This window comes from Streptomyces sp. NPDC088733, from assembly GCF_044751185.1.
GTDB lineage: Bacteria > Actinomycetota > Actinomycetes > Streptomycetales > Streptomycetaceae > Actinacidiphila.
On sequence record NZ_JBIVLH010000005.1, the window covers coordinates 225,808 to 283,233 of the forward strand.

Consider the following 57,426-nt stretch of genomic DNA (forward strand, 5'->3'; position numbering starts at 1 on the left):
GAGACCGCCCCGTACGCCGAGCAGCCGTACGACCTGCTCGGCATCGGCATCGGACCGTTCAACCTCTCCCTGGCCGCCCTCGCCGACGGCGTCCCGTACCTCAGCGCCGCCTTCTACGAGCAGGAGCCCGCCTTCCACTGGCACCCCGGGCTGCTGATCGAGGGCGCCACCCTCCAAGTGCCCTTCCTGGCCGACCTGGTGAGCCTGGCCGACCCCACCAGCCGCTGGAGCTACCTGAACTGGCTGAAGGCACGGGAGAGGCTGTTCCCGTTCTACTTCGCCGAGCGCTTCCAGGTGCACCGCGCCGAGTACGACGCCTACTGCCGCTGGGTCGCCGAGTCGCTGACCGGCACCCACTTCGGCCACCGGGTCGACTCCGTCCGCTGGGACCCGGGCCGCGGCCTGTTCGAGGTCGCCCACACCCGGCTGGGGGCCGACGGAAAGGCGGAGTCGCGGGGCCGCGGCCATGCCCGCAACCTCGTCCTCGGCATCGGTTCCGAGCCGTACGTCCCCGAACCGCTGCGCCCGCTCGCCGAGGCGCCGGTGGTGCCGGTCGTGCACTCCGCGGACTACCTCGCGCAGCGCGACCGGCTGCTGGCCGCCGGCCATGTCACCGTCGTCGGCGCCGGCCAGTCCGGGGCCGAGGTCTTCCTCGACCTGCTGCGCGCCCGTCCCGCCGGGAGCGAGCGGCTGACGTGGATCGCGCGCAGCCCCGCCTTCGCGCCGATGGAGTACAGCAAGCTCGGCCTGGAGCAGTTCACCCCCGACTACGCGCGCTTCTTCCACGGCCTGGCCGAGCCGGTGCGCGACGGCCTGCTGCCCCGGCAGTGGCAGCTGCACCGGGCCGTCGACCACGGCACCATCGCCGCCATCCACGACGAGCTGTACCGCCGCTCCCTCGGCGGCGGCTGGCCGGACGCCGTCCTCACCCCCGGCGTCACCGTGCGCACCGCCGGGCGGATGGGCATGAGCGCCGTCGAACTCCACCTGGAGCACCAGGAGCAGGGCACCCGCACCCGGATGCTCACCAACGCCGTGGTGCTCGCCACCGGCTACCGCGAACGCCCCGCCGACGGGCTGCTCGCGGCCCTGGACCCGTACATCCGCCACGACGCGGCGGGCCGGCCGCGGATCGACGAGCAGCACCGGATCGTGCTGGACCCGGTGGTCGGCGGATCGGTGTACGTGCAGAACGCCGACCGCCACGCGCACGGTGTCGGCGCCCCCGACCTGGGCCTGGCCGCGTGGCGCTCGGCCGTCATCCTCAACTCCGTGACGGGCAAGGAGCCCTATCCGCTCCCCGCCCGCACGGCCTTCACGACGTACGGCCTGACCTCCACCACGGCGCCGGTCAGCGAGATCCCTTCCGCACGGCCCGCAGGTATTCGCGGTTCATAGCGGCGATCGACGGCAGCGGGATGCCCTTGGGGCAGGCCGTGGCGCACTCACCGGTGTTGGTGCAGCCGCCGAAGCCCTGGTCGTCCATGGCGGCGACCATGTTCAGCACCCGGGTCTCCCGCTCCGGTCCGCCCTGCGGCAGCACATTGAGGTGGTTGACCTTCGCGGAGGTGAACAGCATCGCCGAGCCGTTGGGGCAGGCCGCCACGCACGCCCCGCAGCCGATGCACTCCGCGTGCTCGAAGGCCACGTCCGCCGTCGCCTTGGGGACGGCCGTGGCGTGCGCCTCGGGCGCGCTGCCGGTCGGCACCGAGATGTACCCGCCGGCCTGGATCACCCGGTCGAAGGCCGAGCGGTCCACGACCAGGTCCTTGACCACCGGGAAGGCGGCGGCCCGCCACGGTTCGACGTCGACGGTGTCGCCGTCCTGGAAGTGCCGCATGTGCAGCTGGCAGGTCGTGGTCCGCTCCGGGCCGTGCGCCTGCCCGTTGATGACCATGCCGCAGGCGCCGCAGATGCCCTCGCGGCAGTCGTGGTCGAAGGCGACGGGCTCGTCGCCGGCGAGGATCAGCTCCTCGTTGAGGACGTCGAGCATCTCCAGGAACGACATGTCGGGACTGATGTCCTCGACGCGGTAGGTGACCATGGCGCCGTCCTCCTGCGAGGACCGCTGGCGCCAGATGCGCAGGGTGAGGTTCACGCGTAGCTCCGCTGGGTGGGGTGTACGTACTCGAAGGCGAGCGCCTCCTTGTGGAGCACCGGCGTGCCGCCGTCGCCGGGGTGCTCCCAGGCGGCGGCGTACGAGAAGTTCTCGTCGTCGCGCAGCGCCTCGCCGTCGGGGGTCTGGCTCTCCTCGCGGAAGTGGCCGCCGCAGGACTCGGCGCGGTGCAGCGCGTCCAGGCACATCAGCTCGGCCAGCTCCAGGAAGTCCGCGACCCGGTTGGCCTTCTCCAGCGACTGGTTGAACTCCTCGCCGCTGCCGGGCACCTTGATGCGGCGCCAGAACTCCTCGCGCAGCGCGGGGATGCGCTCCAGTGCCTTGTGCAGCCCGGCCTCGGTGCGGGCCATGCCGCACTCGTCCCACAGCAGCTCGCCGAGCTCGCGGTGGAAGGAGTCCGGGGTCCGGTCGCCGTCCACGGACAGCAGCAGGTTCAGCCGGTCCTCGACGTCCGCGACGGCCTCGGTGACCGCCGGGTGGTCCGGGGCGACCGCGTCGTGCGGGCCGCGCGCCAGGTAGTCGTTGATCGTGGACGGCAGCACGAAGTAGCCGTCGGCCAGGCCCTGCATCAGGGCGCTGGCGCCGAGCCGGTTGGCGCCGTGGTCGGAGAAGTTGGCCTCGCCGATCGCGAACAGGCCCGGGACCGTGGTCTGCAGGTCGTAGTCGACCCACAGGCCGCCCATCGTGTAGTGCACGGCGGGGTAGATCCGCATCGGCCGGGTGTACGGGTCCTCGGCGGTGATCCGCTCGTACATCTCGAAGAGGTTGCCGTACTTCGCCTCCACCTCGGCGCGGCCCAGCCGGGCGATCGCGTCGGCGAAGTCCAGGTAGACGCCCTGGCCGCCGGGGCCGACGCCGCGGCCCTCGTCGCAGACGTTCTTGGCGGCGCGGGAGGCGATGTCGCGGGGCACCAGGTTGCCGAAGGAGGGGTAGATCCGCTCCAGGTAGTAGTCCCGCTCGTCCTCGGGGATCTCGTGCGGCGGGCGGTCGTCGCCCTTGGCCTTGGGCACCCAGATGCGGCCGTCGTTGCGCAGCGACTCGCTCATCAGCGTCAGCTTCGACTGGTGGTCGCCGGAGCGCGGGATGCAGGTCGGGTGGATCTGCGTGAAGCAGGGGTTGGCGAAGTACGCGCCCCGGCGGTGCGCCCGCCAGATCGCGGTCGCGTTGGAGCCCTTGGCGTTGGTCGACAGGTAGAAGACGTTGCCGTAGCCGCCGCTCGCCAGCACCACCGCGTCGCCGAGGTGCACCGAGATCTCACCGCTGACCAGGTCGCGGGCGACGATGCCGCGGGCCCGGCCGTCCACCACGATCAGGTCCAGCATCTCGGTGCGGGCGTGCAGTTCCACGTTCCCCGCATCGATCTGCCGGGACAGCGCCTGGTAGGCGCCGAGCAGCAGCTGCTGGCCCGTCTGGCCCCGGGCGTAGAAGGTCCGGGAGACCTGCACGCCGCCGAAGGAGCGGGTGTCCAGCAGACCGCCGTACTCGCGGGCGAAGGGCACGCCCTGGGCCACGCACTGGTCGATGATCTGCAGCGACACCTCGGCGAGGCGGTGCACATTGGACTCGCGGGCCCGGAAGTCGCCGCCCTTGACGGTGTCGTAGAACAGCCGGTGCACGCTGTCGCCGTCGTTGCGGTAGTTCTTCGCCGCGTTGATGCCGCCCTGGGCGGCGATGGAGTGCGCCCGGCGCGGTGAGTCCTGGTAGCAGAACTGCACGACGTGGTAGCCCTGTTCGGCCAGCGTGGCCCCGGCGGAGCCGCCCGCCAGGCCCGTGCCGACGACGATGACCTTGTGCTTGCGGCGGTTGGCCGGGTTGACGAGCTTCGCCTCGAACTTGCGGCGGCTCCAGCGCTCCTCGATGGGCGCGGCAGGCGCCTTGGTGTCGGCGAGCGGGTCGCCCTCGCGGTACAGCATGGTCAGTCCACCAATCCGGTCATCACGGAGACGGGTACGAGGACGAATCCCGCGGTCAGCACCAGGGCCAGCACGTTCGCGGTGGCCTTCAGGGCCCGGTCGCTGCGCTTGGTGACCGCCCCGAGGGTCTGCGCCGCGCTCCAGAAGCCGTGCCGGACGTGCAGGCCGAGGGCGAGCATCGCCGTGATGTAGACGACGTCCACCCACCACAGCCGGAAGTCGGCCACCACGTTCTCGTAGGGGTGCTCCGCCTGGCCGCGAGGGTTCACGGTCAGCGTCGTCAGGTCGAGGATGTGCCACACGATGAACAGGCCGAGGATCACCCCGCCCCAGCGCATCGTGCGCGTCGCGTAGCTCGCGCGCGCCCTGGTGTGCGCGTACTTCGCCGGGCGCGCCTTGATGTCGCGCCTGCTGAGCTGGTAGGCGGCCACGCCGTGCAGGACGACCGCGGCCACCAGGGCCGTCCGCTGGATGTACAGGTACCAGCCGTTGTGCAGGGCCGGCTCGCCGATGGTCCGCAGCCATGCCGCGTACCCGTTGAAGTCCGTCGGGCCGAAGAAGATCTTCAGATTGCCCACCATGTGCGCGACCAGGAACAGCAGCATGATCACGCCGGTCGCGGCCATGACCGCCTTCTTGCCCACGGTCGAGCCCCACAGCGCCCGCACCGCGGACGGACGCACCGCTCTCGTCGCCAAAGCCATGCGGCTGACGCTAGATCCCCTCGTATTGAAAGGTCCAAGACGTGTTCGGGCTCGTTTCGATAGGTCGGCCCTATCGTCGATTACCGTGGGCGGCGTGCAGCTGCAACAACTCGTGTACTTCCTCGCCGTCACCGACACGCGGCACTTCACCCGGGCCGCCGAGCGCGTCCACGTGGCCCAGCCCTCGCTGTCGCAGCAGATCAAGGCCCTGGAGCGGGAGCTCGGCGCGGAGCTGTTCAGCCGCGCCCGGGGCAACATCGCCCTCACCGACGCGGGGGAGGCGCTGCTGCCGATCGCCCGGCGCATCGTCGCGGACACCGAGGCCGCCACACAGGAGGTGCAGGAACTGGTGCAGCTGCGCCGCGGGCGGGTGCGCCTCGGCGCCACACCGAGCCTGTGCACCGGCCTGCTCCCCGACCTGCTGCGCGACTTCCACACCCGCTACCCGGGCATCCGGCTGCTCGTGGAGGAGGGCGGCTCCCGCGACCTGGTGCGGGAGCTGGCCTCCGGCAGCCTGGACCTGGCGCTGATCGTGCTGCCCCTGCAGAGCCACGACCCCGCGCTGGACGCCACCCCGCTGCTCCACGAGGACCTGGTCGTGGTCACCGCGGCCGACGCGCCGCCGCCCTGGCCGGGGCCCCGCGTCGACGTGGCCGATCTGCGCGACCAGCCGCTGGTGATGTTTCGCCGCGGCTACGACCTGCGGGAACTGACCGTCGGGGCATGCCGGGCGGCCGGCTTCGAGCCCCGCTTCGCCATCGAGGGCGGCGAGATGGACGCCGTCCTCGGCTTCGTCGAGGCGGGGCTCGGCCACGCCGTCGTGCCCAGCATGGTGGCCGGGCGCCGCCCGCGGCTGCGGACGACGCCCTTCACACCACCGGGGCTGCACCGCACCGTCGCCCTCGCCCACCGCAAGGACGCCGAACCCCCGCGCGCCGCCCGCGAACTGCGCCGGGTGCTGCTGGAGCACGTACGGGACAGGGACTGCGCGACCCGGCGCGACGCGCGGGAGTGACGGATCAGAACACCGGCACGCCGTCGCGGGTCAGCCGCCAGTCCACGCCGGCGAACCGCGCCGGGTCGATGGTGCCGGTCGCCTGCACGTAGGTGATGATCGTGTTGCGAATCTCCTCGGAGTTCGCCCACACCTGGGGAGCGGAGGCGACACCGGGGAAGTTGCCGCCGCCGTTGGCGCGGTAGTTGTTCACGGCGAACACAAAGCGCGCGGACTCGTCGATCGGCGCACCGCCGAACCGCACGTTCGAGACGCGCGAGCCGGCCGGCCTGGCGATGTCGATGTCGTAGCTGACACCACTGACCACGTCGTAGTTGTAGTCCGGGGTGTTGTCGGCATTGGTCAGCTTTGCGACGTCGACCGGGGCGCCGGCCGGGGTCCGCACGAAGTAGTTCGCGGAGAACTCCAGGTACGCCTTGATCTGCGCGCCCGTCAGGACGCGGGCCTCCAGCGTGTTCTCGTACACGTACAGGCCGGCCACGTCGCGCAGGGTCACCCGGCCCGCCGGGATGGCGGCCGTGCGCGAGAAGCACGCGGCCTGCGACAGCACCGGCAGCGCCGCCCACTCGGTGCCCGCGAGTGCGGCCTTGACCGTCTCGGCCTGCACATGGTTGATGAAGTCGATGATCGGGGTGTCCTTGTACGGGGACTCGGCCGCCGTCATCGCCGCGGCGGAGTCGCCGACCACCTGGTTCACGTACTCGACGACCTTCGCGTGCTCGTCGCGCAGCAGCCCGACGATCTCCGGGTCCTCCTCGACCGTGTTGGAGTTGAGCACGGACGCGCCGACCGTGACCACCTCCCAGGCGCCGTTCACCAGCTCCATGTCGAAGTCGAAGACGGTCAGCCGCTGGCCCCACTTCGACGGCTCGGACAGCACCACGCCCTGACCGGTCTGCTTGTTCGCCACCACGTACTCGGGGATCTCGTTGTGCGCGTGGCCCACGAGGATCGCGTCGATGCCCGGCACCTGCTCGGCCACCAGCGCCGCGGCGTTCTCCACGTACGGCAGCTGGTCACCCCAGGAGGAGGTGCCCGAGGTGCCGCTGTGCGCCGAGACGACCACCACGTCCGCGCCCATCGCGCGCAGCCGCGGCACGTACTTCGCCGCCTGCTCCTCCAGGCCCGGGAACGTCATCCTGCCCTGGACGTTGCCCTTGTCCCAGATCGCGATCCCCGGGTTGGTCAGCCCGAGGACCGCCACCGTCACGTCCGGCGCGCCCTGCACCCGCATGCGGTGCAGGGAGTACGGCGCGAAGGCGGGCTGCCCGGTCTTCGCGTCCAGGGCGTTCGCGCCCAGGAGCGGGAACTTGCACTGGTCCTCGAACTCGCGCAGCAGCGGGATGCCGTAGTTGAACTCGTGGTTGCCGAGCGCCGCCGCGTCGTAGTCCATGGCGTTCATGGCCTGGGCCATGGGGTGCTTGGGGCCGTGCTTGGCGGTGATCGGGTCGACCCGGGCGTAGTAGTACGACAGCTGGGTGCCCTGGATGGTGTCGCCCGCGTCGATCAGCAGCACGTTGCGGCGGCCCTTGGCGGCCCGCTGCTGCTTGACCAGCGTGGAGATCTTGGCGAGGCCGACGTCGTTGTGCGGCTTGTCGTCGAACTCGGCGTCGGTGAAGTAGTCCCAGTTGAAGACGTTGCCGTGCAGGTCCGTGGTGCCGAGGACACTGAACGAGTAGCGCTCGGGCTCCTCCGGCTTGTGGCTCCTGGCCTGGGCGGGAGCCGCCGTGGCCAGCACGCCTGCCGCACCGGTCAGCGCGATGCCCGCCCCGGTGGCGGCGGAACGGTTCAGGAAGTCCCTGCGGTTGAGCGGCATACGTCGGCTCCCGTTTGTTGACGGAACGATGGGCGATTCTTTGCGGTAACGCGCGTAGATTCTGGCCCAGTCACTACACCCCGCAACACCCCCGCCACGTTGCGATCAGATGACTCGTCAGCGACGTCCCGCCCTGGAACAGTGGGACGCATGACGAACGAAGCGGCCAGGACGTACCCGACCCCCGAGGTCCCGCACGTGGGCGTCCGCGGCGAGGCGACCCTCGAGGCCGAACCCGAACTCGCCCGGATCGCCGTCACCGTCAGCGCCCGCGGCACCGACCGCCGTGCCACCCTGGACGACCTCGGCGCCCGCAACACGGCGGTGCTCGACCTCGTCAAGGGCTACGGCGAGGCGGTCGACAAGCTGGAGACCGGCGCCTTCGTGATCACCCCGGAGCTGCGCGAACGCCGGCGCGGGGAGCGGATCCGGGCCTACCACGGCAGCGTTCGCATCGGCGTCACCCTCACCGACTTCACCGCCCTGGGCGAACTCGCCACCCGCCTGGCCGACCTCGACCTCACCCGCGTCGACGGCCCCTGGTGGTCGCTGCGCCCCGACTCCCCGGCCTACCGCGCGGCCCGGCAGCAGGCCGTGCGCGACGCCGTGCAGCGCGCCCGCGAGTACGCCGAGGCGCTCGGCGCCCGGCTGCTCGCCCTGGTCGAACTGGCCGACGAGGGCATGCAGCAGACACTGGCCTTCCCGGGCCGCCCGGCGATGCGGGCCGCCGCCTTCGCCGGCGCCCCCGGAAGCGCGGAGGACATGGCCAGGCCCCTCGACATGGAACCGGAGCAACAGAGCGTGTACGCACAGGTCACGGCGCACTTCACCATGACGGCCCCGGACCTGTCGGGCGGGCCCGCGGCGTCCGGCGGCTGAGGGCGCGGGACGGCCGCCGGCGCGGCTCTTGGGGGCATGTGCGCTGTTCGCACGGCATCATCCCGAATGTCGCGGACGTCTGTTCATCGATTGTCGACAAGCGTTAATCATGGCGACGTGGGACAGTCGCCTTCCGCGGGCTCTCTACTGTGAAGTAGGTCATAGGCTCGCCCCATGCGCCGAGCAAAAATCGTCTGCACCCTCGGGCCCGCCACCGACGGCTACGACCAGATCAAGGCTCTGGTCGAGGCCGGAATGGACGTCGCCCGCCTGAACATGAGCCATGGCTGCCTCGCCGATCACGAAGAGCGGTACCAGCGCGTGCGCAAGGCCTCCGACGAGAGCGGCCGCAGTGTCGGGATCCTCGCGGACCTTCAAGGCCCGAAGATCCGACTGGGACGTTTCGCCGAAGGACCCGTACTCCTTGAACGTGGTGACGAGTTCACCATCACCACCGAGGAAGTCCAGGGAGACCAGCTGGTCTGCGGCACGACGTACGCCGGTCTCGCCGGCGACGTCACGCGCGGTGAGCGGATCCTCGTCGACGACGGCCGCGTCACCCTCGAGGTCACCGAGGTCGACGGCCCCCGCGTGCGCACCATGTGCATCGAGGGCGGCCTGATCTCCGACCACAAGGGCCTGAACCTCCCCGGCGTCGCCGTGTCCGTGCCGGCCCTGTCCGAGAAGGACGTGACCGACCTGCGCTGGGCGCTGCGCACCGGGGTCGACCTCGTCGCGCTCTCCTTCGTGCGCAGCGGCCGGGACGCCGAGGAAGTCCTGCGGATCATGCGCGAGGAGGACCGGCGGGTCCCCGTCATCGCCAAGATCGAGAAGCCGCAGGCGGTGGAGAACCTGGAGGAGATCGTCGCCGCCTTCGACGGCATCATGGTTGCCCGCGGCGACCTCGGGGTCGAGATGCCGCTGGAGGCCGTTCCCCTGGTCCAGAAGCGCGCGGTCGCCCTCGCCCGGCGCAACGCCAAGCCGGTGATCGTGGCGACCCAGATGCTGGAGTCGATGATCGAGTCCTCCCGGCCCACCCGCGCCGAGGCCTCCGACGTCGCCAACGCGGTCATGGACGGCGCCGACGCGGTGATGCTGTCCGGCGAGACCAGCGTCGGAAAGCACCCCGTCGAGACGGTGAAGACCATGAGCCGGATCGTCGCCTCCGCCGAGGAGGACATGCTCGCGGGCGGCCTGCCGCCGCTGACCGAGCAGAACAAGCCCCGCACCCAGGGCGGTGCCGTCGCCCGCGCCGCGGCCGAGATCGGCGACTTCCTGGACGCCAAGTACCTGGTGGCGTTCACCCAGTCCGGCGACACCGTCCGCCGGCTGTCCCGGTACCGCTCGCCGATCCCCGTCCTGGCCTTCACCCCCGAGCCGGCGACCCGCTCGCAGCTCAGCCTCACCTGGGGTGTGGAGACCTTCATCGGGCCGGTGGTGCAGACGACCGACGAGATGGTCCGGCAGGTCGACGAGGAACTGCTGCGGATCGGCCGCTGCCAGAAGGGCGACACCGTGGTCATCACGGCCGGCTCGCCCCCCGGCGTGGCGGGCACCACCAACCTCGTGCGCGTGCACCACATCGGGGAGGACGACTACCCCTCCGGTCCCGCGGGCCGCTGAACCCCCGCGGTCCCGCGAAGAACGACAGCGCGTCAGGCGAGGAACCCGCAGGATCGGCTTCCTCGCCTGACGCGCTGTCCGCCTGAACCCGCCGGCGGCGGGCCTCCGCGCCGCGGTTCGGATCGACCCGGTCAGCCGGCCTTGCCGGAAGCGGTGGCGCCCTCGGTCTCCGTGGCGGAGGGGGAGGGCGATTCGCCGGGCGTGCCCGTCGCACAGGGGTCCGGCGAGGCGGTGTCCGTGGGCGTGGGGGTCGTGCCGTCCGTGGCCGACGGGGTCGGGCAGGTCGGCGACGACGTGGGGTCCGTCGGCGTGTCCGTCGGGCCCGTCGTCGGGTCGTCCGTGGTCGGGTCGCCGGTCGGTCCGGTGGGCCCCGTCGGTCCGGTCGGCCCCGTGGGACCGCTCGGCCCGCCGGGACCGGTCGGCGAGGTGCCGCCCGTGGGCGTGGGGCTGCCGATCGTGCCGGTCGGCGACACGGTGGGCCGGGGCGAACCGGGGCCCGACGGGTGCGGCGAGGCCGACGGGGACGGCGACCAGGTGGGGAAGTGCGACGGCGTGGACGACGGTGGCACGATCTCCGGCGTGTCGCTGCCCGCGCCACCGATGTCCGGCAGGGAGACGATGCCGCCCTTGCGGAAGTGCGCGTACCAGGCCAGCACGGTGTTCAGGTACGCCTCGGAGTGGTTGTAGCCGAGGATGGCCTGGTGGAGGTTGCTCTCCACCGACATGTCGCGGTTGCCCGCGCACAGGTAACGGCCCGCGGCGAGCGCCGCGTCGAAGATGTTGTTCGGGTTGCTCACCCCGTCGCCGTTGCCGTCGGCGCCCCAGGTCTGCCAGGTCTGCGGGATGAACTGCATCGGGCCGACCGCACGGTCGTGGACGGAGTCGCCGTCCCACACGCCGTTGTCGGTGTCGGTGATGTTCGCGAATCCCTCGCCGTTCAGGACCGGGCCGAGGATCGGCGTGATCGTGGTGCCCTCGGAGTCCACGTTGCCGCCGCGCGCCTGGTTGGACTCCACCTGGCCGATCGCGGCCAGCAGTTCCCAGCGCATGTTGCAGCCCGGGTCGCTTGCGGCGAGCGCCACCTCGGCCCGGCGGTACGCCTCCAGGACCGTCGCCGGCAGCCCCGAACCGTCGGTGCCCACCGTGCCCGTGCCCGTGCCGGTACCGGCACCGGTGCCGGGCGTCACGGACGAACCGGGCGCGGGCGTGTTCAGCGGCGGGAGCGCGGTGTAGTAGTCCGGCGAGCCGCCGTCGATGGGGTCGCCCGGCGGGGGCGTGACGGGAGCACCCGAACTCGTGTTGACGATCTGCGGGAAGCCCGCCGCGGACTGCGAGCCCGTCAGCGCCGCCATGGCCGCGGCGGCCACCGCGGTGCCCAAGACTCCCCTGCGGATCCGCCGTCCGTACCGCGCTCGCATATGAGCTGCCCCTCCCGAAACCGAGTTGTGCGTCTCCCTGCGCGACAACCCTGGTGACCCTACGGCAACTTCCTGAACGGAGCTACCGTCCAAAGCGTCGCATACTGATCTGACAGACATGTTCGGAAAGAGGTTGCATGCCGTTCACGATCAGCCATGCCCTCGCGGTGCTGCCCGGCCTGCGGCAGGACCGCCGCGGCACCCCCCGCGGACGCGGCCCGCTCGTCGCCGCGGCCCTGGTCGCCGGCTCCTTCGCCCCGGACGTGCCCTACTTCGCCGACTCCCTGGTCTCCGGGGTGTACGGCTACGGCACGTTCACGCACGCGCCGCTGGGCCTGGTCACCGCGGACCCGCTCATCGCGGCCGCCCTGGCCGGCGGCTGGGTGCTGCTGCGCGAGCCGGTCGTGGCACTGCTGCCCGGGCGGTGGCGGGACCGCGCCTGGGTACTCACCGGATGCGGCGACCGGCGCCGGCCCACAGTGCGGTCCGCCGCCGCCTTCTGGGTCTCGGCCGCTGCCGGTGCCGTCACCCATGTGGTCTGGGACGCGTTCACCCACCACGACCGCTGGGGCGTCCGCCTGCTGCCGGTCCTGGACCAGCAGGTGCACGGCACACCCCTGCACAAGTACGCGCAGTACGGCACCTCGGCCGTGGCACTGGTGCTGCTGGCCCGGTACGGGATCCGCGCGCTGCGCGCCGTGCCGGAACCGCACACCCCCGAACCGCACACCGCGCCGGACCGGGCCGGAGAGCAGGGCTCCCGGCTGCCGAAGCTGTCCCGGCGGGCCCGCGCCATCGCCCTGGCCGCCCTCGGGACCACCACCGCCGCCGCGGCCGCCGTACGCGCCGGCCAGTGGTACCAGGCCACCGGCGACGCCGCCGGGATCATCCCGTCCGCGCTCTTCGGCGCCGGAGCCGGCCTGGCCCTGGCCGCCACGGTCCACGCCGGTGCGGTGCGCCTGGCACACCGCACCGGGGACCGGACGGCTCAGTGCGCCGCGGACTCCCAGTCCGTGCCCACGCCCACCGACACGTCCAGCGGCGCCCGCAGGGGATAGGCGGCCGCCATCTCGCGGCGCACCAGCTCCTCCACGGCGGCCCGCTCGCCCGGGGCCACCTCCAGCACGATTTCGTCGTGCACCTGGAGCAGCATCCGCGACCGCAGCCCCTCGGCGTCCAGCGCCGCGGCCACCTTGAGCATCGCGATCTTGACGATGTCGGCGGCCGAGCCCTGGATCGGCGCGTTCAGCGCCATGCGCTCGGCCATCTCCCGACGCTGCCGGTTGTCGCTGGTGAGGTCCGGCAGATAGCGGCGGCGGCCCATCAGCGTCTCGGTGTAACCCGTCACCCGGGCCTCCTCCACCACGCGCTGCAGATAGTCCCGCACCCCGCCGAAGCGCTCGAAGTAGGTGTCCATCAGACCGCGCGCCTCGGCCGCCTCGATGCCCAGCTGCCCCGACAGGCCGAACGCCGACAGCCCGTACGCCAGCCCGTACGACATCGCCTTGATCTTCCGCCGCATCTCGGCGTCCACCTGCTCCGGCGGCACCGAGAAGACGTACGAGCCGACGGTGGTGTGCAGGTCCTCGCCCGAGTCGAACGCCGCGATCAGGCCCGCGTCCTCCGACAGATGGGCCATCACCCGCAGTTCGATCTGGCTGTAGTCGGCGGTCAGCAGCGACTCGTAGCCCTCGCCCACCACGAAGCCCCGGCGGATCGCCCGGCCCTCGTCGGTGCGCACCGGCACGTTCTGCAGGTTGGGATCGGTCGACGACAACCGGCCGGTCGCCGCCACCGTCTGGCTGAACGTGGTGTGGATCCGCCCGTCGGGCGCCACCGTCTTGATCAGGCCCTCCACCGTCACGCGCAGCTTCGCCTGCTCACGGTGGCGCAGCATGATGACCGGCAACTCGTGCTCGGTCTGCGCCGCCAGCCAGGCCAGCGCGTCCGCATCGGTGGTCCAACCCGTCTTGGTCTTCTTCGTCTTGGGCAGCCCCAGCTCGCCGAAGAGCACCTCCTGCAGCTGCTTGGGCGAGCCGAGGTTGAACTCGTGGCCGACCGCGGCGTGCGCCTCCTTCACCGCCAGCTGCACCTCGCCGGCGAACCGCTGCTCCAGGCGCTCCAGATGCTCGCGGTCCGCGGCGATGCCCGCCCGCTCCATCCGCGCCAGCAGCGCGGACGTCGGCAGTTCGACCTCCCGCAGCAGACGCAGCGCGCCGTCCTGCTCCAGCCGGCCCATGAACGCCTCGCCCAGGTCCAGCACGGCGCGCGCCTGCACCATCAGCGCGTCCGCCTCGGCCTCGTCGTCGGCGCCGAAGGCCAGCTGGCCGTCCTCGCCGCCGGCCGGGGACAGCTCACGGCCCAGGTACTCCACCGAGAGCGTGTCCAGCGCGAACGAACGGCGGCCGGGCTTCACCAGGTACGCGGCCAGCGCCGTGCACATCGTGATGCCCTCCACGCCCCAGCCGTGCTCGGCGAGGACCCGCGCCAGGCCCTTCGCGTCGTGCACCACCTTCGGCCGCTGCGGGTCGGCCAGCCACGCCGCGAACGCCCGCTCGTCCTTCTCGTCCAGGGCGGACGGGTCGAACCAGGCGGCCTGCCCGCCCGCGTCCGCCAGCGCGACCTCCGAGACGCTGCCCGCGCCCAGCGCCCAGGCGTCGACCGTGGCCAGGCCCAGCGGCCCGCCGGCGTGCTCCTCCAGCCAGCCCGCCAGCTCGCCCGTGCCCAGTACCCGGCCGTCCACGGCGACACCGCCGGCGATCTCCTGCTCCTCCTCCTGCGCCCCGGGGTCGGCCGCGAACAGCCGCTCCCGGAAGTTCGGGTGGCGGAACTCCAGGGCGTCCAGCACCACGTTGAGGCCCTCGCGGTCGTACGGCAGGCGCTCCAGCCCCTCCGGGCCGCAGGGCAGCGCCACGTCCCGGACCAGCTCGGTCAGCCGCCGGTTGAGCTTCACCGACTCCAGGTGGGCCCGCAGGTTCTCACCGGCCTTGCCCTTCACCTCGCCCGCGCGCTCCGCCAGTTCCGCGAACGAACCGAACTGCGTGATCCACTTGGCGGCGGTCTTCTCGCCCACGCCCGGGATGCCCGGCAGGTTGTCCGACGGGTCGCCGCGCAGCGCCGCGAAGTCCGGGTACTGCGCCGGCGTCAGCCCGTACTTCTCCTCCACCTTCGCCGGCGTGAAGCGCGTCAGCTCCGAGACGCCCTTGGTCGGGTAGAGGACCGTGACATGGTCCGAGACCAGCTGGAAGGAGTCCCGGTCACCGGTGACGATCAGCACCTCGTAGCCCAGCGCCTCCGCCTGGGTGGCGAGCGTGGCGATCACGTCGTCCGCCTCGAAGCCCTCCATGGCGAAGCGCCGCACGTTCATCGAGTCCAGCAGCTCGCCGATCAGCTCCACCTGGCTGCGGAACTCGTCCGGAGTGGCGGACCGGGTGGCCTTGTACTCGGGGAACTCCTCCAGCCGCCACGTGTGCCGCGAGACGTCGAAGGCCACCGCGAGATGCGTCGGCTGCTCGTCACGGAGCGTGTTGGCCAGCATCGACGCGAAGCCGTACACCGCGTTCGTCGGCTGACCGGTGGTCGTGTTGAAGTTCTCCACCGGCAGCGCGTAGAACGCCCGGTACGCCAGCGAATGCCCGTCCAGCAGGAGCAACCGGGGCCGCCCGCCCCCCTCGGGTGCGGTGCCGGTCGCTGCGCTCGTCTTCTCTGCCTTTGCTGCCACGCAACCGATCCTCCCACGCCCGACTGACACTGCCGGTCCTCCGCCCTGTCGTGGCAGGATCGGAACCATGGCAGGCAAAGCACCAGCAGGCGACCCCGTTCAAGACGCACCCGAGGTCAGCGCCCCGCAGCACGCCGCTGCCGGGCTCCCGGCCGTGGGCCATTCGCTGCGGATGGCGCAGCAGCAGATGGGCATGCGGCGCACCGCTCTCACCCTCCTCAAGGTCAACCAGAAGGACGGGTTCGACTGTCCCGGCTGCGCCTGGCCGGAGCCCGGGCACCGGCACACCGCCGAGTTCTGCGAGAACGGCGCCAAGGCCGTCGCGGAGGAGGCCACCCTGCGCCGGGTCACCCCGGACTTCTTCGCCGAGCACTCCGTCGCCGACCTCTCCGGCCGCAGCGGCTACTGGCTCGGCCAGCAGGGCCGGCTGACCCAGCCCATGTACCTGCCCGACGGCGCCGACCACTACGAGCCCGTCCCCTGGGAGCGGGCCTTCGAGATCGTCGCCGGCGAACTGACCGCACTGAGCGGCCCCGACGAGGCCGTCTTCTACACCTCCGGCCGCACCAGCAACGAGGCCGCCTTCCTCTACCAGCTCTTCGCCCGCGAGTTCGGCACCAACAACCTGCCCGACTGCTCCAACATGTGCCACGAGTCCTCGGGCTCCGCCCTGGTGGAGACCATAGGCATCGGCAAGGGCAGCGTCCTGCTGGAGGACCTCTACCGCGCCGACCTGATCATCGTCGCCGGGCAGAACCCGGGCACCAACCACCCCCGCATGCTCTCCGCCCTGGAGAAGGCCAAGGCCGGCGGCACCCGCATCGTCACGGTCAACCCGCTGCCCGAGGCGGGACTGCAGCGCTTCAAGAACCCGCAGACCCCCAAGGGGCTCGCCGGCGGCGGCACCGCCCTGGCCGACCTCTTCCTGCAGATCCGCCTCGGCGGCGACCAGGCGCTCTTCCGCGCCCTCAACAAGGCCCTGCTGGAGGCCGAGGAGCAGGCGCCCGGCACCGTCCTGGACCGCGCCTTCATCGACGAGCACACCCACGCCTTCGAGGAGTTCGCGCGCGCCGCCCGTGCCACCGACGCCGCCGAGGTCGCCCGCGCCACCGGCCTGCCGCAGTCCGACATCGACGCACTGCTCGCCATGGTGCTCGGCGCCAAGAGCGTCATCGTCTGCTGGGCCATGGGCCTGACCCAGCACAAGCACTCCGTGCCCACCATCAAGGAGGTCGTCAACTTCCTCCTCCTGCGCGGCAACATCGGCCGCCCCGGCGCCGGCGTGTGCCCCGTGCGCGGCCACAGCAACGTCCAGGGCGACCGCACCATGGGCATCTACGAGAAGCCCGCCCCCGCCTTCCTGGACGCCCTGGAGAAGGAATTCGGCTTCGCCCCGCCCCGCGAGCACGGCCTGGACACCGTCGACTCCATCCGCGCCCTGCGCGACGGGCGGGCCAAGGTCTTCTTCGCCATGGGCGGCAACTTCGTCGCCGCCTCACCCGACACGGACGTCACGGAAGCCGCCATGCGCCGCGCCCGCCTCACCGTCCACGTCTCCACCAAGCTCAACCGCTCCCACGTTGTCACCGGCGCCCGCGCCCTGATCCTGCCCACCCTCGGCCGCACCGAGAAGGACCTCCAGGCCGGCGGCGAGCAGTTCGTCACCGTCGAGGACTCCATGGGCATGGTCCACGCCTCCCGCGGCGGCCTGCGGCCCGCCGGCCCCCACCTGCTGTCCGAGCCCGCGATCATCTGCCGCCTGGCCCGCGCCGTCCTCCCGCACTCCGCCGTCGACTGGCGGGGCCTGGAGAGCGACTACGACCGCATCCGCGACCACATAGCGCGCGTGATCCCCGGCTTCGACGACTTCAACGCCAAGGTGCGCCGCCCCGGCGGCTTCACCCTGCCCCACGCCCCCCGCGACTCCCGCAGCTTCCCCACCGCCACCGGACGCGCCAACTTCTCCGCCGACCCGCTGGAGTACCCGCACGTCCCCGAAGGCCGGCTGCTGCTGCAGACCCTGCGCTCGCACGACCAGTACAACACCACCATCTACGGCCTCGACGACCGCTACCGCGGCATCAAGGGCGGCCGCCGCGTCGTCCTGGTGCACCCCGAGGACGCCGCCGCCCACGGCCTGGCCGACGGCGCCTACGCCGACCTCGTCGGCGAGTGGACCGACGGCAGCGAACGCCGCGCCGAGGGCTTCCGCGTCGTGCACTACCCCACGACCCGCGGCTGCGCCGCCGCCTACTACCCCGAGACCAACGTCCTGGTGCCGCTGGACCACACCGCCGACACCAGCAACACGCCCGCGTCCAAGTCGGTCGTGATCCGGCTGGAGGCGGCCACCCCGCCCGGCACCCCGCACTGACCGTCGGGTAGAAAACGGCCCAGTACACCGAACGACGACGATCGGAGCCACCGCCCATGTCCGAGCAGACCGCCACGAGCCTTCTCCCGCCCGAGGTCATCGAGCAGTACGCCGACCTCGGCGTCGACCTGGTGGCGCTCTTCTCCGCCGGCAGCCTGGGGAACCGCATGGGCATCGAGATCGTCGAGGCCTCCGCGGACCGCGTCGTCGGCACCATGCCCGTGGAGGGCAACACCCAGCCCTACGGCCTGCTCCACGGCGGCGCCTCCGCCGTCCTGGCCGAGACCATCGGCTCCGTCGGCGCCATGCTGCACGGCGGCCCCGGCAAGGTCGCCGTCGGCGTCGACCTCAACTGCACCCACCACCGCGGGCTGCGCTCCGGCGTCGTCACCGGCGTCGCCACCCCCGTGCACCGGGGCCGGTCCTCCGCCACCTACGAGATCGTCATCAGCGACGAGCAGGACCGCCGCGTCTGCTCGGCCCGCCTGACCTGCGCGCTGCGCCCGGCGGCGGCGCCCGCCCCCGGCACCACCCCCGCCTGACACGCGCCCGCAACGCGGAACCGCCCCCGGAACACTCCGGGGGCGGCTCTCCGTGCACCAAGGGGCAGGCCGTCCGCTACGCGGCGCCCTCACCCAGGTACGCCGCCCGCACCCGCGGGTCGGACAGCAGACGCGACGCCTCGTCCTCCATGACGACCGCGCCGGTCTCCAGGACGTAACCGCGGTCGGCCAGCTGCAGCGCCTGCGAGGCGTTCTGCTCCACCAGCAGCACCGTGGTGCCCTGGTCGTTGATCTCCTTGATGATCTCGAAGATCTGCTGGACGATCAGCGGCGCCAGACCCATCGACGGCTCGTCGAGCAGCAGCAGGTTCGGCCGCCCCATCAGGGCCCGGCCGATGGCCAGCATCTGCTGCTCACCGCCGGACAGGGTGCCCGCCAGCTGCGAACGCCGCTCCGCCAGGCGCGGGAAGAGGGTCAGCACGCGGTCCAGGTCGTCCTTGGGGACTCCCTTGAACCGGTACGCGCCCATCTCCAGGTTCTCCAGCACCGTCATCACCGGGAAGACCCGGCGGCCCTCCGGGGAGTGCCCGATGCCGAGCTCCACGACCTTGTGCGCGGGAACGCCGTCGATCCGCTCACCGCCCAGCCGCACCTCGCCGTGGCGGGGCTGCAGCAGACCGGAGATCGTGCGCAAGGTGGTGGTCTTGCCGGCGCCGTTCGCACCGAGCAGCGCCACGACCTCACCCTGGCGGACCGTCACATTGATGCCCTTGAGCGCCTGGATCGCGCCGTAGAACACCTGAAGGTCGACCAGCTCCAGCATTGCCGGAGCCTCCGCGACGGAACTGCCCGTCGTCTTTTCGAAGCCGGCCGCCTCGGTCATCGGCCCTCCTCCTCGGAATCACGCGGGGCGGGGACCTCGGGAGTCTCGGCCACGTGGTGCGCCTCGACGATCTCCACCATCTCCGCGACGGCCTCCACGGCCTCCACGGCCTCCTCGTCGGCCGACCCCAGGTACGCCTCGATCACCGCGGGATCGCGCTGCACCTCCTCGGGCAGCCCCTCGGCGATCACCTTGCCGAAATTGAGCACCATGACGCGGTCGGCGACCGACATCACGAGCTTCATGTCGTGCTCGATCAGCAGCACACTGACGCCCAGGTCCTGGTTGATCCGGCGGATCAGCTGCTCCAGCTCCAGCTTCTCCGTCGGGTTCGTCCCGGCGGCCGGCTCGTCCAGCAGCAGCACCTTGGGATCGGTCGCCAGGGCGCGGGCGATCTCCAGCCGCCGCTGGTCGCCGTAGGACAGGCTCGCAGCCAGCTCATTGTGCTTGCCCGCCAGACCCACGTACGACAGCAGCTCCTGGGCCCGCTTATCGCTGGCCCGCTCGTCCCGCCGCGCCCACGGCATGCCCAGCATGATCGAGATCGCTCCCGACTTCTGCCGCGACTCCGCCGCGATCTTGACGTTCTCCAGTGCCGTCAGGGCGCCGAAGAGCCGGATGTTCTGGTACGTACGGGCCACGCCGTAACGGTTCACCAGGTACGGCTTGGTCCCCAGCAACTTGCGCTCGGTGCCGCCCTCCTCGTGGAAGGTGATCACGCCTTCCTGCGGGATGTAGACACCCGTCAGGGAGTTGAACAGCGAGGTCTTGCCCGCGCCGTTCGGCCCGATCACCGCGAGGATCTCGCCCCGCCGCATCGTCACGTTGACGTCCGACAGGCTGGTGAGGCCGCCGAACCGCAGCGTCACACCACGCGCCTGCAGCACCGTGTCACCGGTCCGTTCGGGCTCCACGCCCGCGTCCTTTACCGCGTTCACGACTTCACTCCTCCCGTCGGCTCGGTCATCGCATCGGCGTCGCCGATGCCCGCCTCCGCCATGTGCAGCTCGCGCTGCCTGCGGCGGGAGGGGATCACACCCTGCGGACGGAAGATCATCATGATGACGAGCAGCGCACCCAGGTAGATGAAGCGGTCCGCCGGGGGCACGTAGTCCTTCAGCGCGTTCGGCAGCCACACCAGCAGCGCGGCACCGAAGAGCACCCCCGCGATCGAGCCCATGCCGCCGAAGACCACGTAGGCCAGCGCCAGCACCGACCACACGATCGTGAAGTTCTCGGGGTTGATGAAGCCGACCTTGCTCGCGTACACCACGCCGGCCAGGCCGGAGGTCGAGGCGCCGATCCCGAACGCCAGCAGCTTGTAGCGCACCGTGTTGATGCCGGTCGCCGCGGCGGCCACCTCGTCCTCGCGGATCGCCGTCCAGGTGCGGCCGACACGCGAGTGCTCCAGCCGGGTGTACAGGAAGATCAGCACCGCGAGGAAGAACAGCAGCAGGTACCAGTACGGCAGCGGATCGAAGGTGTGCCACACGTAGTTGATCGGGCCGATGTGGATCTCGGGACTCGGGATGCCGAAGACACCACGGGTGCCGCCGGTGAAACCGTCCGAGTTCTTCGCGACCAGGTACACGATCTCGTGGAAGCCCAGGGTCACGATCGCCAGGTAGTCACCGCGCAGCCGCAGCGTCGGGCCGCCCAGGAGCACACCCGCGACCAGGCAGGTGGCGATGGCGAACGGGATCGACTCCAGGGAGCTCAGCGTGAACGGCGGCTTCACCGGCATGTGGCCGGTCCAGTAGGCGCAGGAGTACGCCCCGATCGCGTAGAAGGCGATGAAGCCGAGGTCCAGCAGACCGGCCCAGCCGACCACCACGTTCAGGCCGACCGCGATGATCATGTAGATGCCCATCTGGCTGACCAGGATCTCCTGCCACTCCACACTGGCGTTGGCGGGGATCACGATCGCCAGGACCAGCAGGAGAGCCAGGGAACCCAGTTTCAGCCAGCGGTTGGACGCATAGGCGTTCCTCGCCGGCGCTGCTGCGGCGGACACGCCCGCCGTCGCCCGCCGGACCACGTCACGAGCCGGACCGCCGAACTCCGCCAGCGCCCAGATCGCCACCGTGATGGCCAGGCAGATCCACAGCCGCGCCGACTCGAAAGCGCCGGTGAACGCGGAGAGCCTCTCCGCCGGATTGCCGTCCTCGCCCGTCATCAGCGCCAGGACGAAGCCCAGCACCAGCATGCCGAACAGCCGTACCCAGCGCGGTTCCTGATACCACGCACGGCGACGCAGCTTCGCCACGTCCACCGCGAAGGGCTTGGCAGCAGTCGCGTTGCTCATGCCGACCTCCCCAGACGCTCGCCCATGATGCCCGAGGGACGGAACATCAGCACCAGGATCAGGACCACGAACGCGGTCACGTCGACCCACTCGGTGCCGAAGACCGGCGAGCTCAGGTTCTCGACGATGCCCAGCAGCAGACCGCCCAGCATCGCTCCTCGGATGTTGCCGATACCGCCCAGCACCGCGGCAGCGAACGCCTTGATGCCCGGCAGGAAGCCCACCGTGAACCAGACCTGGCCCGAGATGCCGAAGCCGTACAGGAAGCCCGCCGCACCACCGAGCAGACCGCCGATGATGAAGGTACGGGAGATGATCTTGTCGATGTCGACGCCCATCAGACCGGCCGTCTCCGCGTCCTGGGCGACGGCACGGATACCGGCACCCATCTTGGTGCGGTTGACCACCAGGTCGAGGCCGATCATCATCGCCACCGCGGAGCCGATGATGATCAGCTGAGTGATCTTCACCGGAGTGCCGAAGACGCTGAAGACCTCACCATTGGTGTACAGCTCCGGCATCGGCACAGGGTTGCGGCCCCACAGCTTGCCCGCCAGGTTGTACAGGAAGAACGACGCACCGATGGCACTGATCAGGAAGACCAGCTTCGGGGCATTTCGCTTGCGCAGCGGCTTGTACGCCGCCTTCTCCAGTCCGAACGCCGTCAGCGCACCGACCAGAGCGCCGGCGATCATGCCGACGATCACCCAGACCACGGACGTGAAGCCGTGCGGGCTCTGTGGGGCGAGCTCGGACAGCACGACGAGCGAACCGAAGCCGCCCATCATGAAGACCTCGCTGTGGGCGAAGTTGATGAGCTGGAGCACGCCGTAGACCAACGTGTACCCGATGGCGATGACGGCGTACATCGACCCCGTCGTCAGCCCTGGGATGAAGTAATCCCAGAAGTTGTGAAAGAGATTCATCGTGCGTGGGAGTCCTTGCTGAAGCCGGTGAAGGGCGGCGAAATCGCGTCCGACACGGCGATGGGGGGCGCGGGGCGACGGCCGGAGCCGCGTCCCACGCCCCCCACCTCAGGTGCCGGAAGCCGGATCAGCCGTTGCTGAGGGTGGCCACGTCACCCAGGTAACCGATCTTGCCGCCGGTCACCTGGTACAGGTACACGTTCTTGGTCTTGAGCTCGCCCTTGTCGTCGAAGGCGAAGTCCTTGGTCAGACCCTTGTAGTCCACGACCTTGAGCGCCGCGAGCAGCTTGTCGCGGGTGACGTCCTTACCCAGCTTCTTCATCTCGGAGATGATCAGGTTCGCGATGTCGTACGACTCGGCCGAGTAGGTGCCCGGAGGCGTGTTGAACTTCTTGGTGTACGCGTCGGTGAACGCCTTGGTGTTGGTGTTCTTCGTCGCGTCGGTGCAGGGGCAGGTCAGGAACCACTTCTCCGACGCCGCGCCCGCCAGTTCCACGAACTTCGCGTCGTTGGAACCGTCACCGGAGATGCCGATGCCCTTGAACCCGCCGTCGGCCAGCTTCTTCGCGAACGGAGCCAGGTCGGCGTAGTAACCCGCGTAGATCAGCGCGTCCGCCTTGGAGTTGACGACCTTGGTCGCCGCCGCCGTGTAGTCAGGGGTCTTGGCCGGAACGCTGTCCGTCTCGACCGTGACGCCCGCGTCCTTCAGGCTCTTCACCGCGACCTCGGCAAGACCCACGCCGTACTCGCTCTTGTCGTCGATGACGAAGACCTTCTTGGCCTTCTCCTTCTTCGACAGGTACTCGGCCATGCCCGCGCCCTGCTCGTTGTCGTTCGGCGCACCGCGCAGGAACGACGTGAAGCCCAGGGTGGTCAGACCCGGGTTGGTCGCCGACGGCGTCACCGCGGCGAGCTGCGCCTGCGCGTACAGCTGACCCGAGGCCTTGGTCGGGCCCGAGAAGGCCGGACCGACGACCGCGACGACGCTCGTGTCGCCGATGAGCTTCTGGGCAGCCGCGGGGGCCTGGTCCGGAAGACCCTGGTCGTCACCGTCCACGACCTTCAGCGTGAAGGGCAGGTCGCCCTTGGCGTTGGCCTCGTCCACGGCCAGCTTCAGACCGTTGTCCTCATTGATGCCCAGTGCGCTGTTGTCACCCGACAACGGACCCTGGAAGCCGATGGAGAACGTCGGCTTGCCACCATTGCTGCTGTCGTCCTTGCCGCCACCGCACGCGGTGAGCGCAAGGGCGCCAACTGCCACCGGAAGAGCAAGCTTGACGAGCTTTTTGTTGAGCACTACGACCCCCTGGATCCGCCCAAGTGATTACAGTCGGCGGGCCGTAGGCCCCCCGCATTGCGACCGCGTGGGAGCCACGCGGGTTGGCGGGAATGTAATCCGCTGATCAGGCACTCAGATAGGCCGATGGAAGAGATGTGATCGTACAGTGACCTCGGTCATGTGCCGGAAACAGAACGGTCCTTACCGGTAACCGGACGAGTCCAGGGGAAGAAGTGCGGATGAATGCCCGAAATGGCGTCACTCCACCGCAAGGCGCCCGACACCTGCTCGCCGTCGCCGCGACAGCCGCCCTCGCCGGCGCCCTGACCACCGCCCTTGTCGCCACCGCTCTCTGGCCCGCCACCCCCCGGACCGCGCCCCAACGCCCCCTGCGCCAACTTGAGATCGCCCTCGACGCACCCGCCGTCCACCCCGGGAATCTCGAATTCCGCGCCATTGCGCTGCGCTGCGGAATCGCCGTCATCGTCGGCACCCACGCCGAACACCCCGCCAAAGGACGCCTCTGCCGCATCAGAATCGACGTCACCGTCGACGACTCCGTCAGCGCCCGCCTCGACAACGACATCCAACGCCTCGTCCTCACGGACGGAACCCGCCACTCCGTCGACTGGGAGGCCATGCAGATCAAACGCCAGCCGCTCACCCTCGACATCGGCGCCCACGACAGCGCCCAGTACGACCTCTGGTTCGACATCCCCAAGGACGCCGCCGTCGACCGGCTCGCCGTCACCAACGACAAAGGGATGCCCACCAAGGACATCCCTCTGCCACACCTCGACTGGCCGGACCGCTCCGCCTGACGGCAGGCACCGACCGCGGCCCGACGGCTACTTGACCGCGCCGTCCACCTCGTCCAGCACCGCCTGGGCCACCGCCTGCATCGTCATCCGGCGGTCCATCGACGTCTTCTGGATCCACCGGAACGCCGCCGGCTCGCTCAGCCCGTACTTTGTCTGCAGCACGCTCTTCGCCCGGTCCACCAGCTTCCGGGTCTCCAGCCGCAGACTCAGGTCCGCGACCTCCGCCTCCAGCGCCCGCAACTCAGTGAACCGCGACACCGCCATCTCGATGGCCGGCACCACGTCGCTCTTGCTGAACGGCTTCACCAGGTACGCCATCGCCCCGGCGTCCCGGGCCCGCTCCACCAGCTCCCGCTGCGAGAACGCCGTCAGCATCAGCACCGGCGCGATCTTGTTCTTGGCGATCCGCTCCGCCGCCGAGATCCCGTCGAGCACCGGCATCTTCACGTCCAGGATCACCAGATCCGGACGGAGCTCCTCGGCGAGGTTCACGGCCGTCTCGCCGTCCCCCGCCTCCCCGACCACGGAGTAGCCCTCCTCCTCGAGCATCTCCTTGAGGTCGAGCCTGATCAGAGCCTCGTCCTCGGCGATCACCACGCGGGTGGTGTGCGGCGGTACGTGCGTGTGCTCGTCAACGGGCTCGGGCTCGGCGGCGCTCACGGGACTCCTCGTTCCAAGGCAGGTGCTGGGTATAGAGCCTACCTAGCTGCGGTATGTTTGAGGTGCGGAGGGTCTAGACTGCCCTTCGTTTCGAAAGGCCCCGGTAGCCCAACTGGCAGCAGGCGATGGATTCAAAACCCATACAGTGTCGGTTCGAATCCGACCCGGGGCACTCTGCCTTCAATTCCAAGGTTCGCCAACCATTGGCGATCTTCACTGGTTGGGGTGAACAAGGCTTCGAATGAGGCCCCGGCGAGCGCCTTCCGGCGCATCGTCGGACGCGTGTACGACCTCGCAGCACGCCGCCGAGCCGTCGCGCTCGTCTCCCAGGGGCACAGCCTCAATGCCGTGAGCCGGATGACCGGCATGTCCCGCTCCGCCATCCGCGACTGGTGCGTCCGCATCGAACCCCCTGCGGCCTGGTCCGGGCTGCACCGGCCGCGCCTCGGGCCCGGCCTACGCGTACCTGCTCGGCCTCTACCTCGGCGACGGCTGCATCAGCCGCCAGCCCCGGGGCGGGTACGCCCTGCGCATCGCCTGCGGTGACGCCTGGCCCGGACTGATCGACGCCTGCGAGGAAGCGGTCCGGGCCGTGCGCCCCGGCAACTCCGTCTGCCGCGTCCGCACTCCGGGCTGCACCATGGTGACGTCCTACAGCAGCCACTGGTCCTGCCTCTTCCCGCAGCACGGCCCGGGCAGGAAGCACGAACGGCCCATCGCGCTGGAACCGTGGCAGCAGGAGGTCGTCGACGAGCACCCCTGGGACTTCGTCCGCGGGCTCATCCATTCCGACGGCAGCCGGGTCGTCAACCGCACCACGCGCACGGTGGCCGGCCAACCCAAGCGCTACGCGTACCCGCGCTACTTCTTCACCAACGTCTCCGCCGACATCCGGCGTCTGTGCACCGACACCCTCGACGCGCTGGGTGTCGCCTGGAGGCAGGCGAACGCCTGCAACATCTCCGTCGCCCGCAAGGAGTCCGTCGCGCTCATGGACCGCTTCATCGGTCCGAAGTATTGAGCCGCGCCTTCGTGTGCCGCGTGGCCATGGCCGTCGCCGGGTCCTCCGGCCAGGGGTGCTTCGGGTAGCGCCCGCGCAGTTCCGCGCGGACCGCGCGGTAGCCATCGCGCCAGAAGGAGGCGAGGTCGGAGGTGACGGCGGCGGGGCGGCCCGCGGGGGACAGCAGGTGCACGACCAGGGGCACGCGGCCGTCGGCGATGCGCGGGGTGGCGGTCCAGCCGAAGAGTTCCTGGAGCTTGGCGGCGAGGACGGGCCGGTCGCCGTCGTAGGAGACGCGTACGCGCGACCCGGAGGGGATCTCGACGCGCTCCGGGGCGAGTTCGCCGAGCCGGGCCGCCTCCCCGCCCGCCCAGGGCAGCAGACGGGACAGGGCGGCGCCGGCGTCGGTGCGGGCGAGGTCGGCGCGGCGGCGGGCGCGCGCGAGTTCGGGGGCGAGCCATTCCTCGGCCCGGTCCAGGAGGGCGGCGTCGGAGACGTCGGGCCAGGGGTCGCCGAGTTCGCGGTGGAGGAAGGCGAGGCGCTGCCGGAGGGCGGTGGCGTCGCGTGACCAGGTGAGCAGGCCGGGGCCTTCGCGGCGCAGGCCGTCGAGGAGGGCGGCGTGCAGGAGCGCGGGGTCGGGGGCGGTCAGCGGCCGGGTGCCGAGTTCGATGGCGCCGAGGCGGACGGTGTGCTGGGCGGTGATGTCGCCGTCGGTCCAGGAGACGTCGTCCCGGGCGGTGAGCAGGGGGGCGGCGGCGGTGCGGGCGGTGTCCTCGTCGATGGCGGTGGCGAGGCGGACGCGCGCTGTGGGGGCGCCGGCGGGGCGGTCGGCGACGGCGACGGCGAGCCAGCCGGGGGTGCCGAGGCGGGTGCCGGCGGCGAGCTCGGCGGCGGTGCCGGAGGCCATGAGGTAGCTGCCGGCGGCGCGGCGGCGGGCGACGCGTTCGGGGAAGGCGAGGGCGGTGATGAGGCCGGCGGCGGTGTCGTCGGTGAGGGCGGTTTGGGGGTGGTCGGGTGCGGCGGCGGCGAGGCGGCGGGTTTCGGCGCGCCAGCGCGCGGTGTAGGCGTCGTGGGCGCGGCGTGCGGTGCGCCAGGCGGTGGTGAGGTCGTCGCCGTAGTCGCGCGGGGGTTCTTCGGCGATGAGGGCGACGATGTCGGCGGCGCGCCGGGTGCCGGTGCTGGGGGCGCCGTCGAGGAGGGCGCGGGCGAGGCGGGGGTGGAGGCCGACGCGGGCCATGCGGGCGCCGTGGTCGGTGGGCAGGCCGTCGGGGCGGGTGGCGCCGATGGCGGCGAGGACGTCGCGTGCGGCTGTCAGGGCGCCTGCGGGGGGCGGGTCGAGGAGGGCGAGCCCGGTGGCGTCGGGGGCGCCCCAGACGGCGGCCTGGAGGGCGAACGGGGTGAGGTCGGCGATGGCGATCTCGGGGGAGGGGTAGCGGGGGCGGCCGGTGTCGTCGGCCGGGTTCCAGCAGCGGTAGGCGTGGCCGGGTGCTTCGCGGCCGGCGCGGCCGAGGCGCTGGGCGGCGGTGGCGTGGGAGGCGCGGACGGTGGTGAGGGAGCCGAGGCCGCGGGCGTGGTCGGTGCGGGGTTCGCGGGCGAGTCCCGAGTCGACGACGACGCGGACGCCGGGGACGGTGAGGCTGGATTCGGCGACGGAGGTGCTGAGGACGACGCGCCGGCGGGTGCCGTCGCCGCCGTGGAGGACGTCCTCCTGTACGGCGGCGGGGGCTTGGCCGTGGAGCTGGAGCACGTCGGTGCCGTGGCCGGGGAGGTCGCCGAGGAGTGCGGCGACGCGGGCGATCTCGCCGGTGCCGGGCAGGAAGCACAGGATGTCGCCGTGGTGGTCGCGCAGGGCGGTTCGCACGGTGGCGGCGATGTGGTCGAGGAGGGCGGGGTCGACGCGCATGCCGTGCGGGGGGCGGGTGCCGCGCGGGGGCGGTGCGTGGGTGACGCCGACGGGGTGGGTGCGGGCCTCGGCGCGGACGACGGGGGCGTCGTGGAGGAGCCGGGACCAGGCGTCGGCGTCGGTGGTGGCGGAGGCGGCGACGAGCTGCAGGTCGGGGCGGAGGGTGGCGCGGACGTCGAGCAGGAAGGCCATGGCGGTGTCGGCGTCGAGGTGGCGTTCGTGGCATTCGTCGAGCAGGACGGTGTGGGTGCCGGGGAGTTCCTGGTCGCGTTGGAGGCGTTGCAGCAGGACGCCGGTGGTGACGACTTCCACGCGGGTGGCGGGGGAGACCTTGCGTTCGCCGCGGACGGTGAATCCGACGTGCTGCCCGGCTTCCTCGCCGAGCAGCCAGGCCATGCGGCGGGCGGCGGCCTTGGCGGCCATGCGGCGGGGTTCGGCGACGGTGACGTGGCGCGGGGGTCCGTCACCGGTGAGGCCGGCGAGGGCGAGCGGTACGAGGGTGGTCTTGCCGGTGCCGGGGGGTGCGGCGAGAACGGCGCAGCCGTGGGTGCCGAGTGCGTCGCGCAGCGCGGGCAGGGCGGCGCGTACGGGGAGGGCGGCGAGGGCGTCCCGGCGGGGGCCGGGGGGCGCGGGGGTCATGCGGTGGTGCACACGAAGATCGCCGTGCCGGGGATGAGCCGGCCGCGCAGTGGTGACCAGCCGCCCCATTCCTCGGTGTTCCAGGCGGGCCACTCGGGTTCGACGAGGTCGGTGAGGACGAAGCCGGCGGCGGTCAGTTCGCGGACGCGGTCGCCGAGGGTGCGGTGATGCTCGACGTAGACGGCGTGTCCGTGGTCGTCCTGTTCGACGTAGGGGGTGCGGTCGAAGTAGGAGGCGGTGGCGGTGAGGCCCTCGGGGCCGGGTTCGTCGGGGAAGGCCCAGCGGACGGGGTGGGTCACGGAGAAGATCCACCGGCCGCCGGGGCGCAGGACGCGCCGTACTTCGCGCATGACGTGGGCGCTGTCGGCGATGAAGGGGAGCGCGCCGTACGCGGAGCAGGCGAGGTCGAAGGAGGCGTCGGCGAAGGGCAGGGCGCCGGCGTCGGCCTGGACGAGGGGGAACCGGGGGGCTGTGCTTCCCGGGCTTCCCGTGGCGTGCTGGTCGATGCGGCGGGCGTGCTGGAGCTGGCGGTGGGAGAGGTCGAGGGCGACGGGGCGGGCGCCCTGGGCGGCGAGCCAGCGGGAGCACTGGGCGGCGCCGGCGCCGATCTCGAGGACGGCGGTGCCGGCGAGTCGTTCGGCGGGCCCGAGAATCCGGGCGTCCTCCTCGTTCAGCCCCTCGGGGCCCCAGACGAATTCGGCGTCGCCGAGGAACTCGCCGTGGTCGGTCTGGTACTCGTCGGCGTTGCGGTCCCACCAGCCGCGGTTGGCGCGGCTGCTCTCCGTGGTGCCCGCGGTACGGCGGGTGGCCTCGGCTTCTTCGGGCAAGGGCTGGGGGGGCGGTGCTTGGATCATCGCTGTGGTCGTCGTACCCTCTGTGGTGACCTGTGGCTGTGGTGGTGCCGCAGCACGTGCTTGCGTCAGTGCCCGGTACGGGGTGTTCCGCCCGTGGTGTGCTCTTCGCGCATTGACCGTGCCCGGCTGCCCCCGTATGCTACAAGTTGCGCTGCGAGCCTGCGCGCCTCGGACGGAGCAGGCTGCGCTCACATCTGTTGTAAACCTCTCGGCCTTGTGGGCTGTCCGGAATCGGCAGGAGCGAAACGGGCTTACGGCGTAGCAGTACCTACGACTTCATGTCCGTACCGGAGCCCTTTTCCTAATGACGAGCAGCACCGAGGCCCCTCGTACCACCCCGCAGGTGGCGGTCAACGACATCGGTTCCGAGGAAGCCTTCCTCGCCGCGATCGACGAGACGATCAAGTACTTCAACGACGGCGACATCGTCGACGGCGTCATCGTGAAGGTCGACCGGGACGAGGTCCTGCTCGACATCGGTTACAAGACCGAGGGCGTCATCCCCTCGCGTGAGCTTTCGATCAAGCACGACGTCGACCCCAACGAGGTCGTCGCCGTGGGCGACGAGATCGAGGCCCTGGTCCTCCAGAAGGAGGACAAGGAGGGTCGTCTGATCCTGTCCAAGAAGCGCGCCCAGTACGAGCGCGCCTGGGGCACGATCGAGAAGATCAAGGAAGAGGACGGCATCGTCACCGGTACCGTCATCGAGGTCGTCAAGGGTGGTCTCATCCTCGACATCGGCCTCCGGGGCTTCCTCCCCGCGTCGCTGGTCGAGATGCGCCGTGTCCGCGACCTCCAGCCGTACGTCGGCAAGGAGCTCGAGGCCAAGATCATCGAGCTGGACAAGAACCGCAACAACGTGGTCCTGTCCCGCCGTGCCTGGCTGGAGCAGACCCAGAGCGAGGTCCGCCAGACCTTCCTCACCACCCTGCAGAAGGGCCAGGTGCGCTCCGGCGTCGTCTCCTCCATCGTCAACTTCGGTGCCTTCGTGGACCTGGGTGGCGTGGACGGCCTCGTGCACGTCTCCGAGCTGTCCTGGAAGCACATCGACCACCCCTCCGAGGTCGTCGAGGTCGGCCAGGAGGTCACGGTCGAGGTCCTGGACGTCGACATGGACCGCGAGCGTGTCTCCCTGTCGCTGAAGGCGACCCAGGAAGACCCGTGGCAGCAGTTCGCCCGTACGCACCAGATCGGCCAGGTCGTCCCCGGCAAGGTCACCAAGCTGGTGCCGTTCGGTGCGTTCGTCCGCGTGGACGAGGGCATCGAGGGTCTGGTCCACATCTCCGAGCTGGCCGAGCGCCACGTGGAGATCCCGGAGCAGGTCGTCCAGGTCAACGACGAGATCTTCGTCAAGGTCATCGACATCGACCTCGAGCGCCGTCGCATCAGCCTCTCGCTGAAGCAGGCCAACGAGTCCTTCGGTGCCGACCCGGCCTCGGTCGAGTTCGACCCGACCCTGTACGGCATGGCCGCGTCCTACGACGACCAGGGCAACTACATCTACCCCGAGGGCTTCGACCCCGAGGCCAACGACTGGCTCGAGGGCTACGAGACCCAGCGCGAGGCGTGGGAGCACCAGTACGCCGAGGCGCAGTCCCGCTTCGAGCAGCACCAGGCGCAGGTCATCAAGTCCCGCGAGGCCGACGCCGAGGCTGCGGCCGAGGCCGGCCAGGCCGCTCCGGCGGCCGGCCCCGCCGGTGGCTCGTACTCCTCGGAGTCCGGTGACACCTCGGGCGCGCTCGCGTCGGACGAGGCGCTTGCCGCGCTCCGCGAGAAGCTGGCCGGCGGCCAGAGCTGATCGCAGGGGCTCCGGCCCCGGGTACATCGGAACGGCCCGCTCCCCTCTGGGGGAGCGGGTCGTTCCGCGTTCCGGGGCGCGGCCGTGGGAATGCGGGGGGTTCGCCCTTCGTTGGACCAGAAGTTGATCAGAACGAAAGAAGGGTGCACGGTGCTGGATCCCCAGGGGCTGTACGCATACGAGCCGGGCGGGGCAGAGGCCGTCGACGAGGCGTTCGGCGAGACCGGGCCCGTGCTGCTGTACCACTTCGACGGGTACATCGACGCCGGGGAGACCGGTGCGCAGGTCGTCGAGGAGCTGCTGGAGCGCCAGGAGCACCGGGTGGTGGCGCGTTTCGACGCCGACCGGCTGGTGGACTACCGGGCCCGGCGTCCGCTGATGACCTTCAAGCGCGATCACTGGACGGCGTACGACACCCCGGAGATCGCGCTGCGGCTGGTGCGCGACAGCACCGGTGCCCCCTTCCTGCTGCTGTCGGGCCAGGAGCCGGACGTGGAGTGGGAGCGGTTCGCGGCTGCGGTCGTGCAGATCGTGGAGCGGCTGGGGGTGCGGCTGGCGTTCAACTTCCACGGCATCCCGATGGGTGTCCCGCACACCCGGCCGGTGGGGCTGACGCCGCACGGCAACCGGCTGGACCTGATGCCGGGTCACCGCAGCTGGTTCGACGAGGCGCAGGTGCCGGGCAGCGCGGAGTCGCTGATCGAGCTGCGGCTCGCGGAGTCCGGCCGTGACGTGCTGGGCATCGCCGCGCATGTGCCGCACTACCTGGCGCGTTCCGGGTACCCGGACTCGGCGCTGGCGGTGGTCGAGACGCTGACGGCGGCGACGGGGCTGGTGCTGCCGCAGGTGGCGCACGCCCTGCGGACCGAGTCGCACACCGTCCGGGCGGAGATCGACCGCCAGGTCGAGGAGGGCGACGCGGAGTTGGTGTCGGTCGTGCGCGGGCTGGAGAACCAGTACGACGCGCTGGCCGGCGGCCAGACGCGGGACAACCTGATCGCCGAGCCGGTGGACCTGCCGTCGGCGGACGATCTGGCGGCGGAGTTCGAGCGCTTCCTGGCCGACCGCGAGGACGACGGCGCCTGACCGCTGGTCGGCGGCCCGGGCGCTGCCCGGACCCGGCTCGTGCGCGGCGGGGGGCGGCGGTAGTCTCGCGCCATGGTCACTGTGGGGCTGACGGGCGGGATCGGGGCGGGCAAGAGCGAGGTGTCGCGGCTGCTGTCCTCGTACGGGGCGGTGCTGATCGACGCCGATCGCATCGCGCGCGAGGTCGTGGAGCCGGGAACGCCCGGTCTGGCGGCGGTCGTCGCCGAATTCGGCGAGGGTGTGCTGACCGAGGACGGCAGCCTGGACCGTCCCGGCCTCGGTGCCGTCGTCTTCTCCGACCCCGAGCGGCTGCGGGCGCTCAACGCGATCGTGCATCCCCTGGTCCGGGAGCGGTCGGCCGCGCTGGAGGCGAGTGCCGGGCCCGAGGACGTCGTGGTCAACGACGTGCCCCTGCTGGCGGAGAACAAGCTGGCCCCGCTGTACGACGTGGTCGTGGTCGTGGACGCGGCCCCCGGCACGCAGGTGGACCGGCTGGTGCGGCTGCGCGGGATGACCGAGGACGAGGCGCGGGCGCGGATGGCGGCCCAGGCGGACCGTGAGGAGCGTCTGGCGATCGCCGATGTGGTGATCGACAACGACGGCCCGCTGGAGGCGCTGGAGCCTCAGGTCCGGCGGCTGTGGGCGCAGTTGCGTCACCAACCTCAAAACATCGTCAAAAGCTGATCCGGCACCCCCTCCGGCGGCGTCCGAGGAGCAGTAGCTTCGCTGCACTCATGGACGGAAGGGGACGGGGATGGAAGGCGTTTCGGCCGTGCTCACGGTGATTGCCGTGGTGCTGGTCCTGGTGGGGCTCAAGAGCGGGTTCCGCGTGATCAAGCAGTACGAGCGGGGTGTGGTCTACCGCCTCGGGCGGGTTCGGGAGAAGCCCAAGCAGCCGGGGCCGCGCATGCTCGTGCCGCTCGTCGACCGGATGACCAAGGTCAACATGCAGGTGGTCACCATGCCGGTGCCCTCGCAGGAGGGCATCACCCGGGACAACGTGTCGGTGCGGGTGGACGCGGTGCTCTACTTCCGGGTCGTGGACCCGGTCAAGGCGACGGTGCACGTGCAGAACTACCAGTTCGCCATGTTGCAGGTCGCGCAGACCTCGCTGCGATCGGTGATCGGCAAGAGCGAGCTGGACGACCTGCTGTCGGGCCGCGAGGCGATCCACGAGGGCCTGGAACTGCTGCTGGCCACCCCCGCCGTCGAATGGGGCATCCACATCGACCGGGTGGAGATCAAGGACGTGGCCCTGCCCGAGTCGATGAAGCGGTCCATGGCCCGGCAGGCCGAGGCCGACCGGGAGCGGCGGGCCCGCATCATCACCGCCGACGGTGAACTCCAGGCCTCGGAGAAGCTCGCCCAGGCGGCGCAGGCGATGGACCGGACGCCCGCCGCGATGCAGCTGCGGCTGCTGCAGACCGTCGTGGAGGTGGCGGCGGAGAAGAACTCCACGCTGGTCATGCCCTTCCCGGTGGAGATGCTGCGGTTCTTCGAGCGCGCGTCGGGTGCCGACCAGCAGCGGCCGCAGGAGACTGCCGTGCCCGCGGCACCGGACACGCCCGCCGCACCGGCCGGCGAGGCCGGCGGGGTCGCCCCGGCGGCGCTGGAGGTGCCGCAGCAACCGGTGGAGCCCGCGGCGCTGGAGAAGGGACACCCGCTCGCGGAGGAGGCGTGAGCCCACCCGCGCGCGGTCGTGCCGGATCCTGGGGGGAATGCATATGCGAGTGGTGATGTTGGGTAGTTGTGAGCCATTGAATGCCCGGGGAAGGAGGCGGCTGTGCCCGAGCAGAGCCCCGAGAACCACGTGATCGACTTCCGCGCGGCGGAGAAGCTCCTGGAGGCGCGGGACGCGCGCGGGGCGGTCAAGCTGCTGGACTCGGTCATCGCCGTGCACCCGGAGAACACCGCCGCCCGTCTGCTGCGGGCGCGGGCGTTCTTCCTGGCCGCGCAGCTGCGGCCGGCCGAGCTGGAGTTCCAGGTGGTCCTGGAGCGCGAGCCGGACAACGCGTTCGCGCACTTCGCGCTCGGTCGCACCCTGGAGCGGGCGGGCCGCGACGGGGAGGCACGACGGCATTTCCGGCTCGCCGCGGCCCTCGACCCCAAGCCGGACTATCTGCAGGCAGCCCGGTTCCCCGACTCCGCCTGAGCGGAGCGGGGGACCGCCGCCGGGCTCGGTTTCCGGGGTTCCGGGGGTCCGGGCGTCCGGGGTTCCGGCACGGCCACCGGAGGCGAGGTCAGCCGGTGGCGTCCGCCTCGATAGCGGAGATCAGTGCGGCCAGGGCCCCGGCGACCCGGTCGAGTCCGGCGTGGGGGGCGCCCCCGGGCTCGTCCATGTAGACGTCCCGCCGGATCTCGACCATCAGCGCGGAGACCCCGGGCGTTGCCCGGTAGTGCTTCAACGGCACATAGGTGCCGGAGAACGGCGAGTCCAGCCCCACCTCACCGCAGCCGGAGAAGGCCGCGCGCGCCGCGGCCGTCAGCCACGCCGGGGTGTGGAAGGCGTCGGTGCCCAGGCACACCGCGGGCCGGGGGCCGTCGCCGTGCAGCTCGTAGGGCAGTGGTGCGCTCGGGTAGGAGTGCACGTCGATGACGACGGCCCGGCCCGCGGCCTCCAGCCGGTCCTGCACGGCGGCGGTCATCGCCGCGGCGTAGGGGTGGAACCAGGTGTCCAGCAGCGCCTGTTCGTGCGCGGCGTCGTCCTCGCGCAGCGGCGCCAGTCGGGAGGTGCGGGTGTAGACGGCGCCCATGCCGACGGCGCGCATCTCCTCGCGTTCGTCCGGGAACCGCTCGGGATCGACGACCAGCCGGGACAGGTGGTTGACGAAGCGCCAGGCACCGGTCCCGGCGGCGGCCCGCCCGGCCAGAAGGGCGGTGTGGGAGTCCGTCATGCGGTCGAGTTCCGCCGCCAGTTGGGCGTCGTCGAGCAGGATGCGCTCGCGGACCGGCGCGGGCACCGCGCGTGCGCCGTGCGGCACATGCAGCAGCACCGGCGAACCGGGCGCCCCCTCCTCGACGCCGAAGGAAGCCTCCTCGTCCCCCTCGTGCGTGTCCATGCTGTCGTGCCCCTCCTGCCGTACCGGCCCTGCCCGTCGCGCGTCCGTCAGAACAGCGGCTCGGGCAGGACGCCCTCCCTCGCCAGCAGCGAACGCTTGATGTCCAGCATCCGCAGGCCGCCGCCGAAGCCCCCGATCCCGCCGTCGCTCTCCAGCACGCGATGGCAGGGCACGACGACCGGCAGTGGGTTGGAGCCCATGGCCACTCCGACCGCACGGGCCGCGCCGGGCTCCCCGACCCGGGTGGCCAGGTCCTGGTAGCCGACGACGCTGCCGAACGGCACGCCCCCCGCCAGTTCGCGCAGCACGGTGCGGTGGAAGCCGGCGCTCAGCGACCAGTCCAGTTCGAGGGTGAACGCCCGCAGGGTGCCCCCGAAGTAGGCCTCGACCTGCTCCACGGCCTCGCGCAGCCGGTCGCCCGCCGGCCCGCCGGGCAGGTGCTCGGGCGTGGCGCCGAGCCGGGACGCGAGCCGTTCCAGAGCGGCGGTCGTGGTCGCCTCGTCCGCCCGGAAGACGACGTGGACCAGGCCCTTCTCGGTGGCGGCCAGCAGCAGCGGCCCGACGGCGGTGTCCGCCACCGTCCAGGCCACCGTGCGGGTCGGGGTCTCGGGATTCGTCACGTCCACCAGCCTAGGCGGGGGCACCGACAACGGGCCGCGGACCGTTGCCGGCGCCCCGTTGCCGGCGCACCGGAGCCGGCAACTCCGCGCCGCGCGGCCACTCGCGAGGGTGGCGGTTCTCGACAGGTGTGTCACAGCAGGTAGTCGAGTGGCCACGGTGGGGGATGGGGCTCGCATGACGCGAAACGACTACTCCGCGGCCCTCCGCAAACTCGCCCGCGAGCAGGACCGGGTGGCCACCGTCGCCCAACTCGCGGAAGCCGGCGTGCCGCAGCGCCTGGTGCGTGAGCGCTGCCGCCCCGGCGGCAGGTGGCAGCGGCCGCTGCCCCGGGTCGCGGTGCTGCACTCCGGTCCGCTCAGCTCCGCCCAGCGGTGCCGGGCGGCCCTGGCGTTCGCGGGGCACCCGCTGACCCGGGCCATGATCACCGGGGCGGCGGCGCTGCGGCTGCACGGTGTCGCCGCCGCGGCGTTCCCGCCGGGGCTGCCGGTGGTCGACGTCCTCGTGCCCAGCGACCGGCGCATCCGCACCCACACCTGGGTGCGGGTCCATCACGCCCGGGCGCTGCCGGCGCCCGATCTGGTGGACGGCGTGCCCCTGGCCCCGGTGGTGCGGGCAGCCGCCGACGGCCTGCGGGAGTCCATCGACCCCGAGTGGGCCCGCGACGTCGTGCAGGAACTGGTCGTGGTGATGGGCGTCCCGGCCGGCATAGTCGCGGCCGAACTGGGTGCGGCGGTGCTGGGCCGCCGTCCGGCCGTGGCCGCGCTCCTGGAGTCCCTCGCGGCGGAGACCCGCGCGCCCGCCCCCGCCGTGGGTCCGCTGGCGCGCGCCCTGGTGGCCAGGTCCGGCCTGCGGCAGCCGCTGTGGCGCCCCACGCTCCACCTGGACGGGGCCTTCCTCGGCTCCCCGGACGCCTATTGGGCACGCGACGGGCTCGTGCTCGACCTCGGTCCCGGCGGCGGGCGCGCCCGGTGGGAGGCGCTGGGCCTGCGGGTGCTGCGGGTGGCCCCGGCCGCTCTCGCGCGCGCCCCGGGAGAGGTGGTCGCCGCCCTGCGGGCCGCGCTGGAGGGCGGTCCGTACGGGCCGCTGGAGCGGATCACGGCGCTTCCGGGGGCGATCTGAGGCGGGTGGGGTGACCGGCGGGTTTCCGCGCGATGAAGTCCGCGCGACGTGGCCGCGCGGACACCGTCCGTGACCTACCGTGAGTGCCGCGCGGACCGAAGACGGGGGCCGGCCGGCAAGGGGGAGGGTGCCGTGGGCGGCACGTACGGAACGGTCGACGGGTTCACCTACGGGTGGGCGACTCCGCTGGCGGGCTACCTGATGGCCTGCCTGGGCGCGGGTCTCGGGCTGCGCTGCATCACGCGCGCCCTGGCGATGCACCCCTCGCGGCGGGCCGGCTGGCTCGCGCTCGGCGCGGCGGCCATCGGCTCGGGCATCTGGACCATGCACTTCATCGCGATGATGGGCTTCACCATCGGCGGGGTGCCCATCTCCTACGACCTGGTGACGACGCTCGCGAGCCTGCTGGTCGCCGTGCTCGTCGTCGGCGTCGGGGTCTTCGCCGTCGGCTACCTGGGCCGCTCGGTACCGGCGCTCCTGGCAGGCGGCGTCGTCATGGGCCTCGGAATCGCCGGCATGCACTACCTGGGCATGCGGGGCCTGCGGCTCCACGCCGCACTGGAGTACTCGACGCCGACGGTGGCCCTGGCCGTCGGCGTCGCGGTGGTCGCCGCGACGGTCGCCCTGTGGTGCGCGGTGACGATCCGCGGCCTGTACGGGGGGCTCGTCGCGAGCCTGATCCTGGGCCTCGCCATGACCTGCATGCACTACATCGGCATGGCGTCGGTGACCGTGCACCTGCTGAACGGCCCCCGGGAGGCGGGCGGGGCGGGTCCCGCCGCGCTCGCCCCGGTGCTGATCGGGCCGGTGGTGTTCCTCCTCCTGGCGGGTGTGGTCGTGGCGCTGGACCCGCCCACCCCCGATCCCTACGTCCCCGGCCGGCCCACGGTCGCGCAGCCCGGCCGCCCGGCCCCCGCCTCACGCGCCGCCCGTGCCTCCCGGGTGCGCGAGCGCCCGGGTGAACGCCATTGAGCGCTGCCCGACGCCACTGCAGCGGTCGGAGACGGCCTCCATGGTGCCGCCCGCCGCGGCCGCGCACCCGCGGTCGCGGTCGGCGGACCACATCGACAGCCCGCCCAGTCCCTTCCTCCGTGCGAACGCGGACAGTTGGGCGGCGTCCTGGAGGGTGAAGACCTCGCCCTCGATGTCATTGACGCCGATCATCGGGGTCACCTCCAGCGTCCGCCAGGCGTCGGCGTCCGACAGGCCCAGCAGCGACTTGACGCGCGCCTGGGCGGCGGTGGCGGCGCGGATCGCGTAGGCGCCCATGTCGCCGGTGTACGCGGGCCCGTAGTCCATCGCCATGATGTTGACGGCGCCGACGTCCACACCCTCGCGCGCGGCGGCGGCCACCACCGCGTCGGCTCCGTCCGCGAGGCCCGAGGGCATGGCGGGCAGCGTGAACGAGACCGTGAGGGGGCGGCCGGCGGCCTTGGCCCGCCGCTGCAACCGGGCGACGGCGCGCGCCCGGCGCGTGGTGGCGGAGGTGTCGGCCAGGGCGGCGCCCTCGATGTCGAAGTCCACCCGGGTCAGGTCGTACCGGTCGATCACCGAGGCGTAGGCGGCGGCCAGTTCGCCGGTGCTGCCGCAGGCGCTCGCCAGTTCCGTGCCGTCCGCACCGCCGAAGGACACCCGCAGGGTGCCGCCCGCGGCGCGCAGGGCGGCAAGGCGGGCGGCCAGGGGGCCGTGGTCGATCCCGTCGCGGCCGTCCCAGGCGGGCGCGCATCCGCCGCGCGCGGTGACGAAGCCGAGCGTGAATCCGTCCACGCCGCTGTGCCGGACGGCGGCCGCCATGTTGTAGACCGAGGTCTGCGACGCGTCCACGTACGGCAGGAACGTCACGTGCGCCGCCTTGAGCGGTGCCGTCGAGCCGCCGGCCCCGCCGGGCGCCGTACCCCTGAGGAGGTGGGCGGTCCCCGCGGCCGCGCAGGCCGCCGCGAGGCCGGCGATCAGAACGGTCGTACGGCGCTTCATGCCGGAGAGGCTATCGGCGCCGGTTCATTCCGTCGGGGCTTTTCGTCGGCATGTGCGAAATCCCCGCATTTCCCTTTCTCTGATCACCCGTGAGTGATTCTGATAATCGATCGGCGGAAATTGTCGGTGGAATGTCCGGCGCGGTGGTCCCCCGCGCCGGAGGCGTGCCACGGCCCGCTCCGCGACCGGCGCGGACCCGGTTGTCAGTGGGGGGTCGTACCGTGGACCCATGCGGCCCGTATCAGACATCGAACGCAGTGTGGCGCCCTTCGAGGTCGTCAGCCCCTTCCAGCCCAGCGGCGACCAGCCGACGGCCATCGACGACCTCGAGCGGCGCATCCGCGCCGGCGAGAACGACGTCGTCCTGCTCGGCGCCACCGGTACCGGAAAGTCGGCCACCACCGCCTGGATGATCGAGCGGCTGCAGCGTCCGACCCTGGTCATGGCGCCCAACAAGACCCTCGCCGCGCAGCTCGCCAACGAATTCCGCGAACTGCTGCCGAACAATGCGGTCGAGTACTTCGTGTCGTACTACGACTACTACCAGCCCGAGGCGTACGTCCCGCAGACGGACACGTACATCGAGAAGGACTCCTCCATCAACGAGGAGGTCGAGCGGCTGCGCCACTCGGCCACCAACTCCCTGCTGACCCGCAGGGACGTGATCGTGGTCGCCTCCGTGTCCTGCATCTACGGCCTCGGCACGCCCCAGGAGTACATCGACCGCATGGTCCGCCTCCGGGTCGGCCAGGAGATCGACCGCGACGCGCTGCTGCGCAAGTTCGTCGACATCCAGTACGCGCGCAACGACGTGGCGTTCACCCGAGGCACCTTCCGCGTGCGCGGCGACACCATCGAGATCTTCCCGGTCTACGAGGAGCTCGCCGTCCGCATCGAGATGTTCGGCGACGAGATCGAGGCCCTGTACACGCTCCACCCGCTCACCGGCGAGATCATCACCGAGGACGAGCAGATGTACGTCTTCCCCGCCACCCACTACGTCGCCGGCCCCGAGCGCATGGAGCGCGCGATCGCCGGCATCGAGAAGGAACTCGGCGAGCAGCTGGCGGTCATGGAGAAGCAGGGCAAGCTGCTGGAGGCCCAGCGGCTGCGGATGCGCACCACGTACGACATCGAGATGATGCGGCAGATCGGCACCTGCTCCGGCATCGAGAACTACTCGCGGCACATCGACGGCCGCGAGACGGGCTCGGCGCCCGACACCCTCATCGACTACTTCCCCGAGGACTTCCTGCTCGTCATCGACGAGTCGCACGTCACCGTGCCGCAGATCGGCGCCATGTACGAGGGCGACGCCTCCCGCAAGCGCACCCTGGTCGACCACGGCTTCCGGCTGCCCTCCGCGCTCGACAACCGCCCGCTGAAGTGGGAGGAGTTCCTGGGGCGCGTCGGCCAGACCGTCTACCTGTCGGCCACCCCCGGCCCGTACGAGCTGTCCCGCGGCGACGGAACCGTCGAGCAGATCATCCGCCCGACGGGTCTGGTCGACCCCGAAGTGATCGTCAAGCCCACCAAGGGGCAGATCGACGACCTGGTGCACGAGATCCGGGTGCGCGCCGAGCGTGACGAGCGCGTCCTGGTCACCACCCTCACCAAGAAGATGTCCGAGGACCTCACCGACTACATGCTGGAACTCGGCATCCAGGTGCGGTATCTGCACAGCGACATCGACACCCTGCGCCGCGTGGAGCTCCTGCGCGAGCTGCGCGCGGGCGAGTACGACGTCCTGGTCGGCATCAACCTGCTCCGCGAGGGCCTGGACCTGCCCGAGGTCTCGCTGGTGGCGATCCTCGACGCGGACAAGGAGGGCTTCCTGCGGTCGGGCACCTCGCTGATCCAGACCATCGGCCGTGCGGCCCGCAATGTCTCCGGCCAGGTGCACATGTACGCCGACAAGATCACCCCGGCCATGGAGAAGGCCATCGACGAGACCAACCGGCGCCGGGCCAAGCAGATCGCGTACAACGAGGAGCGGGGCATCGACCCGCAGCCGCTGCGCAAGAAGATCGCCGGCATCATGGACTCCTTCGCCCGCGAGGACGCCGACACCGAGGAGCTGCTGGGCTCCGGCCGCCAGCGCTCGCGCGGCAAGGCGCCCGTTCCGGGGCTGTCCGGCAAGGCCGGCGGCAAGCGCGCCGACAAGAGCCTGCCGGCCGCCGAACTGGCGGAGCTCATCGGCGAGCTGACCGACCAGATGCACACGGCCGCCGCGGACCTGCAGTTCGAGGTCGCGGCCCGACTGCGCGACGAGGTGGGCGAGTTGAAGAAGGAGCTGCGGCAGATGCGGGAGGCCGGTGTGGCCTGACGCCTTTCCCCCTCGCGCACCGCGGTTGCCGAACCGCGGTGCGCCGGGCGCGCGTCTACCCATAGGGTGCGGAGCAACCGCACGTCGGCACACTGGGTGAGAGGGGACTGCGCGTGACGGTCAACATGACCAAGGGTCAGAAGATCAGCCTGCAGAAGACGGACGGGGGGACCCTCACGTCGGTGCGCATGGGGCTCGGCTGGCAGGCGGCCCCGCGCCGAGGCCTGTTCGGCTCCCGCACCCGGGAGATCGACCTCGACGCCTCCGCCGTGCTCTTCGCCGACAAGCAGCCCGTGGACGTGGTGTTCTTCCGGCACCTCGTCAGCGACGACGGCTCGGTCCGGCACACCGGCGACAACCTGGTCGGCGGCGCCGGCCAGGGAGGCGACGACGAGTCCATCCTGGTCGACCTGGCGCGGGTGCCCGTGCATGTCGACCAGATCGTCTTCACGGTCAACTCCTTCACCGGGCAGACCTTCCAGGAGGTGCAGAACGCCTTCTGCCGGCTGGTCGACGAGACCAACGGGCAGGAGCTGGCCCGCTACACCCTCACCGGGGGCGGCGCCTACACCGCGCAGATCATGGCGAAGGTGCAGCGCAGCGGCGCGGCCTGGTCGATGACCGCCATCGGCACCCCGGCCAACGGCCGCACCTTCCAGGACCTCATCCCGGCGATCCTCCCGGCGCTCTAGCCGGGCGGAGCACAGCAGGCACAAGGGGGGCGCGGGCATGACCGCCGAACTGGTCCACGGACAGAACCATCCGCTCCCCGGCACCCGGGTCGAGATCCGGGTGTCGGCGGGCACGGCGGTGGTGCCCGGCGCCACCCTGGGCGACGGGCAGGGCCGGGTGAGCGGGCCCGAAAGCGTCGCCCTGCCCGGCTCCGGCGCCCTGCCGGGCATCGCGATACCCCCCGGCCCGGGCGCCGAGCACCGGCTCACCGCCGACCTGGACGCGGTCCCGGCCGCCATGGAGCGGGTGCACATCCTGCTCGCGCTGCCCGCCGTGCCGGGCGCGCCGACCCGGTTCGGGGCCTGCGCCGCGCCCCACCTCGCCCTCGTCGTCCCCGGCGGCGCCGAGATCGCGAGCTTCACCGTCACCGGGCTGGGCAGCGAGTCCGCCATCGTCGCCCTGGAGCTGTACCGCCGCCAGGGCGCCTGGAAAGTGCGCGCTCTCGGCCAGGGCTACGCGGGCGGGCTCCCCGAACTCCTCCGCGACCAGGGGCTCACCGCGGCCGACGCGGACCGTCTGACCGCCGCCCTGGCCGCGCCGGCCGACGTGCCTGCCGCCGCGTCCGTCCCGCCGCGGCCCCAGGACCGCGTCCCGCCCAGGGACCGGCCCCGGCCGGACGGCCCCGCCGCGGCGAACCCGACGCCGCCGCCGCCTCCTTCCGCCGCCACGACGCCCCCCGCACCCGTCGCGGGCGACGCCGCCGGCTGGACGATGGAGGAGCGCCTGTACAACCAGGTCTGGGGCATGTTCGAGGACCTGGCCCGCGCGATCGCCGCCTACCGCAGCGCCGTCGACTTCGCCGAGACCCGGCTCGACCAGGAGCTCGACGCCGTCCTCGCCGATCCGCGCACCCGCGTCGGCCCCGCCGCCGAGGCCGCCCGCGACCAGGCCCGCGCCCGCCAGGCCGAACTGGTCGACCGGGCCCGCGCGGTCCTGGACGGCGACCTGGCCCAGCTGGCCGCGGAACGCGACGTGGTCGAGCCCGCGCTCCCGCCGTCCTTCGCGGGCTGGGAGAGCCCGGTGTGGCACGGCTGGACGACGCCCACCGAGCCCCCCATCGCGGTCCGGCTCGGCGACCTGCATCTGCCCGAGCGGTCCGAGCTGCGCATCCCCATGCTGGTGCGGCTCCCCCTGGAGCGGGGTCTGTGGGTCGACAGCGCGCAGGAGCGCCGTACGGCCGTGGACGTGGCCGTCGCCCTTGCCGCGCGCCTGCTCGCCTCCCATCCGGTGGGTGAGTTCGCCGTCCATGTGGTGGACCCGGCCGGATCGGCCGCCCGGGCGCTGGCTCCCTTCACCGAGTCCGGCGCGCTGCGCGAACCGCCCGCCACGGGAGCCGCCGGGGTGGCGGCGCTGCTCGCCCGGCTGACGCAGCGCGTCGACCTGGTGCAGATGGCACTGGACGCGGGCGGCCCGGTGCGCCTGCCGGCCGGCCTCGACCCGGCCCGGCAGCTGCTGGTCGTCAACGACTTCCCGTACGGCTTCGACGACCGGACCCTCACCCAGCTGCGCTACCTGGCCGACGAGGGGCCCCGCGTCGGCGTCCACCTCCTGCTGGTCGCCGATCGTGAGGACGCCCGGGAGTACGGCCCCGTCCTGGATCCCCTGTGGCGCTCCCTGCTGCGGCTGACCGCGGTGCCCGACGACCACCTGGCCGACCCCTGGGTCGGCCACGCCTGGACGTACGAACCCCCGCTGGCCCCGCCCGGCAGCCGGGTGGTGCCGAGGGTCCTGCGCCAGGTCGCGGCGGCCCGGCGGACCTACGACCGGGGCCGCCGCTGAGCGGCCTGCCGGTCAGCGGCAGGGCCCCATCGCACCCACCTGATTGACCATCACTTTACCGTCTTTACCTTTCCTTGGGATTTCATGTACTGTTCTTTACGCGGAGGGGAGTACTCCTGACGCGGTGCACCCGTCAGCACGGGAAAGAACAGCCCCGGGGCACCGGCCCGAGCGCGAGGTGCCCGGGTGGAAGAGACCTCCGGCAGCGATCACGCTGACAGTTGCCAGCCCATCTGCCGGAGGCATCGCATGGATGTGTCCTTGACCCTCTGGGTGCTGACCATCGCCGGTCTCAGCGCCCTCATCGCCATCGACTTCTTCATCGGGCGCAAGCCCCATGACGTGTCGATCAAGGAGGCGGGGATCTGGACCGTCGTCTGGATCACCCTGGCCGCGCTCTTCGGCCTCGGCCTCCTGCTCTTCGCCGGGGGGCAGCCCGCGGGCGAGTTCTTCGCCGGTTTCATCACCGAGAAGTCGCTGAGCGTCGACAACCTCTTCGTCTTCGTCCTGATCATGGCGAAGTTCTCGGTGCCCACCCAGTACCAGCAGCGCGTCCTGCTCATCGGCGTGCTGATCGCGCTGGTGCTGCGCGCGGGCTTCATCGCCGCCGGCGCGGCGATCATCGCCAACTTCGCCTGGATCTTCTACCTCTTCGGCGCCTTCCTGATCTGGACCGCCTGGAAGCTGATCCAGGAGGCCCGCGCCGGGGAAGAGGACGAGGAGTTCGAGGAGAACCGGCTGCTCAAGGCCGCCGAGCGCCGCTTCGGTGTCGCCGACCGCTACCACGGCACCAAGCTGTTCATCCAGAAGAACGGCAAGCGGATCATGACCCCGATGCTCGTGGTCATGCTGGCGATCGGCACCACCGACGTCCTGTTCGCGCTGGACTCCATCCCCGCGATCTTCGGCCTCACCCAGGACCCGTACATCGTCTTCACCGCGAACGCGTTCGCGCTGATGGGCCTTCGGCAGCTGTACTTCCTCATCGGCGGCCTGCTGAGGAAGCTGGTGCACCTGTCCTACGGCCTGTCGGTCATCCTCGGCTTCATCGGCGTCAAGCTGGTGCTGCACGCGCTGCACGAGTCCGGTGTGCACGTGCCCGAGATCAGCATCCCGTTCTCCCTCGGCTTCATCGTGCTCGTCCTCGCCGTCACCACCGTGACGAGCCTGAGGGCGTCGCGGAAGCAGGCCGAGTCGCAGGAGAGCGTCCGCAGCGACGAGGAACGGCACGTCGACGCCTGACCCGTCGGCTCAGCCCGTGCGGGGTCCGCGGCCGGCGGCCGCGGACCCCGCCGCCGTCTCCGCGGCCTGCTGGTCCACCCGCGTCGTCGCGGCCGTACGGCGCGGGTCCGGCAGCGCCGCGAAGCAGGCCGTGCTGAGCAGCGCGACCGCCGCGACGTAGACCGCCACCGCCCAGGGCGCGCCACCCCCGTCGCCCGCCAGCCGGGTCGCGGCGATGGGGGTGAGGGCGCCGCCCAGGATCCCGCCGAGGTTGTAGCCGAGCGAGGCGCCGGTGCAGCGCACCTGGGGCGGGTACAGCTCGGGCAGATACGCCCCCAGCACCGCGAAGACCGCGATGAACGCCAGCAGCTGCGCGGCGGAGCCCAGGACGAGAGCCGCAGGCGAGCCGGTGCCCAGCAGCCAGGCGTACGGGAAGATCACCACCCCCATCGCGGCCGTCCCGGCGAGCGCCAGGGGACGCCGCCCGAGGCGGTCGCCGAGCAGCCCCGCCCAGGGCGTTGCCGCGCCCTTGACCACGACGGCCGCCAGGACGCAGCCGAGCACCACGGTGCGGTCCATGCCGAGCCGTTCGGTGGCGTACGCCAGCGACCAGGTCGTCACGGTGTAGAAGACGGCGTAGCCGCAGGCCATCGCGCCGGCCGTGAGCAGCAGCAGCCGCCAGTGGCCCCGCAGCAGTTCCACCAGCGGCACCCGGGACAGCTCGCCCTGCTCGGCGGCCCGCTCGAACTGCGGGGTCTCGGGCAGCGCGGCACGCAGCGCCAGCCCGGCCAGTGCGAGCGCCCCCGCCGCCCAGAACGGCACGCGCCACCCCCAGGAGCGGAACGCGGTGTCGCTCAGCCCGGCCGACAGCGCCAGCACGATCCCGTTCGCCAGCACGAAGCCCACCGCGGGACCGGTCTGCGGCAGGCTCGCCCACAGCCCGCGCCGCCGTTCGGGGGCGTGCTCCGCGGCCAGCAGCACCGCCCCGCCCCACTCGCCGCCCAGCCCGAGCCCCTGCAGGGAGCGCAGCGCCACCAGGATCACCGGCGCGGCCGCCCCGATCGCGTCATAGGAGGGCACCAGGCCCACGGCGGTCGTCGAGGCCCCGGTCAGCAGCAGGGAGCCCATCAGCACCGGACGCCGCCCGAGGCGGTCGCCGATGTGGCCGAAGAGCACCGAGCCCAGCGGCCGGGCGACGAAGCCCACGGCAAAGGTGCCGAACGCGGCGAGCGTCCCGGCGACGGGGGAGAAGGCGGGGAAGAACAGCGGGCCCAGGACGAGGGCGGCCGCCGTGCCGTAGGCGAAGAAGTCGTAGAACTCGATCGCGGTCCCGGCCGCCGAGGCCGCCGCGATCCGGGTCATGGGAACAGGAGTGCCGGAGGCAGTAGTGCGCACGCCGGTCCAACGACCGGGGTGCGCGGGGGTGGCGCCGCCGATGCGGTGGCACCACCCCCGCGAACCGCGTTCACCAGCCGCGTTCGCGCCATTCGGCGAGGTGCGGCCGCTCGTCGCCGAGCGTGGTGTCCCGGCCGTGCCCGGGGTAGACCCAGGTCTCGTCGGGGAGGGTGTCGAAGAGCTTGGCCTTGACGCCCTCGAAGAGGCTCGTGAAGTGGTCGGGGTTGCGGTGGGTGTTGCCGACGCCGCCCGGGAACAGGCAGTCGCCGGTGAAGACGTGCGGGTGGCCGTGCGGGTCGTCGTAGATCAGGACGATGCTGCCGGGGGTGTGGCCCACCAGGTGGCGGGCGGTGAGCGTGACCCGGCCGACGCTGATCGTGTCGCCGTCCTCGACGGGGACGTCGGTGCGGACCGGGATGCCCTCCGCGTCGTGCCGGCCCGCGTAGGTGCGGGCGCCGGTCGCGTCCACGACGGCCTGCAGGGCCTGCCAGTGGTCGCCGTGCCGGTGCGTGGTGACGACGGACGCGAGCCCGTCGTCGCCGGCCACCTCGATCAGCGTGTGCGCGTCGGCGGCCGCGTCGATGAGCAACTGCTCGTCCGTGGCGCGGCAGCGCAGCACGTACGCGTTGTTGTCCATCGGGCCGACCGCGACCTTGGTGATGATGAGGTCCTTGAGTTCGTGCACGTCGGGCGCGCCGCCCACCCTGACCTCGCCGCTGTACGTCATGGCCTCAGCCTAGTGGCGGCAGCACGGGCAGGGGCACGTCCGGCTGAACGTCGAGGTCCTTGCCGTCGGAGCGGCCGGTGATCCAGCCCAGCAGGGCGTGCCGGGCCCCGCTGACCGTCAGTTCGGGCTCCGGAGCGGCGCCGATCACCCACTTCTCGCCGCTGTCGGTGTCGTGCAGGCGCACGGCGGCGACGCCCTCGTGGCCGGACAGGTCGTCGATGACGGCGGCCAGCTCGCGGACCGAGAAGGGCACGGGGAGGTGCTCGCAGGTGTAGCCGATGCCGAGGTCGACGTGGTGGAAGTAGATCTCCATCAGGCGCGCGTAGGGGATCTCGGCGGCGGCGATGACGTGGCCGGAGCGCATGACCACCTGGGACGCCCAGCACTGCGGCGGGATCTCCTCGATCGCGGTCGCGAGCCGGGCGGCGGACCCGCGCAGGTCGTCCAGCTGCTCGGCGAGCGGGCGGCCGGCGCCGGTCTCGATGTCGCGGTCGCGGCTCTCCCCGCTGGCGTACTGGGGGACCTCCTGGCCGGTGCGGGCCCAGATGAGCAGGTTGACCAGCGAGTCGGCGTTGCGGGCCAGGTGGGTCAGGACGTGGCCGCGGGTCCAGCCGGGGAGGCGGGACGGCTCGGCGACGCTCGTGGGCGCGAGCACGGAGACGGCGTCGATCAGCCGTTCGGTGGCTTGGCGCAGCTCGGCCGCATCGTGCTCGGGGTCGGGTCGTTGGACAGACACGGGGCCTCCTTGTCGCACAGAGGTGCAGGACGGGTGCGGGTGATCCACATCGTGCCGAAGACGCTAGCGGAGGACACTCGATCGGGTGAAGGTGCCGCACTGCGGCCGTAAATCGAATGTGCGTGCTATAGGCTCGTTCTCGTCGCAAGCGGAAGAAATCCCGTCGGCGCCCCGTTTAGGCTGTCTGGGGGCGTTGGAGCTTGCCCCTTGTCTGTTCTATGAAAGGTACGCACTGGCGTGGCCGATCGACTTACCGTCCGTGGCGCTCGCGAGCACAACCTGAAGAACGTGTCGCTCGACCTCCCACGGGACTCGCTCATCGTCTTCACCGGCCTGTCCGGTTCGGGGAAGTCGTCCCTGGCGTTCGACACGATCTTCGCCGAGGGACAGCGCCGCTACGTGGAGTCGCTCTCCTCCTACGCCCGGCAGTTCCTGGGGCAGATGGACAAGCCGGACGTCGACTTCATCGAGGGCCTGTCGCCGGCCGTCTCGATCGACCAGAAGTCGACCTCCCGCAACCCGCGCTCGACCGTCGGCACCATCACCGAGGTCTACGACTACCTGCGCCTGCTCTTCGCCCGCATCGGCAAGCCGCACTGCCCCGAGTGCGGCCGCCCGATCTCGCGGCAGTCGCCGCAGGCGATCGTCGACCGGGTGCTTGAACTGGAGGAGGGCTCCCGCTTCCAGGTGCTCTCGCCCCTCGTCCGCGAGCGCAAGGGCGAGTTCGCCGACCTCTTCGCGGACCTGCAGACCAAGGGCTACAGCCGGGCCCGGGTCGACGGCGCCACGGTGCAGCTGGCCGAGCCGCCCAAGCTGAAGAAGCAGGAGAAGCACACCATCGAGGTGGTCGTCGACCGCCTCACCGTCAAGGACAGCGCCAAGCGCCGGCTGACCGACTCGGTCGAGACCGCGCTCGGGCTGTCCGGCGGCATGGTCATCCTGGACTTCGTCGACCTCCCCGAGGACGACCCGCAGCGCGAGCGGATGTTCTCCGAGCACCTCTACTGCCCCTACGACGACCTGTCCTTCGAGGAGATGGAGCCGCGCTCCTTCTCCTTCAACTCGCCCTTCGGCGCCTGCCCGGAGTGCACCGGCATCGGCACCCGCATGGAGGTCGACCCGGAGCTGGTCGTCCCCGACGAGGACAAGTCCCTCGACGAGGGCGCCATCGCCCCCTGGTCGCTCGGCCACACGCGGGACTACTTCCAGCGCCTGATCGGCGCACTCGCCGACGAACTCGGCTTCCGGACCGACATCCCGTGGGCCGGGCTGCCCCAGCGGGCGAAGAAGGCCCTGCTCAACGGGCACCGGACGCAGATCGAGGTGCGCTACCGCAACCGCTACGGGCGGGAGCGCTCGTACACCACCGCCTTCGAAGGGGTGATCCCCTTCGTGCGGCGCCGCCATGCGGAGTCCGAGAGCGACTCCAGCCGCGAGCGCTTCGAGGGCTACATGCGCGAGGTGCCCTGCCCGACCTGCCAGGGCACGCGGCTCAAGCCGATCGTGCTGGCCGTCACGGTGCAGGACAAGTCGATCGCCGACGTCTCCGCGATGTCGATCAGCGACTGCGCGGAGTTCCTGCGCGGGATGAAGCTGAGTGCGCGCGAGAAGACCATCGCCGAGCGCGTGCTGAAGGAGGTCAACGAGCGACTGCGCTTCCTGGTCGACGTCGGCCTGGACTACCTCTCGCTCAACCGCGCCGCGGGCACCCTGTCCGGTGGCGAGGCCCAGCGCATCCGGCTGGCCACGCAGATCGGCTCCGGGCTGGTCGGCGTGCTCTATGTGCTCGACGAGCCGTCGATCGGCCTGCACCAGCGGGACAACCACCGGCTCATCGAGACCCTGGTGCGGCTGCGCGACCTCGGCAACACCCTGATCGTGGTCGAGCACGACGAGGACACCATCAAGACCTCCGACTGGGTGGTCGACATCGGCCCCGGCGCCGGTGAGCACGGCGGCAAGGTCGTGCACAGCGGCTCCCTGGCGGAGCTGCTGAGCAACGAGGAGTCGCTGACCGGCCAGTATCTGGCCGGCAAGCGCCAGATCCCGATCCCGCCCATGCGGCGGCCGCTGGAGACCGGCCGGCAGCTGACGGTGCGCGGCGCCAGGGAGAACAACCTGCGGGACATCGACGTGTCCTTCCCGCTGGGCGTCTTCACCGCGGTCACCGGTGTCTCCGGCTCCGGGAAGTCCACCCTCGTCAACGACATCCTCTACACCCACCTGGCGCGCGAACTGAACGGCGCCCGGGGCGTCCCGGGCCGGCACACCCGGGTCGACGGCGACGATCTCGTCGACAAGGTGGTCCATGTCGACCAGTCGCCGATCGGCCGCACGCCGCGCTCCAACCCGGCGACGTACACCGGTGTCTTCGACCACGTCCGCCGGCTCTTCGCGGAGACGATGGAGGCGAAGGTGCGCGGTTATCTGCCGGGCCGCTTCTCCTTCAACGTCAAGGGCGGGCGCTGCGAGAACTGCTCCGGCGACGGCACGATCAAGATCGAGATGAACTTCCTCCCGGACGTCTACGTCCCGTGCGAGGTCTGCCACGGTGCCCGGTACAACCGGGAGACCCTGGAGGTCCACTACAAGGGCAAGTCCATCGCCGAGGTCCTGGACATGCCGATCTCCGAGGCGCTGGACTTCTTCGAGGCGGTGCCGACCATCGCGCGGCACCTGCGGACCCTCACCGAGGTCGGCCTGGGGTACGTGCGGCTCGGCCAGTCGGCGACCACGCTCTCCGGTGGCGAGGCGCAGCGCGTCAAGCTCGCCTCGGAACTGCAGAAGCGCTCCACCGGCCGCACGGTCTACGTCCTGGACGAGCCGACCACCGGTCTGCACTTCGAGGACATCAGCAAGCTGATCAAGGTGCTGTCCGGACTGGTCGAGAAGGGCAACACCGTGATCGTCATCGAGCACAACCTCGATGTGATCAAGACCGCGGACTGGGTCATCGACATGGGCCCCGAAGGTGGCAGCGGCGGCGGACTGGTGATCGCGGAGGGCACGCCCGAGCAGGTGGCGGGGGTGGGGGCGAGCCACACCGGCAAGTTCCTGCGGGACATCCTGGGCTCGGAGCGGATCTCCGACGCCCCGCCGGTGCCGGCCGCCCGCAAGCGGACCAGCACCCGGAAGAAAGCGGCGGCCAAGGCCTGACAGGCTGCGCAGAGCTTCGGCACGTAAGGTCAGATCCGTCCAAGGTCGACTTTTCCCCACGTGCCGAAGCGGAGCGCTGCCATGGCTGACACCACCGGATTTCCTCCCTGCCGCCGAACCGTCCTGAGGGGCGCCGCTGTCGCCGGCGTCGCGGGACTGGGCCTCACCGCCTGCGGCGGCGGCTCCGAGGACGGCGCCGACTCCACCGGGCCGACCAGCCCCGTGGACCTCGGCGCGGCCTCCGAGGTGCCCGTCGGCGGCGCGAAGCTGTACACCGACGCCAAAGTCGTCGTAGCCCAGCCCACCAAGGGCGTCTACAAGGCCTACAGCGCCGTGTGCACGCATCAGGGCTGCCTCTGCAACAAGCTGAGCGGCACCACCCTCTCCTGCCCCTGCCACGGCAGCGGTTTCAACGCCGCCACCGGCGCCGTCGAACACGGTCCCGCCGCCCGGCCGCTGCCGTCCGTCGGCATCCGGGTCGAGGCGGGCAAGCTGGTGGCCGGCCCGTCGGCCTGAGGCGACAGGATTGTCACCGCCAGTCAGTAGGGTGGGGGCATGGCCGACCCCTCCAGCTACCGCCCCCGGCCGGGAGAGATCCCGGAGTCCCCAGGGGTGTACAAGTTCCGGGACCAGCACGGCCGGGTGATCTACGTCGGGAAGGCGAAGAGCCTGCGTCAGCGGCTCTCCTCGTACTTCCAGGACGTCGCGAACCTGCACCAGCGCACCCGCACGATGGTCACCACCGCCGCCTCCGTGGAATGGACGGTGGTGACCACCGAGGTCGAGGCGCTGCAGCTGGAGTACTCCTGGATCAAGGAGTTCGACCCGCGCTTCAACGTCAAGTACCGGGACGACAAGAGCTATCCGTCGCTCGCGGTGACCATGAACGAGGAATTCCCCCGCGTCCAGGTCATGCGCGGTCCCAAGCGCAAGGGGGTGCGCTACTTCGGCCCCTACGCGCACGCCTGGGCGATCCGCGAGACCGTCGACCTGCTGCTGCGGGTCTTCCCCGTGCGCACCTGCTCCTCCGGGGTGTTCAAGCGCTCCGCGCAGATCGGCCGCCCCTGCCTGCTCGGTTACATCGGCAAGTGCTCCGCGCCCTGCGTCGGCCGGGTCACCCCCGAGGAGCACCGCCAACTCGCGGAGGAGTTCTGCGACTTCATGGCGGGCCGCACCGGCACGTATCTGCGCCGCCTGGAGCAGCAGATGAAGGACGCCGCGGTCGCGATGGAGTACGAGAAGGCCGCCCGGCTGCGGGACGACATAGAGGCGCTGCGGCGCGCCATGGAGAAGAACGCGGTCGTCCTGGCCGACGCGACGGACGCCGATCTGATCGCCGTCGCCGAGGACGAGCTGGAGGCCGCGGTCCAGATCTTCCACGTCCGTGACGGCCGGGTCCGCGGCCAGCGCGGCTGGGTCACCGACCGGGTCGAGGAGATCGGCACCCCCGAGCTCGTCGAGCACGCCCTGCAGCAGCTGTACGGCGAGGAGCGGGGCGACTCGGTGCCCAAGGAGGTGCTGGTCCCCGCCCTGCCCGAGCCGTACGAGCCGGTCCAGCAGTGGCTCAGCGAGCGCCGCGGCTCCCAGGTCAGCCTGCGCATCCCGCAGCGCGGCGACAAGAAGGACCTGATGGCCACGGTGCAGCGCAACGCGCTGCAGGCGCTCGCGCTGCACAAGACCCGGCGTGCCTCCGACCTGACCACCCGCTCCCGCGCCCTGGAGGAGATCGCCGAGGCGCTCGGTCTGGACACGGCGCCGCTGCGCATCGAGTGCTTCGACATCTCCCACCTCCAGGGCGACGACGTCGTCGCCTCGATGGTGGTCTTCGAGGACGGTCTGGCCCGCAAGAGCGAGTACCGGCGCTTCCAGATCAAGAGCTTCGCCGGGCAGGACGACGTCCGCTCCATGCACGAGGTGGTCTCCCGGCGCTTCCGCCGCTACCTGCTGGAGAAGCAGCGGACCGGCGAGTGGGTCGACGGGAACGGCGACGGGGCGGGCGCGGAGGACGGCGCCGGCCCCGAGGTCGCGGGCGGCCCCATCGACCCGGAGACCGGCAGGCCCCGCAAGTTCGCCTACCCGCCCCAGCTGGTCGTCGTCGACGGCGGGGCGCCGCAGGTCGCGGCGGCCCGGCGGGCCCTGGAGGAACTGGGCGTGGAGGAGGTCGCCGTCTGCGGCCTCGCCAAGCGGCTGGAGGAGGTCTGGCTGCCCGGCGAGGACGACCCGGTCATCCTGCCGCGCACCAGCGAGGGCCTGTACCTGCTCCAGCGCGTCCGTGACGAGGCGCACCGCTTCGCCATCGCCTACCAGCGCAGCAAGCGCTCCAAGTCGATGAAGGCCGGTGCCCTGGACTCCGTCCCGGGCCTGGGCGAGAGCCGGCGGCAGGCGCTGCTGAAGCACTTCGGCTCGCTCAAGCGGCTGCGCGCGGCGACCGTCGAGCAGATCTGCGAGGTGCCCGGTGTGGGCCGGCGCACCGCGGAGTCCGTGCTCGCGGCCCTGGCCGGGGCCGCCCCGGCCGGACCGGCCGTGAACACGGCCACAGGAGAGATCATTGAGGAAGAAGAGGGGACGGCCGGTCCGGTGACCGTCCCCACCGAACGGGGGAAGGGATCATGATCGAGAACGACGGAGGCGGAACACAGGTGACGACGGGCGGAGCGGGAGAAGCCGCGGAGGCGATCCCCGAACTCGTGATCATCTCGGGCATGTCCGGCGCGGGCCGCAGCCACGCCGCCAAGTGCCTGGAGGACCTCGGCTGGTTCGTGGTGGACAACCTGCCGCCGGCGCTCATCCCCACCATGGTGGACCTCGGCGCCCGCTCCCAGGGCAATGTGGCCCGGATCGCCGTCGTCGTGGACGTCCGCGGCCGGCGCTTCTTCGACAATCTGCGCGACTCGCTGGCGGACCTGGACGCCAAGGGCGTCAAGCGCCGGGTGCTCTTCCTGGAGGCCTCCGACGACACGCTGGTGCGCCGCTTCGAGTCCGTCCGCCGTCCGCACCCGCTGCAGGGCGACGGCCGGATCGTGGACGGCATCGCCAAGGAGCGCGAGCTGCTGAGCGAGCTGCGCGGCGACGCGGACCTGGTGATCGACACCTCCAGCCTCAACGTCCACGAACTGCGCGCCAAGATGGACGCCCAGTTCGCCGGTGAGGAGGAGCCGGAGCTGCGGGCCACGGTCATGTCCTTCGGCTTCAAGTACGGGCTGCCCGTCGACGCCGACCTCGTCGCCGACTGCCGCTTCCTGCCCAACCCGCACTGGGTCCCGGAGCTGCGCCCCTTCACCGGGCTCAACGACGAGGTCGCGACCTACGTCTTCAACCAGCCCGGCGCCAAGGAGTTCCTGGACCGCTACGCGGAGTTGCTGCACATCGTCAACGCCGGGTACCGGCGCGAGGGCAAGCGCTACGTGACGATCGCCGTCGGCTGCACCGGCGGAAAGCACCGGAGCGTGGCCATGTCGGAGCGGCTCGCCGCCCGGCTGTCCGCGGACGGCGTGGAGACGGTGGTCGTCCACCGGGACATGGGGCGCGAGTGAGGACGACGACTCGGCGCTTGCGCCGGTCGGCACAACGCAGCGGTGCGGCGCCGAAGGTCGTGGCGCTCGGTGGCGGCCACGGACTCGCCGCCTCGCTGTCGGCGCTGCGGCGGATCACCCAGGACCTGACCGCCGTCGTCACCGTCGCGGACGACGGCGGCTCCAGCGGCCGGCTGCGGCAGGAGATGGGCGTGCTGCCCCCCGGCGACCTGCGCAAGGCGCTCGCGGCGCTGTGCGGTGACGACGACTGGGGCAGGACCTGGTCGAAGGTCGTCCAGCACCGCTTCGTCAGCCAGGGCGACCTGCACGGCCACGCGGTCGGCAATCTGCTGATCGTGGCGCTGTGGGAGCAGCTCGGCGACCCGGTCGCCGCCCTGGAGTGGGTGGGCCGGCTGCTCGGGGCGCACGGCAGGGTGCTGCCGATGTCCGGCGTGCCGCTGGAGCTCACGGCGACCGTGCGCGGGCACGACCCGCAGAAGCCGGACGCCATCTCCACGGTGCACGGGCAGGCGACCGTCGCGCTCACCCCCGGTGAGGTGCAGGAGGTCCAGCTGGTCCCGAACGACCCGCCGGCCGTCCCCGAGGCGGTGCAGTCCGTGCTGGACGCCGACTGGGTGGTGCTGGGGCCCGGTTCCTGGTTCTCGTCGGTGATACCCCACCTCCTGGTGCCGGATCTGGTCTCCGCGCTGATGGAGACCCGCGCCCGGAAGGTGCTGGCGCTGAACCTCGCCCCGCAGCCAGGAGAGACCGAGGGCTTTTCTCCGCAGCGTCACTTGGAGGTTTTGGCCCGACACGCCCCTAAACTCACCATCGACGTGGTGCTGGCTGACGAGGCCGCCGTACCCGACCGCGAAAGCCTGACAGAAGCAGCCGAGCGGTTGTCCGGAACGGTGGAGCTGGCCCGGGTCGCCGCGCCCGACGGGCCGCGGCACGACCCGGAGTTGCTGGCGGCCGCGTTCGACCGGATTTTTCGTATGCATGGAAGGATCGGCCCATGGCGATGACGCCAGCGGTGAAGGACGAGATCTCCCGGCTCCCCGTCACCCGGACCTGCTGCCGCAAGGCCGAGGTCTCGGCGATCCTCAGGTTCGCGGGGGGACTCCACCTGGTCAGCGGCCGCATCGTGATCGAGGCGGAGCTGGACACCGGGATCGCGGCCCGCAGGCTGCGCAAGGACATCCTGGAGATCTTCGGGCACTCCTCCGACCTCGTCGTCATGGCGCCCGGCGGGCTGCGCCGCGGCAGCCGGTTCGTCGTGCGGGTGGTCGCCGGCGGTGACCAGCTGGCCCGGCAGACCGGTCTCGTCGACGGCCGGGGCCGCCCCATCCGCGGACTGCCCCCGCAGGTGGTCTCCGGCGCGACGTGCGACGCCGAGGCGGCCTGGCGAGGAGCTTTCCTCGCCCACGGGTCGCTCACCGAACCGGGCCGTTCCTCCTCGCTGGAGGTCACCTGCCCCGGCCCCGAGGCGGCCCTGGCGCTGGTCGGCGCCGCCCGCCGGCTGCAGATCGGGGCGAAGGCCCGCGAGGTGCGCAACGTCGACCGCGTGGTCGTCCGTGACGGTGACGCCATCGGCGCGCTGTTGACGCGGCTGGGCGCGCACGAGTCCGTGCTCGCCTGGGAGGAGCGCCGCATGCGGCGCGAGGTGCGCGCCACGGCCAACCGGCTCGCCAACTTCGACGACGCGAACCTGCGCCGCTCCGCCCGCGCGGCCGTCGCGGCGGGCGCCCGGGTCCAGCGCGCCCTGGAGATCCTCGGCGAGGAGGTGCCCGAGCACCTCGCGGCGGCCGGCCGGCTGCGGATGGACCACAAGCAGGCGTCGCTGGAGGAGCTGGGCTCGCTGGCGGAGCCGCCGCTCACCAAGGACGCGGTCGCGGGCCGCATCCGCCGGCTGCTGGCGATGGCCGACAAGCGCGCCTCCGACATCGGCATCCCCGGCACGGAGTCCAACCTGACCGAGGAAATGGTCGGCTGAGACCGGCCGTCCGGGGGGCGTCGGCCGCGCCGGGCCCGGTTACCCGTCCGTAGTGCGGGCACCGGCGGTGCCGATGTCACCGCTGGGTTCCCGCCGGGGTAGGGTCGTCCTTGGTCGGGGACATCCCATACGTCGCAGCCGGAGCGAAATGGCATCCGGCACATCAGCGAGGAGATCGGTTCGTGACGATCCGCGTAGGCATCAACGGCTTTGGTCGCATCGGTCGTAACTTCTTCCGTGCCGCCCTGGAGCAGGGTGCGGACATCGAGATCGTGGCTGTCAACGACCTGGGCGACACCGCCACCACGGCGCACCTGCTCAAGTACGACACGATCCTGGGCCGCCTGAAGGCCGAGGTCACCCACACCGCCGACTCCATCACGGTGAACGGCCACACCATCAAGGTGCTGTCGGAGCGCAACCCCTCCGACATCCCGTGGGGCGAGCTGGGCGTCGACATCGTGATCGAGTCGACCGGCATCTTCACCAAGGCCGCGGACGCCAAGAAGCACATCGAGGGTGGTGCCAAGAAGGTCATCATCTCGGCGCCGGCGTCCGACGAGGACATCACGATCGTGATGGGCGTCAACAACGACAAGTACGACGCCGCGAAGCACCACATCATCTCCAACGCCTCCTGCACCACCAACTGCGTGGCGCCGATGGCGAAGGTCCTGGACGAGAACTTCGGCATCGTCAAGGGCATGATGACCACGGTGCACGCGTACACCAACGACCAGCGCATCCTTGACTTCCCGCACAAGGACCTGCGCCGCGCCCGTGCCGCCGCCGAGAACATCATCCCGACCTCGACGGGTGCCGCGAAGGCCACCGCCCTGG

General features: G+C 71.6%; 46 protein-coding genes, 1 tRNA gene and 1 pseudogene (2 of these 48 cut by a window edge). 28 read left to right on the forward strand and 20 right to left on the reverse strand.

Annotated features, from left to right (window positions below):
- Positions 1-1,398, forward strand: the 3' portion of a protein-coding gene (locus tag ACIP64_RS11840; RefSeq protein ID WP_401584341.1) for a lysine N(6)-hydroxylase/L-ornithine N(5)-oxygenase family protein. 147 nt of this gene lie to the left of the window's left edge; the window shows 1,398 of its 1,545 coding nt (coding positions 148-1,545); the start codon falls outside the window, past its left edge; it ends in the stop codon at positions 1,396-1,398.
- Here ACIP64_RS11840 and ACIP64_RS11845 read toward each other — a convergent pair.
- The 3 genes from ACIP64_RS11845 to ACIP64_RS11855 are packed head-to-tail and all read right to left on the reverse strand — an operon-like array spanning position 1,352 to position 4,733.
- The gene (locus tag ACIP64_RS11845) at positions 1,352-2,098 is read right to left on the reverse strand and encodes a succinate dehydrogenase/fumarate reductase iron-sulfur subunit (protein WP_360912077.1); all 747 of its coding nucleotides are present in this window, start codon (positions 2,096-2,098) and stop codon (positions 1,352-1,354) included. The genes ACIP64_RS11840 and ACIP64_RS11845 overlap by 47 nt on opposite strands.
- The gene (locus ACIP64_RS11850; protein WP_401584344.1) at positions 2,095-4,029 is read right to left on the reverse strand and encodes a fumarate reductase/succinate dehydrogenase flavoprotein subunit; all 1,935 of its coding nucleotides are present in this window, start codon (positions 4,027-4,029) and stop codon (positions 2,095-2,097) included. The genes ACIP64_RS11845 and ACIP64_RS11850 overlap by 4 nt, the downstream gene beginning before the upstream one ends.
- A gap of 2 nt (positions 4,030-4,031) precedes the next feature.
- Positions 4,032-4,733, reverse strand: a complete 702-nt coding sequence (locus ACIP64_RS11855; RefSeq protein ID WP_401584346.1) for a succinate dehydrogenase cytochrome b subunit — start codon at positions 4,731-4,733, stop codon at positions 4,032-4,034.
- 94 nt (positions 4,734-4,827) lie between these two features.
- Here ACIP64_RS11855 and ACIP64_RS11860 point away from each other — a divergent pair, with 94 nt between their 5' ends.
- Positions 4,828-5,748: a LysR family transcriptional regulator gene (locus ACIP64_RS11860; protein WP_401584348.1), complete on the forward strand. Its 921-nt coding sequence runs from the start codon at positions 4,828-4,830 to the stop codon at positions 5,746-5,748.
- 4 nt (positions 5,749-5,752) lie between these two features.
- Here ACIP64_RS11860 and ACIP64_RS11865 read toward each other — a convergent pair whose 3' ends face one another.
- Positions 5,753-7,564, reverse strand: coding sequence for a bifunctional metallophosphatase/5'-nucleotidase (locus ACIP64_RS11865; protein WP_401584351.1), 1,812 nt, complete (start codon positions 7,562-7,564; stop codon positions 5,753-5,755).
- A 150-nt stretch (positions 7,565-7,714) separates the two neighbouring features.
- Here ACIP64_RS11865 and ACIP64_RS11870 point away from each other — a divergent pair, with 150 nt between their 5' ends.
- Positions 7,715-8,443: an SIMPL domain-containing protein gene (locus ACIP64_RS11870; RefSeq protein ID WP_401584354.1), complete on the forward strand. Its 729-nt coding sequence runs from the start codon at positions 7,715-7,717 to the stop codon at positions 8,441-8,443.
- A gap of 174 nt (positions 8,444-8,617) precedes the next feature.
- Entirely contained in the window at positions 8,618-10,066 is a 1,449-nt protein-coding gene (gene pyk, locus ACIP64_RS11875; RefSeq protein WP_401584357.1) for a pyruvate kinase, read from the forward strand.
- Between the two features lie 131 nt (positions 10,067-10,197).
- Here the strand turns inward: pyk and ACIP64_RS11880 are convergent, their stop codons facing one another.
- Positions 10,198-11,445 carry a lytic transglycosylase domain-containing protein gene (locus tag ACIP64_RS11880; RefSeq protein ID WP_401584360.1) on the reverse strand — a complete coding sequence of 416 codons (1,248 nt, stop codon included), beginning with the start codon at positions 11,443-11,445 and terminating at the stop codon, positions 10,198-10,200.
- A gap of 176 nt (positions 11,446-11,621) precedes the next feature.
- Here ACIP64_RS11880 and ACIP64_RS11885 point away from each other — a divergent pair, with 176 nt between their 5' ends.
- Positions 11,622-12,542, forward strand: coding sequence for a DUF4184 family protein (locus ACIP64_RS11885; RefSeq protein ID WP_401584363.1), 921 nt, complete (start codon positions 11,622-11,624; stop codon positions 12,540-12,542).
- On the opposite strand, the gene polA is transcribed toward ACIP64_RS11885, so the two are convergent.
- Positions 12,473-15,205, reverse strand: coding sequence for a DNA polymerase I (gene polA / locus ACIP64_RS11890; protein WP_401584365.1), 2,733 nt, complete (start codon positions 15,203-15,205; stop codon positions 12,473-12,475). The genes ACIP64_RS11885 and polA overlap by 70 nt on opposite strands.
- 67 nt (positions 15,206-15,272) lie before the next feature.
- Between polA and ACIP64_RS11895 the strand changes: the two genes are divergently transcribed.
- Together ACIP64_RS11895 and ACIP64_RS11900 are read left to right on the forward strand one after the other, a co-directional pair.
- A complete protein-coding gene (locus ACIP64_RS11895) occupies positions 15,273-17,579 on the forward strand; it encodes an FdhF/YdeP family oxidoreductase (RefSeq protein ID WP_401584368.1) in 2,307 nt (768 codons plus the stop codon).
- Between the two features lie 56 nt (positions 17,580-17,635).
- Complete coding sequence (locus ACIP64_RS11900; protein ID WP_401584371.1) at positions 17,636-18,121, forward strand: PaaI family thioesterase; 486 nt, start codon at positions 17,636-17,638, stop codon at positions 18,119-18,121.
- Between the two features lie 76 nt (positions 18,122-18,197).
- Here the strand turns inward: ACIP64_RS11900 and ACIP64_RS11905 are convergent, their stop codons facing one another.
- The 5 genes from ACIP64_RS11905 to ACIP64_RS11925 all read right to left on the reverse strand — a co-directional run bounded on the left by ACIP64_RS11905 (position 18,198) and on the right by ACIP64_RS11925 (position 23,457).
- The gene (locus ACIP64_RS11905; RefSeq protein WP_401584373.1) at positions 18,198-18,965 is read right to left on the reverse strand and encodes an ABC transporter ATP-binding protein; all 768 of its coding nucleotides are present in this window, start codon (positions 18,963-18,965) and stop codon (positions 18,198-18,200) included.
- Entirely contained in the window at positions 18,962-19,903 is a 942-nt protein-coding gene (locus tag ACIP64_RS11910) for an ABC transporter ATP-binding protein (protein ID WP_401584375.1), read from the reverse strand. The genes ACIP64_RS11905 and ACIP64_RS11910 overlap by 4 nt, the downstream gene beginning before the upstream one ends.
- Complete coding sequence (locus tag ACIP64_RS11915) at positions 19,900-21,270, reverse strand: branched-chain amino acid ABC transporter permease (protein ID WP_401584378.1); 1,371 nt, start codon at positions 21,268-21,270, stop codon at positions 19,900-19,902. Before ACIP64_RS11915 ends, ACIP64_RS11910 begins: the two co-directional genes overlap by 4 nt.
- Positions 21,267-22,196, reverse strand: a complete 930-nt coding sequence (locus ACIP64_RS11920; RefSeq protein WP_401584381.1) for a branched-chain amino acid ABC transporter permease — start codon at positions 22,194-22,196, stop codon at positions 21,267-21,269. Before ACIP64_RS11920 ends, ACIP64_RS11915 begins: the two co-directional genes overlap by 4 nt.
- Before the next feature lie 127 nt (positions 22,197-22,323).
- Complete coding sequence (locus tag ACIP64_RS11925) at positions 22,324-23,457, reverse strand: branched-chain amino acid ABC transporter substrate-binding protein (protein ID WP_401584384.1); 1,134 nt, start codon at positions 23,455-23,457, stop codon at positions 22,324-22,326.
- 257 nt (positions 23,458-23,714) lie between these two features.
- Here ACIP64_RS11925 and ACIP64_RS11930 point away from each other — a divergent pair, with 257 nt between their 5' ends.
- Positions 23,715-24,296, forward strand: a complete 582-nt coding sequence (locus ACIP64_RS11930) for a hypothetical protein (protein WP_401584386.1) — start codon at positions 23,715-23,717, stop codon at positions 24,294-24,296.
- Positions 24,297-24,323: 27 nt separating this feature from the next.
- On the opposite strand, the gene ACIP64_RS11935 is transcribed toward ACIP64_RS11930, so the two are convergent.
- Positions 24,324-24,956 (reverse strand): ANTAR domain-containing response regulator, encoded by a 633-nt coding sequence (locus tag ACIP64_RS11935; protein WP_401584389.1) that lies wholly within the window; start codon positions 24,954-24,956, stop codon positions 24,324-24,326.
- 97 nt (positions 24,957-25,053) lie between these two features.
- Here ACIP64_RS11935 and ACIP64_RS11940 point away from each other — a divergent pair.
- Together ACIP64_RS11940 and ACIP64_RS11945 are read left to right on the forward strand one after the other, a co-directional pair.
- A tRNA-Leu gene (locus ACIP64_RS11940) sits at positions 25,054-25,128 on the forward strand.
- Between the two features lie 110 nt (positions 25,129-25,238).
- A pseudogene (locus ACIP64_RS11945) lies at positions 25,239-25,977 on the forward strand (hypothetical protein).
- On the opposite strand, the gene hrpB reads toward ACIP64_RS11945, so the two are convergent.
- Entirely contained in the window at positions 25,958-28,498 is a 2,541-nt protein-coding gene (hrpB, locus tag ACIP64_RS11950; RefSeq protein ID WP_401584392.1) for an ATP-dependent helicase HrpB, read from the reverse strand. The pseudogene ACIP64_RS11945 and the gene hrpB overlap by 20 nt on opposite strands.
- Positions 28,495-29,352, reverse strand: a complete 858-nt coding sequence (locus ACIP64_RS11955; RefSeq protein WP_401584395.1) for a class I SAM-dependent methyltransferase — start codon at positions 29,350-29,352, stop codon at positions 28,495-28,497. The genes hrpB and ACIP64_RS11955 overlap by 4 nt, the downstream gene beginning before the upstream one ends.
- Positions 29,353-29,656: 304 nt before the next feature.
- Between ACIP64_RS11955 and rpsA the strand changes: the two genes are divergently transcribed.
- From rpsA to ACIP64_RS11980, 5 genes are all read left to right on the forward strand, one after another.
- Positions 29,657-31,150, forward strand: coding sequence for a 30S ribosomal protein S1 (gene rpsA, locus ACIP64_RS11960; protein ID WP_401584397.1), 1,494 nt, complete (start codon positions 29,657-29,659; stop codon positions 31,148-31,150).
- Between the two features lie 150 nt (positions 31,151-31,300).
- Positions 31,301-32,236, forward strand: a complete 936-nt coding sequence (locus ACIP64_RS11965) for a PAC2 family protein (RefSeq protein ID WP_401584400.1) — start codon at positions 31,301-31,303, stop codon at positions 32,234-32,236.
- A gap of 72 nt (positions 32,237-32,308) precedes the next feature.
- Positions 32,309-32,920 carry a dephospho-CoA kinase gene (coaE, locus tag ACIP64_RS11970; RefSeq protein ID WP_401584402.1) on the forward strand — a complete coding sequence of 204 codons (612 nt, stop codon included), beginning with the start codon at positions 32,309-32,311 and terminating at the stop codon, positions 32,918-32,920.
- Positions 32,921-32,990: 70 nt separating this feature from the next.
- Positions 32,991-33,917, forward strand: coding sequence for a slipin family protein (locus ACIP64_RS11975; RefSeq protein WP_401584405.1), 927 nt, complete (start codon positions 32,991-32,993; stop codon positions 33,915-33,917).
- Between the two features lie 102 nt (positions 33,918-34,019).
- A complete protein-coding gene (locus ACIP64_RS11980; RefSeq protein WP_319661161.1) occupies positions 34,020-34,388 on the forward strand; it encodes a tetratricopeptide repeat protein in 369 nt (122 codons plus the stop codon).
- Between the two features lie 88 nt (positions 34,389-34,476).
- Here ACIP64_RS11980 and ACIP64_RS11985 read toward each other — a convergent pair whose 3' ends face one another.
- Positions 34,477-35,295, reverse strand: coding sequence for an N-formylglutamate amidohydrolase (locus ACIP64_RS11985; RefSeq protein ID WP_401584408.1), 819 nt, complete (start codon positions 35,293-35,295; stop codon positions 34,477-34,479).
- A 47-nt stretch (positions 35,296-35,342) separates the two neighbouring features.
- Positions 35,343-35,915, reverse strand: a complete 573-nt coding sequence (locus tag ACIP64_RS11990) for a methylated-DNA--[protein]-cysteine S-methyltransferase (RefSeq protein ID WP_401584410.1) — start codon at positions 35,913-35,915, stop codon at positions 35,343-35,345.
- 175 nt (positions 35,916-36,090) lie between these two features.
- Between ACIP64_RS11990 and ACIP64_RS11995 the strand changes: the two genes are divergently transcribed.
- A complete protein-coding gene (locus ACIP64_RS11995) occupies positions 36,091-37,035 on the forward strand; it encodes a hypothetical protein (RefSeq protein WP_401584413.1) in 945 nt (314 codons plus the stop codon).
- A 132-nt stretch (positions 37,036-37,167) separates the two neighbouring features.
- Positions 37,168-38,007, forward strand: coding sequence for an MHYT domain-containing protein (locus ACIP64_RS12000; RefSeq protein ID WP_401584415.1), 840 nt, complete (start codon positions 37,168-37,170; stop codon positions 38,005-38,007).
- Here ACIP64_RS12000 and ACIP64_RS12005 read toward each other — a convergent pair.
- Complete coding sequence (locus ACIP64_RS12005) at positions 37,954-39,009, reverse strand: chitinase (protein WP_401584418.1); 1,056 nt, start codon at positions 39,007-39,009, stop codon at positions 37,954-37,956. The two genes, ACIP64_RS12000 and ACIP64_RS12005, sit on opposite strands and share 54 nt — an antisense overlap.
- A 229-nt stretch (positions 39,010-39,238) precedes the next feature.
- Here ACIP64_RS12005 and uvrB point away from each other — a divergent pair, with 229 nt between their 5' ends.
- From uvrB to ACIP64_RS12025, 4 genes are all read left to right on the forward strand, one after another.
- Positions 39,239-41,335, forward strand: a complete 2,097-nt coding sequence (uvrB, locus tag ACIP64_RS12010) for an excinuclease ABC subunit UvrB (protein ID WP_401584421.1) — start codon at positions 39,239-39,241, stop codon at positions 41,333-41,335.
- Between the two features lie 113 nt (positions 41,336-41,448).
- Positions 41,449-42,027, forward strand: coding sequence for a TerD family protein (locus ACIP64_RS12015; RefSeq protein ID WP_401584424.1), 579 nt, complete (start codon positions 41,449-41,451; stop codon positions 42,025-42,027).
- Positions 42,028-42,064: 37 nt separating this feature from the next.
- Positions 42,065-43,846, forward strand: coding sequence for a TerD family protein (locus ACIP64_RS12020; RefSeq protein ID WP_401584427.1), 1,782 nt, complete (start codon positions 42,065-42,067; stop codon positions 43,844-43,846).
- Between the two features lie 249 nt (positions 43,847-44,095).
- Positions 44,096-45,088, forward strand: a complete 993-nt coding sequence (locus tag ACIP64_RS12025; RefSeq protein ID WP_401584430.1) for a TerC/Alx family metal homeostasis membrane protein — start codon at positions 44,096-44,098, stop codon at positions 45,086-45,088.
- A 9-nt stretch (positions 45,089-45,097) separates the two neighbouring features.
- On the opposite strand, the gene ACIP64_RS12030 is transcribed toward ACIP64_RS12025, so the two are convergent.
- The 3 genes from ACIP64_RS12030 to ACIP64_RS12040 form a co-directional block, all read right to left on the reverse strand.
- A complete protein-coding gene (locus ACIP64_RS12030) occupies positions 45,098-46,429 on the reverse strand; it encodes an MFS transporter (protein WP_401584433.1) in 1,332 nt (443 codons plus the stop codon).
- A gap of 103 nt (positions 46,430-46,532) precedes the next feature.
- Positions 46,533-47,189, reverse strand: coding sequence for an MBL fold metallo-hydrolase (locus tag ACIP64_RS12035; RefSeq protein WP_401584436.1), 657 nt, complete (start codon positions 47,187-47,189; stop codon positions 46,533-46,535).
- Positions 47,190-47,193: 4 nt separating this feature from the next.
- Positions 47,194-47,925, reverse strand: a complete 732-nt coding sequence (locus tag ACIP64_RS12040) for a maleylpyruvate isomerase family mycothiol-dependent enzyme (RefSeq protein ID WP_401584438.1) — start codon at positions 47,923-47,925, stop codon at positions 47,194-47,196.
- 237 nt (positions 47,926-48,162) lie between these two features.
- On the opposite strand from ACIP64_RS12040, the gene uvrA reads away from it, so the two are divergent.
- From uvrA to gap, 7 genes are all read left to right on the forward strand, one after another.
- Positions 48,163-51,081 (forward strand): excinuclease ABC subunit UvrA, encoded by a 2,919-nt coding sequence (gene uvrA / locus ACIP64_RS12045; RefSeq protein WP_401584441.1) that lies wholly within the window; start codon positions 48,163-48,165, stop codon positions 51,079-51,081.
- Positions 51,082-51,162: 81 nt separating this feature from the next.
- A complete protein-coding gene (locus ACIP64_RS12050) occupies positions 51,163-51,597 on the forward strand; it encodes a Rieske 2Fe-2S domain-containing protein (protein WP_401584443.1) in 435 nt (144 codons plus the stop codon).
- A gap of 39 nt (positions 51,598-51,636) precedes the next feature.
- A complete protein-coding gene (gene uvrC / locus ACIP64_RS12055; protein ID WP_401584446.1) occupies positions 51,637-53,694 on the forward strand; it encodes an excinuclease ABC subunit UvrC in 2,058 nt (685 codons plus the stop codon).
- Complete coding sequence (rapZ, locus tag ACIP64_RS12060; protein ID WP_401584449.1) at positions 53,691-54,614, forward strand: RNase adapter RapZ; 924 nt, start codon at positions 53,691-53,693, stop codon at positions 54,612-54,614. Before uvrC ends, rapZ begins: the two co-directional genes overlap by 4 nt.
- Complete coding sequence (gene yvcK / locus ACIP64_RS12065; protein ID WP_401584451.1) at positions 54,611-55,618, forward strand: uridine diphosphate-N-acetylglucosamine-binding protein YvcK; 1,008 nt, start codon at positions 54,611-54,613, stop codon at positions 55,616-55,618. The genes rapZ and yvcK overlap by 4 nt, the downstream gene beginning before the upstream one ends.
- Entirely contained in the window at positions 55,609-56,586 is a 978-nt protein-coding gene (gene whiA / locus ACIP64_RS12070; protein ID WP_319661180.1) for a DNA-binding protein WhiA, read from the forward strand. Before yvcK ends, whiA begins: the two co-directional genes overlap by 10 nt.
- A gap of 182 nt (positions 56,587-56,768) precedes the next feature.
- Positions 56,769-57,426: the 5' portion of a type I glyceraldehyde-3-phosphate dehydrogenase gene (gene gap, locus ACIP64_RS12075; protein WP_360912193.1), read on the forward strand. Its footprint extends 347 nt past the window's final position; the window shows 658 of its 1,005 coding nt (coding positions 1-658); its start codon is at positions 56,769-56,771; its stop codon lies off the right edge, out of view.

Bases quoted from the DNA above. Each gene is read 5' to 3' on its own strand.
- ACIP64_RS12050 (WP_401584443.1), top strand. From the start codon at position 51,163: ATGGCTGACACCACCGGATTTCCTCCCTGCCGCCGAACCGTCCTGAGG.
- ACIP64_RS12005 (WP_401584418.1), bottom strand. From the start codon at position 39,009: ATGAAGCGCCGTACGACCGTTCTGATCGCCGGCCTCGCGGCGGCCTGC.
- hrpB (WP_401584392.1), bottom strand. From the start codon at position 28,498: ATGACCCCCGCGCCCCCCGGCCCCCGCCGGGACGCCCTCGCCGCCCTC.
- ACIP64_RS12025 (WP_401584430.1), top strand. From the start codon at position 44,096: ATGGATGTGTCCTTGACCCTCTGGGTGCTGACCATCGCCGGTCTCAGC.
- ACIP64_RS11885 (WP_401584363.1), top strand. From the start codon at position 11,622: ATGCCGTTCACGATCAGCCATGCCCTCGCGGTGCTGCCCGGCCTGCGG.
- ACIP64_RS11985 (WP_401584408.1), bottom strand. From the start codon at position 35,295: ATGGACACGCACGAGGGGGACGAGGAGGCTTCCTTCGGCGTCGAGGAG.
- ACIP64_RS11865 (WP_401584351.1), bottom strand. From the start codon at position 7,564: ATGCCGCTCAACCGCAGGGACTTCCTGAACCGTTCCGCCGCCACCGGG.
- pyk (WP_401584357.1), top strand. From the start codon at position 8,618: ATGCGCCGAGCAAAAATCGTCTGCACCCTCGGGCCCGCCACCGACGGC.
- ACIP64_RS11900 (WP_401584371.1), top strand. From the start codon at position 17,636: ATGTCCGAGCAGACCGCCACGAGCCTTCTCCCGCCCGAGGTCATCGAG.
- ACIP64_RS11955 (WP_401584395.1), bottom strand. From the start codon at position 29,352: ATGATCCAAGCACCGCCCCCCCAGCCCTTGCCCGAAGAAGCCGAGGCC.
- ACIP64_RS12035 (WP_401584436.1), bottom strand. From the start codon at position 47,189: ATGACGTACAGCGGCGAGGTCAGGGTGGGCGGCGCGCCCGACGTGCAC.
- ACIP64_RS12020 (WP_401584427.1), top strand. From the start codon at position 42,065: ATGACCGCCGAACTGGTCCACGGACAGAACCATCCGCTCCCCGGCACC.
- ACIP64_RS11915 (WP_401584378.1), bottom strand. From the start codon at position 21,270: ATGAGCAACGCGACTGCTGCCAAGCCCTTCGCGGTGGACGTGGCGAAG.
- ACIP64_RS11905 (WP_401584373.1), bottom strand. From the start codon at position 18,965: ATGACCGAGGCGGCCGGCTTCGAAAAGACGACGGGCAGTTCCGTCGCG.
- whiA (WP_319661180.1), top strand. From the start codon at position 55,609: ATGGCGATGACGCCAGCGGTGAAGGACGAGATCTCCCGGCTCCCCGTC.
- ACIP64_RS11920 (WP_401584381.1), bottom strand. From the start codon at position 22,196: ATGAATCTCTTTCACAACTTCTGGGATTACTTCATCCCAGGGCTGACG.
- coaE (WP_401584402.1), top strand. From the start codon at position 32,309: ATGGTCACTGTGGGGCTGACGGGCGGGATCGGGGCGGGCAAGAGCGAG.
- ACIP64_RS11975 (WP_401584405.1), top strand. From the start codon at position 32,991: ATGGAAGGCGTTTCGGCCGTGCTCACGGTGATTGCCGTGGTGCTGGTC.
- ACIP64_RS11850 (WP_401584344.1), bottom strand. From the start codon at position 4,029: ATGCTGTACCGCGAGGGCGACCCGCTCGCCGACACCAAGGCGCCTGCC.
- ACIP64_RS11930 (WP_401584386.1), top strand. From the start codon at position 23,715: ATGAATGCCCGAAATGGCGTCACTCCACCGCAAGGCGCCCGACACCTG.
- ACIP64_RS11855 (WP_401584346.1), bottom strand. From the start codon at position 4,733: ATGGCTTTGGCGACGAGAGCGGTGCGTCCGTCCGCGGTGCGGGCGCTG.
- uvrB (WP_401584421.1), top strand. From the start codon at position 39,239: ATGCGGCCCGTATCAGACATCGAACGCAGTGTGGCGCCCTTCGAGGTC.
- rapZ (WP_401584449.1), top strand. From the start codon at position 53,691: ATGATCGAGAACGACGGAGGCGGAACACAGGTGACGACGGGCGGAGCG.
- ACIP64_RS11870 (WP_401584354.1), top strand. From the start codon at position 7,715: ATGACGAACGAAGCGGCCAGGACGTACCCGACCCCCGAGGTCCCGCAC.
- ACIP64_RS11995 (WP_401584413.1), top strand. From the start codon at position 36,091: ATGACGCGAAACGACTACTCCGCGGCCCTCCGCAAACTCGCCCGCGAG.
- ACIP64_RS12030 (WP_401584433.1), bottom strand. From the start codon at position 46,429: ATGACCCGGATCGCGGCGGCCTCGGCGGCCGGGACCGCGATCGAGTTC.
- ACIP64_RS11895 (WP_401584368.1), top strand. From the start codon at position 15,273: ATGGCAGGCAAAGCACCAGCAGGCGACCCCGTTCAAGACGCACCCGAG.
- rpsA (WP_401584397.1), top strand. From the start codon at position 29,657: ATGACGAGCAGCACCGAGGCCCCTCGTACCACCCCGCAGGTGGCGGTC.
- uvrC (WP_401584446.1), top strand. From the start codon at position 51,637: ATGGCCGACCCCTCCAGCTACCGCCCCCGGCCGGGAGAGATCCCGGAG.